At 37.9% G+C, this 57,671-nt stretch carries 59 protein-coding genes, 4 pseudogenes and 1 riboswitch (1 of these 64 cut by a window edge); of the genes and pseudogenes, 18 read left to right on the top strand and 45 right to left on the bottom strand.

The features are described from left to right. From abc-f to acnA, 4 genes are all read right to left on the bottom strand, one after another. A protein-coding gene (gene abc-f / locus F4694_RS03715) for a ribosomal protection-like ABC-F family protein (RefSeq protein ID WP_179595561.1) crosses the window boundary here: on the bottom strand, positions 1–728 show its 5' portion. It extends 973 nt beyond the left edge of the window; only the first 728 of its 1,701 coding nucleotides appear in the window; its start codon is at positions 726–728; the stop codon falls past the left edge of the window. A 255-nt stretch (positions 729–983) separates the two neighbouring features. Next, positions 984–1,949, bottom strand: a complete 966-nt coding sequence (locus F4694_RS03710; protein ID WP_179595560.1) for a phosphotransferase enzyme family protein — start codon at positions 1,947–1,949, stop codon at positions 984–986. 27 nt (positions 1,950–1,976) lie between these two features. Next, a complete protein-coding gene (locus F4694_RS03705; protein ID WP_179595559.1) occupies positions 1,977–2,342 on the bottom strand; it encodes a DnaJ family domain-containing protein in 366 nt (121 codons plus the stop codon). A 107-nt stretch (positions 2,343–2,449) separates the two neighbouring features. Further along, positions 2,450–5,161, bottom strand: a complete 2,712-nt coding sequence (gene acnA, locus F4694_RS03700) for an aconitate hydratase AcnA (protein ID WP_179595558.1) — start codon at positions 5,159–5,161, stop codon at positions 2,450–2,452. 353 nt (positions 5,162–5,514) lie between these two features. Between acnA and sspO the strand changes: the two genes are divergently transcribed. Continuing rightward, on the top strand, positions 5,515–5,664 hold the full coding sequence (gene sspO / locus F4694_RS03695; RefSeq protein ID WP_034673441.1) for a small acid-soluble spore protein O: 150 nt from the start codon (positions 5,515–5,517) through the stop codon (positions 5,662–5,664). Between the two features lie 44 nt (positions 5,665–5,708). On the opposite strand, the gene F4694_RS03690 is transcribed toward sspO, so the two are convergent. After that, positions 5,709–5,987: a hypothetical protein gene (locus F4694_RS03690; RefSeq protein ID WP_179595557.1), complete on the bottom strand. Its 279-nt coding sequence runs from the start codon at positions 5,985–5,987 to the stop codon at positions 5,709–5,711. A 117-nt stretch (positions 5,988–6,104) separates the two neighbouring features. Between F4694_RS03690 and F4694_RS03685 the strand changes: the two genes are divergently transcribed. Further along, positions 6,105–6,245 carry a small acid-soluble spore protein P gene (locus F4694_RS03685; protein WP_179595556.1) on the top strand — a complete coding sequence of 47 codons (141 nt, stop codon included), beginning with the start codon at positions 6,105–6,107 and terminating at the stop codon, positions 6,243–6,245. A gap of 244 nt (positions 6,246–6,489) precedes the next feature. Here the strand turns inward: F4694_RS03685 and selA are convergent, their stop codons facing one another. Beyond that, the gene (gene selA / locus F4694_RS03680) at positions 6,490–7,896 is read right to left on the bottom strand and encodes an L-seryl-tRNA(Sec) selenium transferase (RefSeq protein WP_179595555.1); all 1,407 of its coding nucleotides are present in this window, start codon (positions 7,894–7,896) and stop codon (positions 6,490–6,492) included. 95 nt (positions 7,897–7,991) lie between these two features. Between selA and F4694_RS03675 the strand changes: the two genes are divergently transcribed. Next, on the top strand, positions 7,992–8,384 hold the full coding sequence (locus F4694_RS03675) for an Hsp20/alpha crystallin family protein (protein ID WP_179595554.1): 393 nt from the start codon (positions 7,992–7,994) through the stop codon (positions 8,382–8,384). A 98-nt stretch (positions 8,385–8,482) separates the two neighbouring features. On the opposite strand, the pseudogene F4694_RS03670 reads toward F4694_RS03675, so the two are convergent. Further along, positions 8,483–8,668 (bottom strand): annotated as a pseudogene (locus F4694_RS03670) (Rdx family protein); the annotation flags it as partial. 207 nt (positions 8,669–8,875) lie between these two features. Here F4694_RS03670 and selD point away from each other — a divergent pair. Further along, positions 8,876–9,928 (top strand): selenide, water dikinase SelD, encoded by a 1,053-nt coding sequence (gene selD, locus F4694_RS03665; RefSeq protein ID WP_179595553.1) that lies wholly within the window; start codon positions 8,876–8,878, stop codon positions 9,926–9,928. 181 nt (positions 9,929–10,109) lie between these two features. On the opposite strand, the gene F4694_RS03660 is transcribed toward selD, so the two are convergent. Next, positions 10,110–11,087: an L-threonine 3-dehydrogenase gene (locus F4694_RS03660; RefSeq protein ID WP_179595552.1), complete on the bottom strand. Its 978-nt coding sequence runs from the start codon at positions 11,085–11,087 to the stop codon at positions 10,110–10,112. Positions 11,088–11,137: 50 nt separating this feature from the next. Continuing rightward, complete coding sequence (locus F4694_RS03655) at positions 11,138–12,328, bottom strand: glycine C-acetyltransferase (RefSeq protein ID WP_179595551.1); 1,191 nt, start codon at positions 12,326–12,328, stop codon at positions 11,138–11,140. A 269-nt stretch (positions 12,329–12,597) separates the two neighbouring features. Here F4694_RS03655 and F4694_RS03650 point away from each other — a divergent pair, with 269 nt between their 5' ends. Continuing rightward, positions 12,598–12,888: a hypothetical protein gene (locus tag F4694_RS03650; RefSeq protein ID WP_179595550.1), complete on the top strand. Its 291-nt coding sequence runs from the start codon at positions 12,598–12,600 to the stop codon at positions 12,886–12,888. A gap of 43 nt (positions 12,889–12,931) precedes the next feature. Here the strand turns inward: F4694_RS03650 and F4694_RS03645 are convergent, their stop codons facing one another. Next, positions 12,932–13,930 carry an NAD(P)H-dependent flavin oxidoreductase gene (locus F4694_RS03645; RefSeq protein WP_179595549.1) on the bottom strand — a complete coding sequence of 333 codons (999 nt, stop codon included), beginning with the start codon at positions 13,928–13,930 and terminating at the stop codon, positions 12,932–12,934. Positions 13,931–14,142: 212 nt separating this feature from the next. Continuing rightward, a riboswitch (purine riboswitch) is annotated at positions 14,143–14,244 on the top strand. 111 nt (positions 14,245–14,355) lie between these two features. On the opposite strand from F4694_RS03645, the gene F4694_RS03640 reads away from it, so the two are divergent. Together F4694_RS03640 and F4694_RS03635 are read left to right on the top strand one after the other, a co-directional pair. Continuing rightward, the gene (locus tag F4694_RS03640; protein ID WP_179595548.1) at positions 14,356–14,949 is read left to right on the top strand and encodes a xanthine phosphoribosyltransferase; all 594 of its coding nucleotides are present in this window, start codon (positions 14,356–14,358) and stop codon (positions 14,947–14,949) included. Beyond that, complete coding sequence (locus F4694_RS03635; protein WP_179595547.1) at positions 14,949–16,259, top strand: nucleobase:cation symporter-2 family protein; 1,311 nt, start codon at positions 14,949–14,951, stop codon at positions 16,257–16,259. Before F4694_RS03640 ends, F4694_RS03635 begins: the two co-directional genes overlap by 1 nt. 41 nt (positions 16,260–16,300) lie before the next feature. On the opposite strand, the gene F4694_RS03630 is transcribed toward F4694_RS03635, so the two are convergent. The 6 genes from F4694_RS03630 to F4694_RS03605 all read right to left on the bottom strand — a co-directional run bounded on the left by F4694_RS03630 (position 16,301) and on the right by F4694_RS03605 (position 21,199). Beyond that, positions 16,301–17,422 carry a Ger(x)C family spore germination protein gene (locus F4694_RS03630; protein WP_179595546.1) on the bottom strand — a complete coding sequence of 374 codons (1,122 nt, stop codon included), beginning with the start codon at positions 17,420–17,422 and terminating at the stop codon, positions 16,301–16,303. 2 nt (positions 17,423–17,424) lie between these two features. Continuing rightward, complete coding sequence (locus tag F4694_RS03625) at positions 17,425–18,531, bottom strand: GerAB/ArcD/ProY family transporter (protein WP_179595545.1); 1,107 nt, start codon at positions 18,529–18,531, stop codon at positions 17,425–17,427. 21 nt (positions 18,532–18,552) lie between these two features. Next, positions 18,553–20,067, bottom strand: coding sequence for a spore germination protein (locus tag F4694_RS03620; protein ID WP_374757405.1), 1,515 nt, complete (start codon positions 20,065–20,067; stop codon positions 18,553–18,555). Between the two features lie 97 nt (positions 20,068–20,164). Further along, a complete protein-coding gene (locus F4694_RS03615) occupies positions 20,165–20,356 on the bottom strand; it encodes a spore germination protein (protein ID WP_179595544.1) in 192 nt (63 codons plus the stop codon). A gap of 116 nt (positions 20,357–20,472) precedes the next feature. Next, positions 20,473–20,613 (bottom strand): hypothetical protein, encoded by a 141-nt coding sequence (locus F4694_RS03610; protein ID WP_179595543.1) that lies wholly within the window; start codon positions 20,611–20,613, stop codon positions 20,473–20,475. Between the two features lie 70 nt (positions 20,614–20,683). Further along, the gene (locus F4694_RS03605; RefSeq protein ID WP_374757404.1) at positions 20,684–21,199 is read right to left on the bottom strand and encodes a methylated-DNA--[protein]-cysteine S-methyltransferase; all 516 of its coding nucleotides are present in this window, start codon (positions 21,197–21,199) and stop codon (positions 20,684–20,686) included. 148 nt (positions 21,200–21,347) lie between these two features. Here F4694_RS03605 and F4694_RS03600 point away from each other — a divergent pair, with 148 nt between their 5' ends. Then, positions 21,348–22,265, top strand: coding sequence for a DNA-3-methyladenine glycosylase family protein (locus F4694_RS03600; protein ID WP_179595541.1), 918 nt, complete (start codon positions 21,348–21,350; stop codon positions 22,263–22,265). Positions 22,266–22,330: 65 nt separating this feature from the next. Then, complete coding sequence (locus F4694_RS03595; protein WP_179595540.1) at positions 22,331–23,374, top strand: DUF3231 family protein; 1,044 nt, start codon at positions 22,331–22,333, stop codon at positions 23,372–23,374. Between the two features lie 43 nt (positions 23,375–23,417). On the opposite strand, the gene F4694_RS03590 is transcribed toward F4694_RS03595, so the two are convergent. Further along, complete coding sequence (locus F4694_RS03590; protein ID WP_179595539.1) at positions 23,418–23,771, bottom strand: VOC family protein; 354 nt, start codon at positions 23,769–23,771, stop codon at positions 23,418–23,420. A gap of 330 nt (positions 23,772–24,101) precedes the next feature. Between F4694_RS03590 and F4694_RS03585 the strand changes: the two genes are divergently transcribed. From F4694_RS03585 to F4694_RS03565, 5 genes are all read left to right on the top strand, one after another. Continuing rightward, on the top strand, positions 24,102–25,010 hold the full coding sequence (locus F4694_RS03585) for a putative selenate ABC transporter substrate-binding protein (protein ID WP_179595538.1): 909 nt from the start codon (positions 24,102–24,104) through the stop codon (positions 25,008–25,010). Positions 25,011–25,023: 13 nt separating this feature from the next. Beyond that, complete coding sequence (locus F4694_RS03580) at positions 25,024–25,776, top strand: phosphonate ABC transporter ATP-binding protein (RefSeq protein WP_179595537.1); 753 nt, start codon at positions 25,024–25,026, stop codon at positions 25,774–25,776. Between the two features lies 1 nt (position 25,777). Continuing rightward, positions 25,778–27,415 (top strand): PhnE/PtxC family ABC transporter permease, encoded by a 1,638-nt coding sequence (locus F4694_RS03575; protein WP_257029116.1) that lies wholly within the window; start codon positions 25,778–25,780, stop codon positions 27,413–27,415. 255 nt (positions 27,416–27,670) lie between these two features. Further along, complete coding sequence (locus tag F4694_RS03570; RefSeq protein ID WP_179595536.1) at positions 27,671–28,837, top strand: MFS transporter; 1,167 nt, start codon at positions 27,671–27,673, stop codon at positions 28,835–28,837. Positions 28,838–28,903: 66 nt separating this feature from the next. Beyond that, positions 28,904–29,245, top strand: coding sequence for a hypothetical protein (locus F4694_RS03565; protein WP_179595535.1), 342 nt, complete (start codon positions 28,904–28,906; stop codon positions 29,243–29,245). A 111-nt stretch (positions 29,246–29,356) separates the two neighbouring features. Here the strand turns inward: F4694_RS03565 and F4694_RS03560 are convergent, their stop codons facing one another. Next, positions 29,357–30,766: a phospholipase D-like domain-containing protein gene (locus F4694_RS03560; protein WP_179595534.1), complete on the bottom strand. Its 1,410-nt coding sequence runs from the start codon at positions 30,764–30,766 to the stop codon at positions 29,357–29,359. A 392-nt stretch (positions 30,767–31,158) separates the two neighbouring features. Between F4694_RS03560 and F4694_RS03555 the strand changes: the two genes are divergently transcribed. Next, the gene (locus F4694_RS03555) at positions 31,159–31,563 is read left to right on the top strand and encodes a VOC family protein (RefSeq protein WP_179595533.1); all 405 of its coding nucleotides are present in this window, start codon (positions 31,159–31,161) and stop codon (positions 31,561–31,563) included. A gap of 54 nt (positions 31,564–31,617) precedes the next feature. On the opposite strand, the gene F4694_RS03550 is transcribed toward F4694_RS03555, so the two are convergent. The 6 genes and pseudogenes from F4694_RS03550 to F4694_RS03525 form a co-directional block, all read right to left on the bottom strand. Continuing rightward, complete coding sequence (locus F4694_RS03550; protein WP_179595532.1) at positions 31,618–33,753, bottom strand: heavy metal translocating P-type ATPase; 2,136 nt, start codon at positions 33,751–33,753, stop codon at positions 31,618–31,620. A gap of 178 nt (positions 33,754–33,931) precedes the next feature. Further along, complete coding sequence (locus F4694_RS03545; protein WP_179595531.1) at positions 33,932–34,372, bottom strand: ArsI/CadI family heavy metal resistance metalloenzyme; 441 nt, start codon at positions 34,370–34,372, stop codon at positions 33,932–33,934. 317 nt (positions 34,373–34,689) lie between these two features. Then, a complete protein-coding gene (locus F4694_RS03540) occupies positions 34,690–35,010 on the bottom strand; it encodes an ArsR/SmtB family transcription factor (protein WP_179595530.1) in 321 nt (106 codons plus the stop codon). A 204-nt stretch (positions 35,011–35,214) separates the two neighbouring features. Next, positions 35,215–35,637 carry an arsenate reductase (thioredoxin) gene (gene arsC, locus F4694_RS03535; protein ID WP_179595529.1) on the bottom strand — a complete coding sequence of 141 codons (423 nt, stop codon included), beginning with the start codon at positions 35,635–35,637 and terminating at the stop codon, positions 35,215–35,217. A 25-nt stretch (positions 35,638–35,662) separates the two neighbouring features. Then, a pseudogene (gene arsB / locus F4694_RS03530) lies at positions 35,663–36,649 on the bottom strand (ACR3 family arsenite efflux transporter). An 84-nt stretch (positions 36,650–36,733) separates the two neighbouring features. Beyond that, positions 36,734–37,084: an ArsR/SmtB family transcription factor gene (locus tag F4694_RS03525; protein WP_218895506.1), complete on the bottom strand. Its 351-nt coding sequence runs from the start codon at positions 37,082–37,084 to the stop codon at positions 36,734–36,736. A 145-nt stretch (positions 37,085–37,229) separates the two neighbouring features. On the opposite strand from F4694_RS03525, the gene cccB reads away from it, so the two are divergent. The 3 genes and pseudogenes from cccB (at position 37,230) to F4694_RS03510 (ending at position 39,663) form a co-directional block, all read left to right on the top strand. Beyond that, positions 37,230–37,583 (top strand): cytochrome c551, encoded by a 354-nt coding sequence (cccB, locus tag F4694_RS03520; RefSeq protein WP_179595528.1) that lies wholly within the window; start codon positions 37,230–37,232, stop codon positions 37,581–37,583. A 325-nt stretch (positions 37,584–37,908) separates the two neighbouring features. Continuing rightward, a pseudogene (locus tag F4694_RS03515) lies at positions 37,909–38,235 on the top strand (thioredoxin domain-containing protein); the annotation flags it as partial. A 726-nt stretch (positions 38,236–38,961) separates the two neighbouring features. After that, on the top strand, positions 38,962–39,663 hold the full coding sequence (locus F4694_RS03510) for a hypothetical protein (protein WP_179595527.1): 702 nt from the start codon (positions 38,962–38,964) through the stop codon (positions 39,661–39,663). A 31-nt stretch (positions 39,664–39,694) separates the two neighbouring features. On the opposite strand, the gene F4694_RS03505 is transcribed toward F4694_RS03510, so the two are convergent. From F4694_RS03505 to F4694_RS03405, 21 genes and pseudogenes are all read right to left on the bottom strand, one after another. Continuing rightward, entirely contained in the window at positions 39,695–40,300 is a 606-nt protein-coding gene (locus F4694_RS03505; RefSeq protein ID WP_179595526.1) for an alpha/beta hydrolase, read from the bottom strand. After that, positions 40,281–41,234 (bottom strand): ring-cleaving dioxygenase, encoded by a 954-nt coding sequence (locus F4694_RS03500; RefSeq protein WP_179596002.1) that lies wholly within the window; start codon positions 41,232–41,234, stop codon positions 40,281–40,283. Before F4694_RS03500 ends, F4694_RS03505 begins: the two co-directional genes overlap by 20 nt. A gap of 26 nt (positions 41,235–41,260) precedes the next feature. Further along, a complete protein-coding gene (locus F4694_RS03495; protein ID WP_179595525.1) occupies positions 41,261–41,869 on the bottom strand; it encodes a flavin reductase family protein in 609 nt (202 codons plus the stop codon). A 15-nt stretch (positions 41,870–41,884) separates the two neighbouring features. Continuing rightward, positions 41,885–42,823, bottom strand: a complete 939-nt coding sequence (locus tag F4694_RS03490; RefSeq protein WP_179595524.1) for a ring-cleaving dioxygenase — start codon at positions 42,821–42,823, stop codon at positions 41,885–41,887. A 117-nt stretch (positions 42,824–42,940) separates the two neighbouring features. Further along, positions 42,941–43,339 carry a DoxX family protein gene (locus F4694_RS03485; RefSeq protein WP_179595523.1) on the bottom strand — a complete coding sequence of 133 codons (399 nt, stop codon included), beginning with the start codon at positions 43,337–43,339 and terminating at the stop codon, positions 42,941–42,943. 52 nt (positions 43,340–43,391) lie between these two features. After that, positions 43,392–43,820 carry a MarR family winged helix-turn-helix transcriptional regulator gene (locus F4694_RS03480; protein WP_179595522.1) on the bottom strand — a complete coding sequence of 143 codons (429 nt, stop codon included), beginning with the start codon at positions 43,818–43,820 and terminating at the stop codon, positions 43,392–43,394. A 262-nt stretch (positions 43,821–44,082) separates the two neighbouring features. Continuing rightward, complete coding sequence (locus F4694_RS03475) at positions 44,083–45,237, bottom strand: glucose-1-phosphate adenylyltransferase (RefSeq protein ID WP_179595521.1); 1,155 nt, start codon at positions 45,235–45,237, stop codon at positions 44,083–44,085. Between the two features lie 293 nt (positions 45,238–45,530). Continuing rightward, positions 45,531–47,009 (bottom strand): SulP family inorganic anion transporter, encoded by a 1,479-nt coding sequence (locus F4694_RS03470; protein WP_179595520.1) that lies wholly within the window; start codon positions 47,007–47,009, stop codon positions 45,531–45,533. Between the two features lie 567 nt (positions 47,010–47,576). Further along, positions 47,577–48,149: a 5' nucleotidase, NT5C type gene (locus F4694_RS03465; RefSeq protein WP_257029115.1), complete on the bottom strand. Its 573-nt coding sequence runs from the start codon at positions 48,147–48,149 to the stop codon at positions 47,577–47,579. A 1-nt stretch (position 48,150) separates the two neighbouring features. Further along, positions 48,151–49,254 carry a bifunctional diaminohydroxyphosphoribosylaminopyrimidine deaminase/5-amino-6-(5-phosphoribosylamino)uracil reductase RibD gene (gene ribD / locus F4694_RS03460; RefSeq protein ID WP_179595518.1) on the bottom strand — a complete coding sequence of 368 codons (1,104 nt, stop codon included), beginning with the start codon at positions 49,252–49,254 and terminating at the stop codon, positions 48,151–48,153. Continuing rightward, complete coding sequence (locus F4694_RS03455; RefSeq protein WP_179595517.1) at positions 49,247–50,002, bottom strand: GTP cyclohydrolase II; 756 nt, start codon at positions 50,000–50,002, stop codon at positions 49,247–49,249. The genes ribD and F4694_RS03455 overlap by 8 nt, the downstream gene beginning before the upstream one ends. Before the next feature lie 129 nt (positions 50,003–50,131). Continuing rightward, complete coding sequence (locus F4694_RS03450; RefSeq protein WP_179595516.1) at positions 50,132–50,767, bottom strand: pentapeptide repeat-containing protein; 636 nt, start codon at positions 50,765–50,767, stop codon at positions 50,132–50,134. A 72-nt stretch (positions 50,768–50,839) separates the two neighbouring features. Then, the gene (locus tag F4694_RS03445; RefSeq protein WP_179595515.1) at positions 50,840–51,559 is read right to left on the bottom strand and encodes a YebC/PmpR family DNA-binding transcriptional regulator; all 720 of its coding nucleotides are present in this window, start codon (positions 51,557–51,559) and stop codon (positions 50,840–50,842) included. Between the two features lie 171 nt (positions 51,560–51,730). Then, complete coding sequence (locus tag F4694_RS03440; RefSeq protein WP_179595514.1) at positions 51,731–52,531, bottom strand: hypothetical protein; 801 nt, start codon at positions 52,529–52,531, stop codon at positions 51,731–51,733. A 156-nt stretch (positions 52,532–52,687) separates the two neighbouring features. Further along, positions 52,688–52,875 (bottom strand): annotated as a pseudogene (locus tag F4694_RS32900) (CDGSH iron-sulfur domain-containing protein). 1 nt (position 52,876) lies between these two features. Then, the gene (folE, locus tag F4694_RS03430) at positions 52,877–53,527 is read right to left on the bottom strand and encodes a GTP cyclohydrolase I FolE (protein ID WP_179595513.1); all 651 of its coding nucleotides are present in this window, start codon (positions 53,525–53,527) and stop codon (positions 52,877–52,879) included. A 30-nt stretch (positions 53,528–53,557) separates the two neighbouring features. Then, complete coding sequence (locus tag F4694_RS03425) at positions 53,558–54,238, bottom strand: helix-turn-helix transcriptional regulator (protein ID WP_179595512.1); 681 nt, start codon at positions 54,236–54,238, stop codon at positions 53,558–53,560. A gap of 137 nt (positions 54,239–54,375) precedes the next feature. Continuing rightward, positions 54,376–54,705 (bottom strand): cobalt transporter, encoded by a 330-nt coding sequence (locus F4694_RS03420; RefSeq protein WP_306458364.1) that lies wholly within the window; start codon positions 54,703–54,705, stop codon positions 54,376–54,378. Between the two features lie 72 nt (positions 54,706–54,777). Further along, positions 54,778–55,650 carry a mechanosensitive ion channel family protein gene (locus F4694_RS03415; protein ID WP_179595511.1) on the bottom strand — a complete coding sequence of 291 codons (873 nt, stop codon included), beginning with the start codon at positions 55,648–55,650 and terminating at the stop codon, positions 54,778–54,780. 161 nt (positions 55,651–55,811) lie between these two features. Further along, a complete protein-coding gene (locus F4694_RS03410; RefSeq protein ID WP_179595510.1) occupies positions 55,812–57,167 on the bottom strand; it encodes an arsenic transporter in 1,356 nt (451 codons plus the stop codon). A gap of 301 nt (positions 57,168–57,468) precedes the next feature. Next, positions 57,469–57,671: hypothetical protein (locus tag F4694_RS03405; protein ID WP_179595509.1), on the bottom strand; the 203-nt coding region annotated here is incomplete at its 5' end.

Raw genomic sequence — 57,671 nt, 5'->3', positions numbered from 1 at the left:
GTTCTGTGAGCCTTCTCTGACCATGACGATAATTGCTCCATTTGCATTTCGATTTCTTCTTTTTTACGCTGCTGCACCTCATAATGGTGCATATGGGTTTCGAGTCGGTGCTGCTTTTCCTTCTGATAATCACTATAGTTTCCATTGTAGAAATTCATCTTTGTATTCTCTATTTCAAAAATACGTGTCACCGTTTTATCTAAGAAATGACGGTCGTGAGATATGATCAATACCGGACCCTTAAATTTCTCAAGCTCTTCAATCAACCATTCTATCCCTTTAAAATCTAAGTGGTTCGTTGGCTCATCGAGAATCAAGAATCCTGGCTTGGAAGCCCACACGTTGGATAATGCGAGTTTCAACTTCTCGCCGCCGCTTAAATGGTTTAAACGCTTCTCTTCCCATGCAGAGACCTTTTTCAGACCTAACTTACTTGAGTGCTGCAATAGGTCTCCCTCCAATGAAAATAATTCATTCCCTTCATAATCGATTGATTGTGTAAGGTAACCAATCTTTAATTCAGTGGATTTTTCTACGAATCCCTTATCAGGTGTGATTTTACCAGTAAGGATATTGGCCAATGTTGTTTTCCCGGTGCCGTTATACCCTACGAGACCAATTCTTTCGCCATTTTTAATATCAAATGATATATTATCTAAGATTTTCCTCAGATTAAAGTTCATTTCTATTCCAGTTACTTTTATAACAGATAAATGATTGTTGTTCATAAAAAAACTCCCTTCGATGGAACCTGAAGAGAGTTTTGAGTCATGTCGTTTATGCAATCCATACAAAAGCATACGTTAATAAGCCTAAATAGGCATTGTTAACGATGTTTTCATTGAAATATAAACGTTCAGGACTTAAAAAGGATAGACTAATCCTATTCTTCAGGTTCACCATTTTTTCGCTATTCGAATAAATGTCTGAAAAATAAGATTATAACTTCATTCCTCTTTACCATTCCTTTACGTTTGTTATATTTATTTTATTGTACCTAAACCGAAATTGTCAATGATTTCCGTGAAATTAACATTGGAATAAGGCTTCCCACTCTCAATATTATTTTTTAAATTAGAAAGAGTATACGACTGCCAATCCTGTAAATGACCCCAATCCCACATTTCCAAAAATAATGTATATAAAAAGATCTCTCTGATTTTTAAAAATATAGGAATTTGTAGAATAAGTTCTTTGCTAAGAGTGTGTTCCTGTTGATAACCACGTAAAAAATGCATCCAGAATTCGCTGCTAAATTGGGTGTGTTCCGGTGTAAACGAGGAAGCTTGCCAATAGGCATGATAAAATGAAGTTGCTAAATCATATGCCAACCAATGGTAAGCACAATCATCAAAATCAAAAACTGTCAGCCGTGTTTCATTGACAAACATATTACCTTGATGAAAATCATTATGTATAAGGCCGAATAGGTCAGGAGTTAGCGGGAACATTGCTAACTGCATTAATAGTTGTTTGTACTTTTCTGCTATTGTTTCTGAAGTGATTTTCGGGAATAGCTTTAATAAATCCGGTTCTTGCACAGTCCAAATGGGACGATCTATTTTTATTTTTTTTCCAGCACTATGCATCCTCCCCATTATATTTCCCCATCGATAAAATAGGTCATCGTTCCACACTTCAGTCTTGGTAACATCAATGGATGTTCCTTTTGCTTTCTCAAATGCCACGACAAAATGGTTGCTGCTAATGGGTTCTATTAACTTCTTATTCAGAGATTTCACAGGTAAAGATACTGGCACCCCATTCTCCCATAACCCCTTTATAAATGCCAATTCATTCATAATATCAACTTGCTTTCGTCTGTTGGAAGGCGAAACTCTAAAAATGAGATTACCATGGGAATAAACAGTATTATGAAAGCCGTCATTAATTGGTACGATCTTACCTTCCGTATAGCCATATAAACGTAAAATAAAATCAGTAATCATGTTATTCTCTCTTTTCTAAATGAGCACCTATTTTAATTTTTTAAAAATTTTATCTGCATAGCTCCCAAAACGAGAATTTGTCGCTGTTCCTCTTTTTTCAAGTAATCTTTCCATTTCCAACCTTTTTTTCATAATCTTTGCCTGAAGACGTTCTTTCTGTTCTTCGTCCACTGCTCCTTCTAGCAATTCTTCCATCCTAAAGATTTCTTTTTTAATATCCTCAGGTGAATAGCCTGCATTATTTAACACTCGGTATGCCATTTTCCATTCATCAGACATTCCGGGGAAATTATCCTTTATTTCCAGTGGCTGCCCCATACCAGGAAGATTTTCAAACTCATTTTTCTTTATGGCTTCCTTAATTTTATCTTCAGCGATTTTTGAAAAATCCATCTACATCGCACCCTTCGCTCTACAAGTAAATAGTATATTTTTCTCTAAAATATATGTTATTACTCTGAAAAAACCACCATGCAAAGGCTGCATGGTGGTTTTTAGTATTATGCTTCTTGTAATTTTTCGCGAAGTACCATTGGAAGGATACCGCCATGACGGTAGTAATCAATTTCAACTTCAGAATCGAAGCGAACAAGTACTTCAAATTCCTTCTTGTTTCCAGCTTCATCAGTAGCTGTAACTTTTAGAAGATCACGTGGTCTTACGTTTTCATCCACTTGTACATCGATCGTTTCTTTACCAGTTAAACCAAGTGTTTCAGCGCTTTCGCCATCTTTAAATTGAAGAGGAAGCACGCCCATTAACACAAGGTTAGAACGGTGAATACGCTCAAAGCTTTCAGCAATAACTGTCTTAATGCCTAAAAGGTTTGTACCTTTAGCAGCCCAGTCACGTGAAGAACCCATTCCGTAGTCTTTGCCAGCAAGAACAACAAGTCCTGTGCCGTTTTCTTTGTACTTCATGCAAGCATCGTAGATAGATGTAACTTCACCAGTTGGCCAGTAAGTTGTGACGCCGCCTTCTGTGCCAGGTGCGATTTGGTTACGGATACGAATGTTTGCAAATGTTCCACGCATCATAACTTCGTGGTTACCACGGCGAGAACCATAAGAGTTGAAGTCACGAGGCTGAACACCTTTTTCTAATAAATACTTACCAGCTGGTGTATTCTTACCAATAGCACCTGCAGGAGAGATATGGTCAGTTGTTACTGAATCCCCAAACTTACCTACCACACGAAGTCCAGTTAATGGTTCAACTGTACCTGGCTCAGGTGATAAGCCTTCAAAGAATGGTGGGTTTGCAATATAAGTGGAATCTTCATCCCAAGTATATAATGGCTCATTGCTTGTTTGGATTTCGTTCCAACGCTCGTTGTCTCCGAACACATTCGCATATTCTCTGCGGAATAATTCAGGAGTTACAGTACGTTTAACTACATCATTTACTTCAGCAGTTGATGGCCAAATATCCTTGAAGAATACATCGTTTCCGTCTTTGTCTTTACCAATTGCTTCAGAAGCGAAATCAATGTTCACAGTTCCAGCTAATGCATAAGCGACAACTAGTGGTGGTGAAGCTAGGTAGTTACCTTTTACAAGCGGGTGAATACGTCCTTCAAAGTTACGGTTACCTGAAAGAACAGATGTAACTAAAAGATCGTTTTCAGCGATTGTTTTTTCAATTTCTTCTTTTAATGGACCGGAGTTACCGATACAAGTTGTACATCCGTATCCAACAAGGTTGAAGCCGATTTCTTCTAGGTAAGGAAGTAGTCCGGAATCACGTAGGTATCCAGTAACAACCTTTGAACCTGGTGCTAAAGAAGTTTTAACAAACTTCGGAACTTCCATTCCAAGTTCAACAGCTTTTTTTGCAACAAGACCTGCCCCAACTAGAACGTAAGGGTTAGATGTATTTGTACAGCTAGTGATAGAAGCGATAGCTACTGCACCAGTTTTAATCGTTGTTTCGTCTCCATTTTGGAAGTTTACGACAGCAGACTTTTCAAGCTCATCTGCTTGTAAGCCGAAGCCTTGGTTTCCTTGTGGTGCTGAAACAGCCTTAACAAATTCTTCTTTCATTTTTGAAAGTGGAATTAAATCTTGTGGACGCTTCGGACCAGAAAGATTTGCCTCAATTACAGAAAGGTCAATTTCAATCACATCAGTGTAAACTGGTTCAAATGATGGATCGAAGAAAAGGCTATTTGCTTTGCAGTACTCTTCTACTACTTGGATATGGCTTTCTTCACGGCCAGTTAAGCGCATATACTCTAATGATTCTCCATCGATTGGGAAGAAACCACATGTTGCACCATATTCTGGAGCCATGTTAGCGATTGTTGCACGGTCTGCTAATGGAAGTACAGATACCCCAGGACCGAAGAACTCAACAAACTTACCAACCACACCGTGGCTGCGAAGCACTTGCGTTACTTTTAATGCTAAGTCAGTGGCAGTTGCACCATTTGGAAGCTCGCCAGTTAATTTAACACCGACAACTTCTGGAACTGGGAAATAAGAAGGCTGTCCAAGCATTCCTGCTTCTGCCTCAATACCACCAACACCCCAACCTAAAACACCAATACCATTGATCATAGTAGTGTGGGAGTCAGTACCAACTAATGTATCTGGATATGCTTCTAATTCACCGTCAGCTGTCTCAGCTACGTGTACCACATCTGCTAAGTACTCAAGGTTAACTTGGTGTACGATACCAGTTGCTGGTGGAACAGCACGATAGTTGTTGAATGATTTTTGAGCCCAGCTTAGGAACTGGTAACGCTCAGCATTACGTTCAAATTCATAATCCATGTTAACACGTAAAGAGTCAGCAGAGCCGTAAGCGTCTACCTGTACAGAGTGGTCGATAACAAGGTCAACTGTTTTTTCTGGATTAATCTTATCTGGGTTGCCCCCAAGGTCTGCCATTGCTTTACGAAGAGAAGCAAGGTCAACTACTGCAGGAACACCAGTAAAGTCTTGTAGAATTACGCGAGATGGCTTGAATGGAACGTCCACTTCTTTTAGCTCATCTGTTCCCCATTTAGCTAAGTTTTCAACGTGCTCCTTTGCGATGACACGGCCATCGTATTGACGAAGCACAGATTCAAGTAATACTTTTACGGAATATGGCAATTTAGTAACGTTGCCAAGACCAGCTTCTTCAAGTGCACTTAAGCGGTAATAGTGATAACGTTTACCGTTCACTTCGAAGGCAGTGCGTGCATTAAATACATCATTTTTCACCATAGTGAAACCCCCTCATTCGTCATCATTAATTAAATTAACGAAAAGTCGAAAAGTTTGAAAATTCCTATCCATCCCTACTTTTCTCACAATTCTAATCTTAATACAACCTTTTACATAAGTAAATAACAAGAAAGTTATTGCGATTGATAAGTTTTTCTTATGTTTTTTATGTATATTGTTCAAAATATTTAGAAAAATCTTATAATACCGTATAACTGAATAGTCTTAAAGATTAGAATTGCGTCATATTTATTATCTCAAAAAACTTTTTTGTTGTCATTTATTTTTACTTAAAAGGAAATATTATCTTTATCAGTGAGAATTCTACGGAATTCTCATAGGAGGTGAATGGCATGCAACGAAAGAAGTCAAATCATGTAATTCCGGGCGCTAATGCAGCAAAAGGTCAAGGTATGGGTGCTGGATATAATGAAGAAATGTCTAATGAACCTTTAACAATCAAAGAAAAAATGAACAATAAAAAACGTAAAAAGAATCAATAAATGGCAGACAAAAAGCAGGAGTGATCCCCTGCTTTTTAAATATGCTATTCAGTAAGATTTACTTCTTCTACGATGCTCTGCAAATCTTGTTGAAAGCGCTCGAGCTGTGCTCTTTGGTGCTCTGAAGCCACTTCTAATGCATTTTCAATTTGCTGATAAGCTTCATTAACTTCTTCTTTTAAATGCTTTAATTGGTGACCGTAACTGGCACTGTCACTAATGATCGTTTTAAATAATCCCTGTGCTTCTTCATAGCCCTGCTGAGCAGCCTGAAAAGCCTGCTGCTTATCCTTATTATATGGAAATCGATCAATCTCAGGCATTGACTGTTTCACTCCCCTCACGTTTCTATAACGTTAAATTGCACAGCCCTACAACAAATTATTCAGCATAAAAAGTCTCCGGCATTGCATCCTAACAATATAGGAGGAGGGATGAAAATGGTGAACAAAAACGACGGCAAAGATATGCGTAGAAATCAACCAAAGACTTCTGGTCAGCCTGAGCCCTTAAGCGGATCGAAAAAAGTAAAGAACCGCAACCATACACGCCAAAAAAGTAAATCACATCATGATATGTAGAAAAGCGGAAGGCGCCTGCTTATCGGCGACAGGCATAAGTCGAGCCGGCTGGAAGGTTGTTCATTAACCTTCTGGACGGATTGGCTTATGACCCTGAGCCGATGGCGCCTATAGCTAGACAATAGAAAAGCGGAAGGCGCCCGTAATCGTTGACAGGGGCTGGACAATTCTCATAGATAAAAATATATATTATCGGACCTTTGAAATAGTGCTAACCCCCTCTAGACCAATGAGGGGGTTGCTTTTATAATTGAAGTAAGGCTTCTAGTAAAAGTTGCTCTTCGTCCTCGGTAACTGTTCTTAAATCAATGATGAATTCATCTTTTTGAATTCGTCCAACAATTGCTGGCTTAAATTGTGTTCTTAATTTTCTTCCAACCTGTTCTGCAGTTAAGGTATGGTGTTTAAGAGCAATCACCAGGGTCGGCAGTTGCACATCCGGCATTGTTCCCCCGCCTACTTGACCTGTACCAGGAAAAATTTTGGCCCCAAAATCATTTGTGTCTTGTAACAATTTTGTAACAAACCTCTTCGTTCTTTCGTCTAATATATCAATAGAAACTAATAAATCATGGATGGTGGGAATGTTATGTACACCATGTTCTCCGCGTGCATAATCAATTAGCGTACCTTCTAACGCGGCTAGAGTCATTTTATCTACTCGCACCACGCGTGCTAATTGGTGTTTTTTTAGAATATCTATGATTTTCTTCTTTCCAGCAATAATTCCTGCTTGAGGTCCACCCAGGAGCTTATCCCCACTAAAAGTAACAAGATCGGCACCCATACCAATGACCTCGCTTACAACGGGTTCATCTCCAATTCCATGCTTTCTGAAGTCGAAAAGGGCACCGCTCCCAAGGTCTTCATAAAAAATAACATCGTTACAAGCTTGAGTTAGTCTAATAAGGTCTTCTGTTTCGACTGATTTGGTAAAACCAACCACCTTGAAATTACTTGTATGTACTTTCATGACAATAGCCGTTTCAGAATTAAGGGCTTTTTCATAATCATATAAATGAGTTTTATTTGTAGTTCCAACCTCGACTAATTTCGCGCCACTCTCTTCCATAATGGAGGAGATCCGAAATGAACCGCCAATTTCTACTAACTGTCCTCTTGAAACAATGACTTCTTTATTTTCTGCAAGCGCTCTTAAAACAAGATAAACAGCTGCCGCATTATTATTAACGACCATTGCCGCCTCTGCACCGGTAATTTCTTTAAGAAGTGCTTCTACATGGCTATGCCTGGAACCACGCTCCCCTTCATCTAACTTGTATTCAAGGTTTGAGTAATTTTGGGCTGTTTCAACCACATGCTGAATGGCGTTGTCACTCAGCCTTGCTCTTCCAAGATTCGTATGAAGGATGGTTCCTGTTGCATTAATTACTCTTTCAAGGGTATAAGAATATTGTTTCTTAATATTGCCGCCTAATAGTTGAAAAACATCCTCTATAAACTGATTTGTACCCGGGATTGCGCCATTCCAGTCTCCATTTATTAGTAATGATCTAATTTGATCAAGTGCTTCCTTTAAATGCTTTGTTAATTGGGTAACATCCAAATGATTTTCCCTTAGGAGGGATTCGAACTGCTTGTGGTTTTGTAGTTCATGTACCGCCGGGATTGAGCGTAACCATTCTTTCACAAAAAAACTCCTTTACTATACCTACTTTAGTCCTGCTTTTTCACTACACCCTTTCATTCTGAATGAATAAAATAAACCATGCAAGGGGGATTGCTATGAAACCCAAAAAAAATATACAGCCCATCGATTTTGACCTTGTGGAAAAGTGGTTGGAAAACTACTGCCTCGATCCTCTAACTACACAAGATGACCTGATTCAATTTCGAATTGATTTATATGAGACTGACAAGGAATGGATTGTGGAGGCATTACTTACCGAGTATAACAGCTCAGAAATTAAGGTTTTTATTGAAGACCATAAGCTTGTTATCACTGCTGTTAAATCTTCCACTTCCTCTAATCAACATAAGAAAATACGTACTATCGAGTTCCCCTTTGAGGTTATTAATCAAAAAGTAAGTGCAAATTATATAAATGGTATATTAGAGGTTCTTATTTCAAAAAATGAAAAAGGTCCAGGGAAAAACTGCTACATTACATTGCCTTAAGTTATCTTACGGCATTTTTTTTTGCAGCTTCCGGTTAAGATAATATTGTTACTACATTAATAAACCCTCATACCAAATGGTTGATATGAGGGTAATGTTTATTTTTGTGATATTTTAGTAATGATATCGTCGGTGTCAGGAAACACCCCTGTATCTAATTTAGAATAAATTTTTTCCCCATTGACAGTTACTTCGAATGCTCCGCCTGAAACAGGGATTAATTCCATTTTTGCAATGTTACGGTTAAAGTGTGTAAAAAGTTCTTCCGCGAGACCCGCGGCTTTAGGTGCGTAGTTTCATTGCATGCAGAATTCAACAATAACATGATAGTTGCTCATCTTTTTACTCCTCCATTACATAAATCCAATTTCCTACATCACTATAGTAAAAATATTTTATCGCAACGTTATTTTCCATGCAAATCTTTTGCTTGTTCATAGTGTGTGCAGTTTTTTTTCGAAACAGTTATACTAATAAATGGAGGTGGAACGATGAGTGAGCAAGAGAAAATACGCCTAACCTCTTTATCAACTAAAGCGGGCTGAGGCTGTAAAATTGGTCCTGAGGACCTGGCGCAAGTTTTGCGTCATTTACCTAAGCAAGACCCTGTTCCTGAGTTATTAGTGGGACACGAAACTTCTGATGATGCAGGAGTGTATCAGTTAACGGACTCGATTGCCCTTATTCAAACGGTCGATTACTTTACCCCAATTGTGGACGACCCATATATGTTTGGACAGATTACCGCTGCCAATGCCTTAAGCGATGTTTATGCAATGGGTGGAGAACCGAAAACAGTTCTTAATATTGTAGGTTATCCAATAAAAAAACTCGGTCCTGAGATGCTTTCCGATATACTGCGTGGTGCTGCTGATAAAGTAAAAGAAGCTGGTGCCTTAACGGTCGGAGGTCATTCTATTGATGACCAAGAGCCAAAATTTGGTCTTTCTGTAACGGGAATCGTTCATCCTGATAAGGTTTGGAAGAACGTTGGAGCTAAGCCTGGTGATGTATTAGTAATTACTAAGCCGATTGGTGTTGGTATTATTACCACTGGGATTAAACGTAGTGTCGTTACGGCGGAACAAGAACAAATTGTTACCGAAACAATGGCTGAGTTAAACAAAACCGCTGCTGAGGTGTTGACGAACTACCACCCACATGCTGTAACGGATGTAACAGGATTCGGGTTACTAGGCCATAGCAGTGAGATGGCACGTGGAAGTAATGTGAGCTTTGAAATCAACTACTCTAAAGTTCCAATCCTTGAAGGTGCATTAGAGTTAGCCAGGGATGGAGTTGTACCTGGAGGTTCAAAATCCAATCATAAATGGTTAATTAATGATGTTGTCTATGAAGATCTTTTGCCAGAGGAACAATTGGTTCTTTGTGATGCGATTACTTCTGGGGGACTTCTTGTTTCGATGAGTGAAGAAGAAGCTGTTCAGTACGTGAATAACCTCCATTCTGCCGGTAAACACCATGCTGCCATTGTCGGCAGGGTTACGGAAAAGAAAGAGAAATTAATTTATGCAATGAGGTAACAGCGTGGCATGGGCTACGCTGTTTTTTTCTTGTTAAAAGATGATGCGGGTATTTAACCGTACAGCTTTTATGCAAAAGCGTACAGGTTCTACAAAAAAGTGTACAGCTTCTACAATCGGTCGGTCACTCCAGTTGAAATGAAAAAAGATGACCGAAAATATCCGGTCATCTTTCAACTTTTCATTGTATACCACTTGTTTTGGTTTTGTTAAAGGTCAATTTATTCGTTAACTTATTAATCATGTCTTCAGTCATTCTCGCTAAGTCATATTCAAATTTGAAGCCCCACTCTTCCTCTGCTGCAATGGCATCAATCGAATTTGGCCAGCTGTCGGCAATTCTTTGGCGGACAGGGTCCACATGATAAGTAAGTTCAAATCCTGGGATATGTTTTCTAATCTCGTTTGCAATTTCTTCTGGATCAAAGCTCATTGCAGTTACATTGAATGAGTTACGGTGCTTAAGCCGGCATGGGTCAGCTTCCATCAAATCGATAATCGCATTTAGTGCATCAGGCATATACATCATATCCATATACGTACCTTTATCAATATACGATGTATATCTTCCGTTTTTGATGGCTTCATAGTAGATTTCCACAGCATAATCTGTGGTGCCGCCGCCAGGCAGTGCTACGTGTGAAATTAGGCCTGGGAAACGAAGTCCCCTCGTGTCGACTCCAAATTTGTGATAATAGTAATCGCCTAAAAGCTCTCCGGCTACTTTATTTACGCCATACATCGTCGTGGGACGCATAATCGTATCCTGTGGTGTGCTGTCTTTCGGTGTAGACGGTCCAAATGCACCAATCGAACTTGGAGTGAAAAATTGGGCATTAAGCTCCCTTGCCGTTTCTAATGCATTCATCAGCCCGCCCATATTTAAATTCCAAGCTAAGACTGGTTTTGCCTCTGCTGTGGCCGACAATAGTGCCGCTAAGTGCATGATCGTATCAACCTTGTATTTTTTCGCAATGTCGCCCATCTTGTTTAAATCTGTAACATCTAAAGTTTCAAATGGACCGCTCTGTGCTGCTTCACTGTCATTCTTTCTAATATCTGTAGCAATTACATTATCAGACCCATACGTTTCCCGTAATTTCATGGTGAGCTCGGAACCAATTTGTCCGAGTGCACCAGTAATTAATATCCGTTTCATTCTTCTCCGTCCTCCTCACTTATCACATGCAATTCGTCTAGCGAAGGATATTAAATAATCCCCATTTCCTTACCGACTTTCTCATAGGTCGCAATCGCTTGATCAAGCATTTCTTTTGTATGTGCTGCAGTCGGCATATTGCGAACGCGTCCTGTTCCTTGAGGTACGGTTGGGAAAACAATCGCTTTAGCATATACTCCCTCTTCATTTAATCGTTTGCTAAATTGCTGCGTAAGAGCTTCGTCGCCAATAATACATGGTGTAATGGGTGTTTCACTGTTACCGATATTAAAGCCTAATCCCTTTAAGCCTTTTTTCAGGTAATCTCCATTTTCCCAAAGCTTTTTATTAAGCTCGTTACTTTCCATTAAGATTTCAATGGAACGTTTACTTGCTGCTACATCTGCTGGGGTTAGTGATGTAGAGAATAGGAACGGACGGCTGCGGACCTTTAACCAATCAATTAAATTTTTCTTCCCTGCTACATATCCGCCTACTACACCAATAGCTTTTGATAGCGTACCGATTTGGAAATCGATTTTATCAGACAAGCCGAAATGCTTAACTGTACCGGCACCATCACCAAGGACACCTGATCCATGTGCATCGTCTACATATGTAATAAGGTCGAATTCTTCAGCAATTTTTACGATTTCAGGTAATAATGCAATGTCCCCGTCCATGGAGAATACACCATCGGTAATAACCATGATTTTATTGTATTGACCTGATTCCTTCGCTTCCTTGGCCTTTCTTCGTAAATCTTCCATATCAGAATGATTAACGCGGATAATCTTTGCTTTGGATAAGCGGCAGCCATCAATAATAGAAGCGTGGTTTAATTCGTCAGATAAAATCGCATCATTTTTATCCATTACCGCAGATATCGCGGCCATATTACAATTGAAGCCTGATTGATAAGCAATTGCTGCTTCTGTATGTTTGAATTCAGCTAATTTTTCTTCCAATTCAACGTGAAGTTTTAATGTACCGTTAATGGTACGAACTGCTCCGGCCCCAACACCGTAAGTTTCAATGGCATCCTTAGCTGCTTGCTTCAAGCGTTCATCGGTTGCTAACCCTAAATAGTTATTTGATGAAAGATTAACTAACTGTTTACCATTTATCGTAATCATTGGCCCATTTGGACTTTCTAATGGATCGATGACATTATATAGACCCTTACCTTTTAAATCTTCTAGATTTTCGTTTAAAAATTGCTCCAAAATAGTACTGGACACTTTTTATTCCCCCTTATTGTCGCTATTAGAAAAACAATTGTCCGCCTGAAAAGGACACTATAATACTTGATGAATACCTTTAGATAAAGGCTTTCTTTACTATACTTTATCACACTTTTTTGAAAATGTTCATCCCAAAAAGACATTCTTAATAAAAATTTTTTTGCATTTTTAGGTTATCCATTTTAAAATCATGTTATTTTTCAAATAAGGTAAAAAAGGTATAATGGAGAACAATACATTGTTTAAGAACAGGAAGGATGTAATACGTGGAATCAATTTCATCATTACTTTACACAATTATTGTCGGAGGCATTTTTGTTTTTATTTTTATTTACCTTTACGATTTGCTGTTTGGTGAAAAGCAAGATAAACAAATACGTAAGATTCACAAATACTATCGTAATGAAAATGTCCAAAAGGTCGAAATGCTGGAGCACCAGCCGAAAAAGTTCACTCTCTATCAAGTGAAAACAGCTAAGGAAACAAAACGAGTGAAAATAAAGCCTGGCTATAAAGTAATTAAAATGGTGGCAAAGAAAAAAGAACCTTCCCGTTGATTAGTGGGATAGGTTCTTTTTGATTGTTAGCCAATCACCTGCATTATTTTACAGTTAACCTGCTTACTTTTGCAGCCGTTTCGTTCACTTTTTGGAGTGCTTCTTGATATTCTCCTTCTAATCGTTGAATGATTTCGGCGGCAGATTCAATTTTATCAATCGCACCTACTCCATGCCCTGCGCTCCAAATATCACGCCACGCTTTCGCTTCTGGTTTACCGTGCATATTATCAAAATCAACCTTTTCCTTTTTAACCAACTGAGCCGGATCAAGTCCTGCTTTTTGGATACTTGGAATAAGCATATTTGCCCTGACACCAGAAAAAGCATCGGTTAGGACGATATCCTCTTGACTGGAATTCACAAGCATTTCCCGATAATCATCATTTGCCATACTTTCTGTAGCTACGATAAATCTTGTACCCATATAAGCTAAGTCAGCACCAGCTGCCTGTGCGGCTAATATGCCCTTCCCTGTTGAAATCGCACCAGCAAGAACAATAATGCCGTCCCAAAAAGTACGGACCATATCAACAAACGCAAAGCTATTAATTTGTCCAGCGTGGCCGCCAGCACCACTTGCAACTAGTATTAGTCCGTCAACACCGGTTTCTGCAGCCTTACGGGCAAATTTTAAATCGCTGACATCTGAGAATACTAATCCCCCATATTCATGGACAATATCTACTACGTGTTTAGGACTACCTAATGAAGTGATGACCAATTGGGGCTTATGCTTTTTAATTAACTCCAATTCGTCCTGAAGACGGCTATAGGTGCTATGTACAACCATATTCATCGCCCAAGGAGCAATTTTTCGGTCAGGCTCTGCTGCCCTGGCTTGTTCTAATTCTTCGTTTAACTGACCCATCCATTGATCCAGTACCTCAATCGGTCTTGCGTTTGGAGCAGGAAATGACCCAATAACACCATTTAAGCAGCAATTTTTCACTAGTTCAGGACCCGATACTAAAAACATCGGTGCAGAAATTACAGGCAGCCTCAACTGATTCCACCAATTTTCAGGGATTGTTTTTTGCATGGTCGACTCTCCTTTGATTTAGAATTTTCTGAATAAACTTCCTGTTTCAATAGTAACGGAAAATGAATGGTTATTCAATCAAAGAATAATACCTTTTAGAATAATAAATAAAGCGTTTTCATAACACGAACAATACATCCCTAAAAAAATCTATCGTTCGTCTTTTGCTTAAAAAACCATTGCTTTCCTATTCCACGATGGTTATAATGAAAATAAATTTATAAGGTTTCACTCATATAATCGCAGGGATATGGCCTGCAAGTTTCTACCGGATTGCCGTTAACAATCCGACTATGAGTGGGTAATGAGAATGGCGTTATTTTGCGTCCAACCATTTGGTTATTAAGCCCAAATGTCATTGCCTCACTCAAATTCGATGTGAGCAATGGCGTTTGGGCTTTTTATTTTTTCATAGGGGGATAAACATGAGATTACTAGAAGAAAAGATTAAGAAGGATGGCAGAGTCCTAAATAACAATGTATTAAAGGTGGATTCGTTTTTAAATCACCAAATTGATCCTCAATTAATGAATGAAATTGGGAAGGAATTTGCGAGAAGTTTTGCAGCTGAAGGAATTACGAAAATCGTTACGATTGAGTCTTCTGGGATTGCCCCTGCTGTGATGGCTGGTTTATATATGAATGTTCCCGTTATTTTCGCTCGAAAAAGAAAATCCGTTACGTTAACGGATGACCTTCTGACAGCAAGTGTCCATTCGTTTACTAAAAATGAAACGAATGAGCTTGCCATTGCAGGCAAGTATCTTAATGAAAACGATAAAGTTCTCATTATTGATGATTTCCTTGCTAACGGTGAAGCTGCTCTCGCATTAGTCAAAATGGTTAAACAAGCGAATGCTTCCGTTGCTGGTATCGGTATTGTGATCGAAAAATCCTTCCAGCCTGGCGCTCATAAATTAAAGGAGCAAGGATTACGAGTTGAGTCATTAGCTAGAATTGCCTCGCTTTCAAATGGAGAAGTCACGTTTATAACAGAAAAAATGGAGGAGTTAGTCTAATGAAACAACATCCGTTCAAAATTGCATCTTTAGGTATTCAACATGTATTAGCTATGTATGCAGGAGCTGTCATCGTCCCTCTTATCGTCGGTGGAGCTTTGAATCTTACTGGAGAGCAATTAACCTATTTAGTTTCAATTGATATTTTAATGTGCGGAATCGCGACAATTTTACAAGTTTGGCAGAATCGCTTTTTCGGGATTGGCTTGCCGATCGTTCTAGGATGTACCTTTACCGCCGTGGGACCAATGATTGCTATTGGCGGAGAGTATGGTGTTTCAGCAATTTATGGTTCTATTCTAGTCTCTGGTTTAATTGTTGTTTTGATTGCTCAGTTCTTTAGTAAGTTAATCAAGTTTTTCCCTCCTGTTGTTACTGGCTCGGTCGTTACCATTATAGGTATTACCCTTATTCCGGTTGCTATGAATAATATTGCCGGTGGTCAAGGAAGTGCTGATTTTGGAAGTCTTTCAAATATCAGCTTAGCTTTTGGAACGTTATTATTTATTATCCTTCTCTATCGTTTTACAAAAGGATTTATTCGTTCTGTTGCGATTCTCCTAGGTCTTGCGGGTGGAACAATTGTTGCTGCCCTAATGGGTAAGGTAAACTTTGCAGCCGTTGGGGAAGCTTCATGGTTCCATATGGTCAAGCCATTTTACTTTGGTACCCCTACATTTGAATGGACACCAATTATTACGATGACTCTTGTTGCGATTGTTAGTTTGGTTGAATCAACGGGTGTTTACTTTGCTCTTAGTGATATTACTGGAAGAAAGCTGAAGGAAAGCGATTTGGCAAAAGGTTATCGAGCAGAAGGAATTGCGATTATGTTAGGTGCATTATTTAATGCATTCCCTTATACTACCTACTCACAAAACGTGGGGTTATTGCAGTTAACAGGTGTTAAGACTAAAAATGTAATCTATACCATGGGTACAATGTTAGTGATCTTGGGATTTGTTCCTAAAATCGGTGCCTTAACAACGGTTATTCCAACCTCTGTTCTAGGTGGAGCAATGGTAGCCATGTTTGGAATGGTTATTGCATACGGAATTAAAATGTTAAGTAAAGTGGAATTTGCTTCACAGGAAAACCTCTTAATTATTGCTTGCTCTGTAGGTATGGGTCTAGGTGTTACCGCTGTTCCGGACCTTTTTGCACAGCTTCCTGAAAGTGTGAAAATCCTAACAAACAACGGGATTGTAGCTGGAAGTTTAACTGCTATTTTCTTAAATATTGTGTTTAATGTCGCTGGACCGAAAAAGCAGGGTCAAACAACAAATCCAAGCAGTCAAAGTGTTGCTTAATAGTAATCTAGAAAAGCTGCCAGTTTTTATTGGCAGCTTTTTTACTCATTAAGCCCTGTTCTTTTCACACTAAAGTCTACATTTACATTGACTTTAGCCTCTTTAAACATTTTATACCATCTTTTATCGGTAAGATTTGAGTGCCTTACTGAGCTTCTATATATTTCTCCAAAGCCCATTGCATCTGACTCCTTTGATTGACAATAAGCGATAAGCTTTTCAATCTCTCTTTTGATGCTTTTCGTAATTTCCTTCTCGACCAACTTAATATTTTCCTGATTACCCAAATCAATCATGCTTGTTACCTCGAGCAGCCTGCCATCAACCTTAACATCTAAATCAAATTCCACTTTTTCTCTGTTAATAAGCTTAATCTTACTACTGCCGTTGACTGCATCTAAAGAGGCAACTGTTTTGTTCAGCTGTTGGTTTCTGGGTTTTAATTTCGAACTTTTTATCTCAACATCCTTGTTTCCGCCTTTATATTTGTCAATAATCAAGTTTAGATAAAAGCTTTGATCACTATTTATTTTTCCAACTAATTTACTTTCCTTAAACAATGCTACTCCTGTGAAACCAACCTCCCCTTTACCGTCTTTTTTTAAAATTGGCAAAATAGGTTCTTTACCAATTGAGAAAAGGTTATGTAACACTTCTTGCAGGGTAGCTGATGGCATGACTCTTCCCTTGGTGTTTTGGTCGATGAGCTTATAAAGATGATTTCCGATATCAGGAATATGTTCTGTTTTTAACTTTAACAAATCCCGTGCTGTCCCGTCAGCCATTGCCAAATAGGTCATATCACTAATGGATGGGTCACTTGTTAACGTTTCTGCTATTCCTGTTCTTCCTTGTTTCAGTATTTCTTCACCGTATATTATTACTCTAAGCTGGCCAGAAGCAAGTCTTTTAGAGGTCTTATTATTTGCATTGTTCCGAATTCCCCTTACGGAAAGTGCTTCTGACTCTAAAATAACTACATCCTTAGGTGAAGCAGGATCGATTGTTAACTCAACCATCGTTCCTAAGATACTGCCATTTTTTGAAATATCATAACCATAAGTAGTAACAAGACCGACTTCTTCAAGAACCTTAGGTTGTGCACAGCCGCACAGTAACAGAAAAGAAAATGAACAAGACCAAATCCATCCTTTTGTCCTCATTTCTAGTTCTCCTTTAGGGATGTCATTTTCTTCTTTATCAAAGCCAAAATATAAAGGATAAATGGATAACAAAAAGCAATATAAAAAGCAATGTTGTCAAAAAAGTCGTTAAACTGATTTATTTTTGAACGTGTATTAATAAAAATACTGACAAAAAACAGAAAGATTGTAAAAAACCAAATGACCCCTTTTGTTTTCCTTTCAAATGAACGCTTTATACCGCGTACTGCCGCCCACATATATAGCAATAGATTTGGGAGGATGATGAGCAGCCAATAAGAAACGGCTACATATTCAGTCCTCTCAATAAAAGGAAGTTTAACAATTTTAAATAAGGAAAGAGTCGGCCAATTGGTATTCTCCAATTGACCAGGGCTAAAATAACTGAGAGTTAGCAGCATAAGGATTAAGTACAAGATGTTAGTTGCGGCGACTCCTAGGTGGGCATACTTTATTACCTTCTTTCTATCTTCCATGAATGGATAGACTATATAGAGGATCTCAAAACCTATTAAGGTGATCGTCATTTTATAAGACCCTTTTAAAATCGATGTAATATTCGATTCCATTACAGGAAGAAGATGATGAAAGTCAACAAATCGTAAAGGATAGCCAATGAAACTCAATATCCAGACTGAAAGAATAATGCTAAAAAAACCAGCGCCTGCTATTACTCGTATGCCGCCAGTCACCCCATAAACCACTAATAACAGGATGGAGATTGAAAACAACCATGTGGGTACGGTTGGAAAAACCCATGTTTGTATGACCTCAATATAGTTATTTAAAATGACCACAAACATACCTAAGCAGTAAAAGATGTATATACAATTAACTGCTTTTCCAATCCATTTTCCATACACTTCGATATGAATGCCGTAAATATCAGTGGGTCCATATAGTTGTAAGGTTTTAATGATGAAAAATACCACAATATGAGTGAAAACACCTGCCAGGACCACAGATATCCAAGAATCGTTCTTTGCCTCCGAGAAAATAATTCGCTGGAAACCTTGTATCCCAATCCCAACTTGTATCGAATGGATAATAAAAAATAGTATAAAAGTACTTAAAATATATTGTGGCTTTGCTTGATATTGAACTTTCATCGTGTCACCTGCTGCCTAAGGTCAATTATGTTTTTTTGCCTTTATTGGGTCAAATTTATATTCGTCTTCAGCCCTTGTTAAGTCCGGTCTTTTGTTTGTGATGGATAATGGCAGCCGAATGATACTGTCCTTCCAATCTGCAAAACGCGGCGGATAAAATGGTGATAGATAAGGACTTCCTAGGCTTGTTTGTCTTAAAAGGTGCAGTAGTAAAAAGCAAAAGCCGAACATCATTCCATAAAAACCCCAGAATCCAGCCAATATGATCAGCGGAAATCGAACGATACGGATGACATTTCCCATTGTATAACTTGGAGTTACGAACGAACCTAGAGCTCCTAAGGAAATAATGATAATGAGGATGTTACTCGTAAAACCTGCTTCTACAGCAGCTGTTCCTATTACGATACCGCCAACGATACCCATCGTTTGACCTACTTTTGTCGGCAGACGAGCACCCGCTTCTCGTAATAATTCCATAATAAATTCTAATAATAGTGCTTCTATTATCGGAGGAAATGGTACCTTCGCCCGTGACTCACTAAGTGTAAACAACAAAGTTTGCGGGATGACCTCATAGTGAAAGGTTAAGGACGCAACATATAAAGCAGTAAAGAAAACGGAAAGGAATAATGCGGTGAATCTTAATAATCGCCAGAATGTCGCAATCTGCCAATTTACATTACTATCCTCCATACTTTGAAAAAATTCCATAAACGATTGAGGACAAACAATAGCCAATGAGCTTCCATCCACAAAGATTGCGACTTTCCCCTTTAGCAGCCAATCCGATACACGATCGGGTCGTTCTGTTAATGCCATTTGTGGGAAAATGGTCAATGAGTTCTCTGCAAGCAGCTGTTCTAACACCGAACTGTCAAGGATTCCATCCATTTTTATCTCTTGAATTCTTTTTCTTAGGCTGCCGACCATTTGCTCCGAAACAATGCCGTTAATATAGACAATGGAAACCAATTTATTTGTTCGAGACCCTACCTGTAAATTTTCAATACATAAAGATGTATCCTTAATATAACTTCTAATAAGGGTCATATTTGTCAGTAGGCTTTCAGTAAACGCCATCTGAGGTCCAATAACCTGAGATTCATTTTGAGCATAAGATACTGAACGTCCAACTCTGGAAGGTATTTTTGCTAATAGAACGGATGAATTCCCGTCTAAAAAAATGATTACATTTCCGTCTAGAGCAGCTTGGACTGCCTTTTCCATCTGGTTTGACTTTTCAATCTCGCCAATTGACAAATGCTCCATAATTTTTTGGGTTGAATCGAAGGATAATCCTTTTAGTGGATCTATAATGTCTCTATGTAGCATAGTTTTGTCTATTAATGTTCCTATGGAGAATAAGGTAATCCCAGAAGCGCCTATTTCATTCTCCGAAATGTCAGCGCTATTCTGCAGTCTTTGTTTAAACTCAGTGGACATTTTTTCTCTTGTCTCTGGTATAAGATTCTGGTCCTTAGGTATTAAATTACCTTTTGTTGAAAACAGCTTCTTAAAGAACAATTTCAGCACCTTCTGTCCACTAAAGATAGTTGCTTAAAGTATTATTTACCAACTAAACCTCTTTATACCATCCTAACGATTGGGGCAAAAAAAATAGCGGTGCTTTTTAGCAACGCTTAGAGAAACTCATGTTTTGCTCAGTTTCTGAGTCCATTCCAGAATCGGCGCTTGTGTTATTTTCCCCAGAGCCACTTACGGTTTTGGTAATAGAAATGGGTGAAATGTAAACAGCACCGCCAAAGTTAACTATGCCTCCAGAAACTGTTCCAATTGAAACATTATTATGGTTCGTAACCAAAGTAACCCCTCCTTGGTGTTACTACTATGTTATGTATGGATTGGTATAGGGTTCACGATATAAATAAGGACAGAGCCCCAATAATAAGGCTCTGCCTATAATGATTTTATTATTTCTTAAAAAAACGATTTAAACATTTCTTGTTGATCGTTGCATTCCTTACAGATATACTCGATTTCCAACGGATCTTCTCTCACCATATGTACCGTTTCTCTGCCGCAGTTTTCACAAAATCTAACTTCTTGGATTTCTTCCATGAAATATGCACCTCGTTTTCTCAATTCATAAGAAATAGTATGTCCAAGAAATTGGTGCTTTTATCAGCGATTAATATGGTTTTCCTTGCTCGAGCTTTAAAAGCTGTTCCTTCATTTCCAATCCGCCGCGAAACCCGGTAAGTTTCCCGTTCTTCCCAATTACACGATGACAAGGTACTGTTAAGAGAACGGGATTTGCTCCGATTGCAGCACCAACGGCGCGGACTGCTGATGGTCTTTCAATCACAGTCGCAATATCTGAATATGTCCATGTTTCTCCGTAAGGAATTTTACAAAGTGCATTCCACACATCTGTCTGAAATTTGGTTCCCTTTAATTCTTGGGGGATGGTAAACGAATTCCTTTTACCTTGAAAAAATTCTTTAAATTCATCTACGTATGGCTGCATTACGGTAAGATCCTGCACCAATTGGCTGCCGGGGTAATGTTTTTTTACCCAAATCTCCATCTCCTCAAAGGGCTTATCCTGAGAGCCAACGTAACAAAGACCATTAGAAGTTGCTGCCATAAAGAGTTTCCAATTATCATAAACCAACTGTGTCCAATATAGTATTTGTTTCATCATCAAAACCTCCACCATAATCATCTGCTCTTCATCAGTATACCTGGTAACAGAATCAGAATTAAGTCTTTCAGAAAGAAAAAACAAGAAATTCGTTTTCCTTCGTGTTATAACTTTAATTAGTACTTTAATAACGGAGGTTTTCATCATTATGCAATCTTGGGAAGAAAATGGGCATGTACTGAAACTATCCTTACCCGAAGAGTACAACTTTAAAGAAAATATAAATTACCTTTCCAGGAGTAGTAACGAATGCCTTTTTCACATCCATCATGATCGTATTTACAAGGCTATTCCGATAGGAGGAGAAACACCACTTATTGAGGTTAGTTCTGTAGATGAAAACCATTTACTCATACGTTTTTTAGGTGAAAGAAAGTCAACTAGCCAAATAATCCGAGATGATGTCGCCCGCTATGTCAGAGAGTGGTTCGATTTAGACAGGGATTTGAAATCGTTTTATTCTATAGCAAAGGTAGATCCTCTTCTGGGACCAGCTGTTGAATCTTTTTATGGTTTGCGGATTATTGGTATTCCTGATTTGTTTGAAGCACTTTGCTGGGGAATTTTAGGGCAGCAAATCAACCTCTCTTTTGCCTACACCTTAAAAAGACGTTTTGTCGAACAATTTGGTCGAAGTGTGTTGTATGACGGTCTCACCTATTGGATCTTCCCTTCCCCTGAAGATATTGCAGGATTAGCTGTCGAGGAATTGGAAAGCTTGCGCATGACGAAAAAGAAATCTGAATATCTCATTGGAGTTGCACAACTAATGGTTGATGGGAAATTATCAAAAGATATGCTGCTTGAAATAGGAGATTATAAACGTGCTGAGAAAATGCTAGTCAAAATACGTGGTATCGGTCCTTGGACGGCTAATTATGTATTAATGCGCTGTTTACGATATCCCTCTGCTTTCCCTATTGATGATGTGGGCCTGCAGAATGCGATTAAACACCGACTAGGTAGAGAAAAGAAACCGCCCAAAGACGAAATTATGAAATTAGCAGTAAATTGGACGAATTGGGAATCCTACGCAACCTTCTATTTGTGGAGATTTCTGTACTGAAACGTATAGTTTTACATTATATGAAAAAACTAGGAGAAACGATTGACGTAAGGAGCATTTAGCCTATGAAGACCATAAAGCCTATAAAGATTACCTCCAAACTTATGGATCATCCAGTCGAAAAATTAACATCAGCTGAAATGGGTAAACTTTGGGCTGTATATATGGGCAATACTATGTCCAAATGTGTACTTAGTTATTATCTCCAGCATGTGAATGACAAAGAAATAAAAGAAATCCTGAAAAATGCTTTAAATCTTAGTAAAGAATTTCTACGAGACATTAAAAAGATATTTGATAGCGAAAATTTCCCCATTCCGATTGGTTTTACGGAGGATGACGTCAATTTAGGAGCTCCTAGATTATTTGCAGATGAATTTTATCTTCATTATTTGAAATATGCTGCGAAAGCTGGCTTAAGTCTCTACTCTACTGCAATCCCATTAATGCTTAGACAAGATGTAAGGGATTTTATTTTAAAGTGTAATCAATTAACCACTGATTTGTTAGTAAACCTTAATGATACGTTGAAAGAAAAGGGATTTTTAACGAGACCACCTGTGATTCCTGTCCCAGAAAAGGTTGAATTTATACAAAAGGAAAGTTATTTTAATGGTTTTTTAGGTCATGTACGTCCTTTGCATGGTCTCGAGATTGCTCATTTATATGATAATATGGAAAACAACTCCACCAGCAAAGTGTTATTAATGGCTTTTGGCCAGGTGGCTAAAAATGAAAAAGTTAAAAATTTTATGCATCGTGGTAAAGAAATTACCATGAAACATATTGAGGCATGTAGACATCAGTTAAATAATGAAGATTTACCGGCACATCCATTGTTGGATGACCTAGCAGAAAACTCTACATTTGCCCCATTTTCAGATAAATTAATGCTGTTTCATAAAATTGATATGTTCAGCATGAAAATCAGGTCCTATGCGAATGCTTCATCCCTTAACGGGCGGCATGATATAGGTGCAATGTACAGTAAGTTTTTATTAGATATAGGGCTATATGTGCAGGATGGTGCCAAAATCTTTATAGATGAAGGATGGATGGAAAAACCGCCGCAGGCAGTGGACCGAGATTCCATTTCTTCGACTAAATAATATTTAAAAAAGAATGAGCTGCCGGCTCATTCTTTTTTAAAAGTTATTTTGCCCAAAGTTCTATCCATCTTCCTTCGGGATCTGCAATCCAAGTAAATGTCCCAAACTCACTCTTCTCAGCTTGCTTAAGTAAAGGAACTCCAAGTTTTTTGAGATGATTTAAACATTCATTCATATCTTCAACCTGAAAATTTAACATCACTTGCTGCTCTTTTGGAAAATAATCACTGTCCTCTTTAAAAAGAGAAAAGATGGTTTCATTACCTTCTTGAGAAGGAAAAATGGTACCACTCCACTCGTTATCCAATGCTAATCCTAATACCTCACTATACCATTTTTTTAGTTCCTTGATGTTTCTAGACCTCCAAAAGACACCGCCAACACCAATTACATTCATACACTCACCTCCACTATCTTCTTACCTGATAAATTCTATTTTTATTCCTGTTGTCCTTTTTTTTATAGTGATTTTGTTTTGAAGTCGAAGAATGGTCACAAAAAATCAACGCATAAAGAAACGTTAAGCTCCCAAATTATGTGCGGGAGATTTCCTTATTATCAAGGGATTGTTACTATTTACCTATTACTTTCCTATCGGTAATTTAGATTAATCCCCATTGGTTTAATAGATAAAATGAATTTAATAGAATGATACGATTCTTTATAATCAAGGGGCAAGGTACTAACTACTTTGTATAGTTACATAATTAATGAGGTGAATACACTTATGAAGAAATGGTTAACAGGTATTATTTTATTCATGCTTGTTTTTTCATTAGCAGCTTGTGGGCAAACTGAAGATAAAGCAAATGGTGAAAAAGAAGGAAATAAACAATCTAAATCAGAGGAAGTTTTCAAAATTGGTGCAATTCCCGATCAAAATGCCGCTTTCCTACAATCCGGTATGGAAGCAGTGGCTAAGCAATTAAGTGAAGAAACTGGAATGAAGGTTGAATTTGTCCCTTCTGTTGATTATTCAGCTTTAGTAACAGGGTTTCAACGTGGAGAAATTCATTTAGCATGGTTTGGAGGATTAACAAGTGTACAGGCGAGAAACCTTGTACCAGACTCCGAATCCATTGTACAACGACCACGTGACGCAGAATTTAAATCCGTATTTATTACTCAAGAGGGCTCAGGTATTAATACATTAGCTGATTTAAAAGGAAAATCATTCACATTTGGCAGTGAAAGCTCTACATCAGGACATTTAATGCCGCGTTATTTCTTAAATGAAGAAGGCATTGACCCTAACACTGACTTTAATGGAAAACCTAACTTCTCGGGATCCCATGATACAACTTATAAGCTAATCGAATCGGGTTCCTTCCAAGCAGGTGCGTTAAATATTTCTGTTTGGGAAGCAGCTGTAAAAGAAGGTAAAGTAGATACAAGCAAAGTGAAAGTTTTCTACACTACACCAGATTATTATGACTATAACTGGACCATTAATAGTAATGTAGAAGAGGTATTTGGCGGTGATGCTAAGCAAAAGGTAAAAGACTCCCTTCTTTCCATGCCAGGCAATTCAAAAGAAATTGCTGACTTATTCCAAACCGACAAGTTTATTGAAACTAAAAATGATAACTATGAAAAGATTGAAAAAGTTGCGAAAGAATTAGAGATTATAAAGTAGTAGGTGTTGTAACATGTCTTCAAAAACGATAATTGAAGCAAAAAAAATATCAAAACATTTTGAGCGGAAGATAGCCTTATCTTCCCTTTCTTTTTCTATTAAACAAGGTGAATTGGTGGCCTTGATTGGTCCGAGCGGCGCTGGAAAAACGACTTTATTGAATTCCATTGCGGGTCTTGTTCCTCTTCAAAGTGGTGAGCTTCTAATAGATAGTCTGCCTCTCGCGGATTACAAACGAGGAAAGATGTTTGCGAAGAAAATTGGTGTCATACGCCAGCAATTCGATTTAATTGGTCCTTTGGCAGTTATTCATAATGTTCTTGCCGGCAAATTATCAGAGTGGGGATTATTCAAGTCATTATTTTCACTCCTGATCCCTCAAGAAAAAGAATCAGCGATTACGGCACTTGGAAGAGTCGGACTTGGAGATAAACCCTACAAAATAACGGCGACATTGTCAGGCGGTGAACAACAGCGTGTGGCAATGGCGAGATTAATGGTACAAAATCCAGAGATCATTTTAGCGGATGAACCCGTTGCCTCTCTTGATCCTGCTCGAGCGGACGATGTACTTTCCATGCTGACAAAAATTGTTTCAGAGAAAAATCAAACGTTAGTGGCTAGTCTGCATTCAGTGGAATACGCACGAAAGTATTTTACAAGAATCATTTCTCTCAAAAATGGCGAAATATTTTTTGATTTGCCAACAGAAAAAGTAAGTGATGAGCTGTTGACTGAGCTTTATCAGCTTAAGGAGAATGATTAGTATGATGAAGCTAATCTCTTCCCTTAAATTGCATAAGCGATTCATTCTTACTTTACTGTTGCTGGCAGTGTTCCTATGGAGTCTTACCTCTATTCATTGGAACAGAGAGCTGTTCCATGCAGGCGGTATTCCAACCATGCTGCAGATTTTTGAAGGACTTATCCAGCCTAATTTGGCACCAAGCATACTTTTAGCCGGGTTGGAATCAGCATGGATTACGTTAGCTTATGCAGTAGCGGGGATGTCGCTGGCAATTGTTTATGCTTTTATTGTTGGTGTCCTTGCATCTGGAACGTTAACAACTAGTAAATTCTCGCGCTTTATTTCAAAGGTGTTTTTTAGAGGAATACTTGGTTTTACTCGTTCCATTCATGAATTAATATGGGCATGGCTTTTTGTGGCAGCAGTTGGATTATCTCCATATGCTGCAATCCTTGCACTTGCGATTCCTTATGGTGGTATTTTAGGTCGCATTTTTGCAGATATGCTAAATGATGTACCTGTAGAGCCGATCATCGCCTTAAAGGCAGCAGGGTCCTCTCGGCTTCAAACATTAGTTTATGGTTTCCTCCCGTTGGTTTGGGCAGATTTTATCAGTTATACCATGTACCGGTTTGAATGTGCAATTCGTTCATCCGCCATTATGAGTTTTGTTGGCTTAGGAGGACTAGGTTTTCAAATTCAATTGGCACTTTCGGATTTAAAATACGATGCCGTTTGGACTTTTGTCTTCTTCTTAATTGCTCTTGTGATATTAGTTGATGGCTGGAGTCATCTTGTTCGTAAGGGATTAACCGATCATAAAAGAAAAAGTGTCTTTGCTTCTGGCTGGATGTCAGTGCTTTTTGCTACATTGTTAATAATGGGTTCTTGGATGTATATTACGTATGGTGAAAATGCTAGATTGTATGAGCTGTTTTCTGAGAAAAATATGGAATATGCTAAAAAGTTCTTCGGCGGTCTGCTGGGAATCAATCAGGAGAATCCAGCCTTCCTAGATGGAGAAAGCTGGGCAAATGCACTCAAGCTTACGTTGGAAACACTTGAAATGAGCATAATGGCCATTGGTTTTTCTACGATTGTGGCTTTCATTACAGTAATTCCTGCCGCACGGAATATTGCGAATGGAAATCTTACATTAAAAAAGAGATGGTATAATTGGCCGTTATTCGCTTTTATCCGTCTTCTTTATATTTTTTCAAGGTCTGTTCCAGAGTTAGTCTGGGCGATGATGATTATCTTTATTTTTAAACCTGGAATCTTACCTGGCGCTTTAGCCCTAGCCCTTCACAACTTTGGAATTCTTGGAAAGCTTTGGGCAGAGGTTGTTGAAGATATGGACCCTCGTCCAATTAGAAACCTAGCAGCTTCAGGTGCTTCGAAAATTGAGATCCTTTTTTACGGAATTCTACCCATTGTCCTGCCAAGATTTCTTACCTATATTCTATATAGATGGGAAGTTATTATGAGAACGACTATTGTAGTTGGATTTGTAGGTGCAGGTGGTCTGGGGATGGACTTTAAGCTTGCGATGAGTTATTTTAACTATACACAAATTACGTTACTATTATTGTGTTACATGATTCTTGTCCTTATAGCAGACTTTGCATCAGAAACAACTCGTAAAGCTGTTAAATAAAGAGCACATGTCCCTTTTGACTTGTGCTCTTTTTTATCTATACCAACCTGGTATAGCCCTGCTAGCAGATGATAGAACCCGTGCTATCCTATTGCTAGGGATTAATCGGGTGACCTCCTTAGATCTTAGAAATTTATTTTAAATAATAATTTGAAATGCTTGTATTAGATTCATGTTTTCTATTATCCTAAGCATAGCGCCAAAATTTGTAGTACTTTTTACATAATGTTCAGATCATTTAGGAGTTGGAGTTATTTGGAAACAAAAAAGGCTTTACCTATTTTATTTTTAGTTATGTTCCTTGTTATGATAGGCTTTGGGATCATTATTCCTGTTCTGCCATTTTATGCAGAAGAAATGGGTGCATCCCCTACGCAATTAGGCTTATTAATGGCTGTTTATTCGCTGATGCAGCTTATCTTTGCACCAGTTTGGGGGAAATTATCAGACCGTATCGGTCGTAAGCCGATTATGATGATTGGAATTGCTGGATTATCATTATCCTTCTTTATCCAAGCAATGGCTACTGAACTCTGGATGTTGTTCGCGGCACGAATTATCGGGGGAGTCCTTTCTTCAGCCAATATGCCGACTGCGATGGCCTATGTCGCTGATGTTACCACACCTGAAAACCGTGGAAAAGGAATGGGGATTGTAGGAGCAGCAGTAGGACTAGGATTTGTATTTGGTCCTGCTATTGGCGGTATATTTTCAAAATCAAGTATGAGTATGCCATTTTACCTAGCAGGTGCCTCTTCCTTGATAACCTTAGTTATTATTTTCTTTTTCTTGAAGGAATCCTTACAAAAAGATAATGCTGCAGAGGACCAAAGCAGGACTCAATCCAGATGGAAGGCTTTTTCTGGACCAGCGTCGGTATTGTTCTTATTACAGTTGTTAATTTCTCTTTCTTTATCAGGCTTAGAGGCTACATTTGCCTACTTTGCAGCGCAAAAAGCAGGCTTAGGTGCTACTCAGCTAGGCTATATATTCATGATTATGGGATTTGCTGGAGCATTGGTACAGGGCGGTATGGTTGGCAGATTAACAAAGAAATATGGTGAAGGAAAAGTTATTCAAGGTGGAATTGTTGTATCTGCAATTGGTTTCGGATTAATCCTGTTTGTTGATAGTTTTACAACAGCCGCTATCTTTTTATCAATCTTTGGGATTGGAAATGGCGTCATTCGTCCTAGTGTCTCTTCCCTGCTGACGAAAACTACTGACGCAGGACATGGAAGTGCAACCGGATTACTTTCTTCCTTTGACTCGTTAGGCAGAATTATTGGTCCTCCTCTTGGAGGATGGCTGTTCTCCCTTTCAATCGGATTACCTTATATATCTGGAGCCATCATTTCAGTTATGGCCTTGGTACTATATCAATTTTACCGGACAAAAGCTCTAGTGGTTAAAACAAACTAGCATATGTGAAAAGGACATGCATAAGATAGGTTACGAGGATGTACTTGTAAAAAGGAGTCGAGATGAATGAAACTAGCCTCTCATTTCACGACGTTTTTATTCCTGTGTCTCATTGTTGCACTTGTAGCCTATCTTGATTCGCCGTATTCATTTATCCATAGCAAATATTCCTACTCGACAATCAGTGAACCTGCTGCGGCACAACCGGTAGACGTAGAACCGCCGACAGATGTGCCAGTGTTGGAATATAGGCTCGATGATATAAAAAAAATGAACGGTTATTTCGTGGAAATCTATCAGGAATATGAAGTCTATTACGACGAAGCAGGCAAAGTGGTAAAAAGAGAACCCACATCTAAGACGGAGAGTGTCCGATATTGGGAAGAAGATCGCAAAATTGAACCTTAAAAGCTGTCGAGTAATCATCGACAGCTTTTCTTTTGTGTTTCTGGCAATTAATTGATGAATTAATTGGCAGTATATTTATTAATCCTTACTCAAAGTTTATTGAGTGGAGCCTTATAATAAATGCTGGAATAAAGCCGTTATATAGGATAGTCCTTTTATACTGAATGATTTAACCCAACTTGCTTTACCTGGTTTTAAGTTTGGGTCCTCTATATACGATTCATCCTTTGCTACCTTTAAGCTCTTTTTAAAATAATGATTCATTTCCTTTTCGAGATTTTCGGTAAATTCCACGCTATCAATGACGACCATGGACTCTGTATTTAAAAACGTCGATCTGGAATCCATATTAAATGCTCCAATGGCACTCAATCGATCATCAAAGATAAATGTTTTGGCATGTATGGAGTCCGGCCCCTGATATTCCCATATATTCACACCCTTTTTTACCATCCCGTTAATATGTTTAATATGTCCTGAATAGGCCACTACATTGGCCGACGCTGCTAACGAGTTCGTTAAAATTGTTATCTTTTCTGGAGGTACTTGTAACGTATCCATATAAGGAAGCATCGGTTTCGTTGGAATAACATACGGGCTTTGGATGACTAAGGACTTTTTCGAATTCTTCATGAGATTTGTTAAATCATACCAAGCCCAAGGTTCTTTATTAAATCTCTGTATAGGATTATGAATAAAGGTGATTTTTTTTGTAGGAAGGGACATTTTCACCCAATCATAATAATTATTAAATATTTTTTTATCCGTTTTTCTCAAATTCTCTAGTTTATGTTTTAATTGTTGATTGGCTTTTTTTGCTTTCTTTTGTTGGCGTGAGGATAGCTTTTCAAAAGGAACCTTTGTAAATGGATGGTCCCAGACTTGATTAAAGTAGCCTTCCATTTGATTCAAAACACTGCCTTCCTTTGTCTTAGGATCCGTATTAATGATCAGAACATCTCGGTCATTCGTAGAGGATTTTTCACCTTCTTGAATAAAATAACGATTCCCGATATTTCTGCCGCCGATAACTGCATACTTATTATCGATAATAAGTAATTTATCATGGAATCGATTATTCCATGTCCAAGGCAGTAAAGGATTTAATGGTTCATAATATTTAATTTCGATATTTGGATGATTGATTAAGGCGTATTGAACATCTTTTAAACTAAATCTAAGACCATGGAAAATTCCATCCAAAAGGATCCTTACCTTTACGCCACGATCGGCCGCATCCAATATCATTCCAAATAATAAATCGGTAATATAACCTTTTTTAATGGCATAATAGGCGACATCAATAGACTCCTGTGCATTTTGCATTAAGTTAACACGGGCAAGACCTGAAAACATTTTTTCTTCCAGTAGAATCACGCGATCCTGTGACGCCTCATTTCCATAGAATCTCTCCACTTTATGCTGTTCCTTAAAGGTGCTGCTAACCTGCGGATGTTTATCTTTAAAAATAACAATGCCGAATATGGTAATATAGATTAAATAAAAAATGAGAATAATCATAACCGCTCTCCCCTGTGAAGCCATGATAAATGTTAATAGTTTGTTCAACATTTTTTATATTATGAAATAACAAGGGAATAAATAATTATGGAGAAATCACCTAATTCTCCAAATTCATATTATTCCTATTTGGTCATTTTTCGTTCCTATGGCAAATATTACCTTAGTGAGGGGGATCTTCTCTTGAAACATAAAACATACTGCCATAAACGGCATTTTTTGATTGCAGAATACATTTCTTTTGTACTCCCTATTAATGAAATATAATAAAACTTGAACACAGAACTAATGTTCGATTATAATAGTTTTATCACCTTTGTTTATTCTCCATACTTGTATATCAAGAATAACTGTGAAAATAACAAACCTATTTGTTAAAGGAGACTGGAATAATGATTAAACCTTATTTAATGTTTAACAGAGAATGCGACGAGGCTTTTAAACTGTATCAAAAAGCTTTTAATGGAGAAATGGTTGCTATTCAAAAATATGGGAATATGCCTCCGAGTCCAGACTTCCCTGTCGCTGAGGATGATAAAAACCTTGTTTTACATGCAGAATTAAAAATAACAGAAACAGGCTATATCTTGGGTTCTGATTATAGACGGGACTTACAAAGCGATGGAAAAGTGTGTATCAGTGTGGAGCTTAATTCTGAGGAAAGTGCAATAAAAGCTTGGAATGTACTAAAAGATAACGGTACTGTTCATATGGATCTTCAACCAACATTCTTTGCTAAGCTTCATGGTTCCGTGAAGGACAAATTTGGAGTTACTTGGATGTTTACAGTAAGGTAAGAAACAAAATTTATCTAAAATTAAGAGGCTTCCCGCTTATTGGGAAGCCCTTTATTATTTGTCTTTGATTTTGAGAAGTCTTAAACCATTTAGGGTAACAATCAGCGTAGCGCCCATATCTGCAAATATGGCAATCCAAAGGGTCAGCCAGCCTGGGATTACTAACAACAATGCGACAAGTTTAATTCCTAAGGAGAAAGTTATGTTCTGCTTAATGATATTTAAGGCTTTTCTACTGAGTTTTAATGTGAATGGCAGTTTTCCTAAGTCATCTGCCATTAATGCTATATCTGCAGTCTCCAGTGCCGTATCCGTACCAGCTCCTCCCATTGCTATACCAACAGTGGAGGCGGCCAATGCCGGTGCGTCATTCACACCGTCCCCGATCATAGCCACACGGTCATATTTGCTTCTTAAGTCTTTAATGAAGGCTAGTTTATCCTGCGGGAGTAACTCAGCTTTAATATTGGAAACCCCTACTTGTTTTCCAATGGCAATTGCAGTCCCCTTATTATCCCCTGTTAGCATAATCGTTTCTTGAATGCCTAACGAGTGGAGTTTTTGGATGACTGATTTACTATTGCCTCTTACCTCATCCGCAACCGCAAGGATTCCTGCAATTTCTGTTTCCGTCCCAGCGATCATCACCGTTTTACCTTCGTTTTGAAGTTCCGTAATCGTTGTCTTTATATTCATAGGAATTCTTTTATTTAGGATTTCTTCGAACAAATTTGGACTTCCGATATAATAAATTTTATCGTTTACTGTTCCTTTTATCCCTTTACCTGTAATCGATGAAAAACCTTGTATTACAATCTCTTTATAAGGTAAATGTTCCTGCTCAGCTTTTTTCAGGATGGCTGATGCCAATGGGTGCTGAGAACCATTCTCTAAGGCAGCGATAATCGTAAATAGTTCATTTGCGTCTGTATTTGCTTGCGGTAAATAATCTGTCACTGCTGGAATACCTTCAGTTAGGGTTCCTGTTTTATCAAAAGCAATGGCTTTGATGGCGCCCATTTCTTCTAAATGAATTCCGCCTTTAATTAACACTCCATTTCGAGCGGCATTCCCGATTGCGGTTACGATTGCAACAGGAGTGGAAATGACGAGCGCACAAGGACATCCTACCACTAGAGCGGCTAAGCCTTGGTAGATCCATTTCTCCCAATCTCCACCAAAGAACAATGGTGGTACAACAGCCACACCTAACGCGATGAGCATAATGATGGGGGTGTAATACTTTGCAAATCGGTCAACAAATGCTTGAGATGGTGCTCTTTCCGCTTGAGCTTCTTCTACCAGATGAATGATTTTCGCGATTGTAGTGTCGTCGACATGTTTGGTGACTCGTACTTGTATTAAACCTTCTTCATTTAAGGTCCCAGCAAATACCTCATCTTTCACCGTTTTCTCGACGGGTACGGATTCACCGGTAATTGCTGCCTGATTCACTGTTGAAAATCCCTTAACAACAATGCCGTCCATAGCTATTTTTTGCCCTGGTTTTACAATTAGTGTGTCACCAATTTGAATATCATCTACTTCAACTGTTAACTCCTTATTTCCTCTTCGGATTAAGGCTTCCTTTGGAGCGATATCCATGAGAGATCGGATTGAATGCCGCGCCTTGTCCATGGAATAAGATTCAAGGGCTTCACTGATTGCAAACAGAATGACAACTGTAGCCCCTTCTCCCCATTCTCCAATAATCGCGGCACCAATCACCGCAATGGTCATCAAGGTTTTCATATCAAATTCCAACTGGAGTAGATTCTTTATTCCGGTTTTAAATAATCGGTACCCACCTATTAAAATAGACGCACCATAGGCTAGAATGGAAGGGATACTCTCTTCCCCATACGTTTGCGCTGAAAACCATCCTATAAGTAAGAAAAGAACTGATACGATAACGGTTGAATGTTTTTGTACAAAAGGTACTTTCTTTTCTTCAAGTTTTTGTTTTTCAGGTACTACTTTTATATTTTCAAAGGCACCTGCTTTTTCTATTTCTTCTATCGTTGTCTGACCATAAACGGTTAGTTTTGCAGCACCAAAATTTACACTTGCATCAGAAACACCATCCAGGTGTTTTACGTTCTTTTCGAACTTTGTAGCACAGCCTGCTCAGGTGAATCCTTGAACACGATAAACCGTTTTTTCATTTGCTTTACCTAACGCATTACTCATGAGCTTCCCCTCCATTCGATGAGCAGAGGCGAGTCGAATCATGGTTCATCCGATTTCCCTTCTCATTCAAACGTTCATTTGACTATTAGTATATACAATTGTGTTTCCAATGGTCAAACAATTGTTTGAATGTTTAATAAAAAAACGCTGAATTCGTTCAGCGTTTTCTAAAGTAGTGTTAACAACAGGAGTTATTTTTAATTTGAAGCTCAGTTGGTTGTGGATTACAGCAGGAAACAGTAGTGATCAAAGCTTCTACATCCCCTTTTGTATAGAAGAATTCCCATTCGTTTCCGTCAGGATCTGTAACCCAAAATTTATCTTGCGCTGCATAACAACAGGTAACGTCCATCTCCTCTCTAGCAAAAAATCCTAATTTTTCTAAACGATTTTTATGATGAAGAACAATTTCATGAGTTTCAACTTGAAATCCAAAATGACCCACCTGATTACCTGAGACTTCATCTTTTAAATTTAAGGTGAAATTAAGAGCAGGATCATCGAGTAAGAATTTGGCGTAGTCTGACTTTACTTTTACTGGTTCTGTATTAAATACTTTTGTGTAAAATTCTATTGACTTATTTAAATTCGTTACATTAATACCAACATGCATTTTCATGCTAACCCCTCCATTTTACTAATTTTAGGCACAAGAAGAAATCTGATCATTTTTACTACTAGACATATTACTATCAACAGGTGCACTCGCAGCAAGGCTTTATGGGAAGATTTGAATGCACAATGATTTCCTTTTGGTCGTTTATTTCGGTCCCATTATTGTAATATTTCCAGGTATTTTGCACATTTCTTTCTGTTTCTTCCTTACGTAATTTCAACAAGCTATATACGGTATACTCATTAAACATACTGGATTCCTCCTAAATCAAATAATATTGATATATTAATCAAAAAAAATTGATATATAGTTGAAAAAAATTAACAAAAGGGTTTAAACACACAACATAGTTCGTGTGATAACAAATGGTTGAGTTCTTCTTGATTTAGTTCATAATAACTCCATGTTCCGCGTGTTTCTTTTGTAATAATGTTAGCCTCTAATAAGATCTTTAAATGGTAAGATAGCTTTGACTGGGCCATATCAACCAGCGGAGCGAGATCGCAAACACACATTGCACCTTTTTGAGTTAAAATATTCATGATCTGTAATCTCTTTTTATCAGCAATCGCTTTAAATTTTAACTCATATTTTTCAAAGAATGAATCAATTGAAATGTCTTGTAATTGTATTTCTTCCATCACTTTTTTCACCCTCTTTTTAAATCAATTAATCTTGATGTATATATCATATATCCAATATTTTCATATGTCAATTACTTAAATCAAAATTTTTTGATTAATTAAGTGCAATTAGAAAACTAACAAAACAGTAGTTGTAGTTGAATGAAAAAAGGTAATCAGTGCTTATCACTAATTACCCCATTCCCATATTTCATAAACGTTCTATTCCCCAGTTTCGGCAAATCGTTTAATGCGATCTCCGATTTCATCACGGACGCGTTGGAAAAATGCCCATTTTTCTTCCTCTGTCCCTTCTGCTTTTGCTGGGTCGTCAAATCCCCAGTGAACTCGTTTCACATGTGGTGGTGTGACGGGACAATGATCGGCCGCATGTCCACATAAAGTCACCACTAAATCTGCATGATTAAGTATCTCTGGATCAATTACATCTGATGTTTGCTTGGAAATATCAATGCCTGCTTCACTCATAGCTTTTACTGCATTAGGGTTTAACCCATGAGCTTCAAGACCAGCACTTTTTACTTCCCATTCATCGCTTAAATGTTTTTTAGCCCAGCCTTCTGCCATTTGGCTTCGGCAAGAGTTCCCAGTGCATAAGAAATATATCGTTTTTTTGTTTTTCACGTTGTTTTCCACCTTTATTATTTTTCTAGGCTGCTTGATATTCAAAATACTTTCGTTTAAACCATAATGCGACGTTAACTAACGCTATCATGACTGGCACTTCTACTAGTGGACCAATGACGGCCGCGAAGGCTGCACCAGAATGAATCCCAAATACACCAACCGCTACTGCAATCGCTAATTCAAAATTATTACTTCCTGCTGTAAACGCAAGGGTTGTAGTTACAGGATAATTCGCTCCAATTTTCTTTCCCATATAAAATGATATAAAGAACATAAGTATAAAATAAATTAATAATGGAATTGCAATCCGTACTACATCTAAAGGCAAGGCTACAATAGTATCTCCTTTTAAAGAGAACATAATGATAATCGTAAATAGTAATGCAATTAATGTAATGGGACTGATTTTTGGGATAAAAACTTTCTCGTACCATTGTCTGCCCTTTGCTCTTACTAGCGTAAAGCGTGTGATCATTCCTGCAATAAAAGGAATACCCAAATAAATAAAGACTGATTTTGCAACTTCTAGCATGGTTATGTTTACAACCGCTCCTTCAAGCCCCACCCATTGTGGAATAACGGTAACAAACACATAGGCATACACGGAGAAGAATAGCATTTGGAAGATAGAGTTAAATGCAACTAAACCAGCAGCATACTCCCTATCTCCCTTAGCAAGGTCATTCCAAACGATAACCATGGCAATACAGCGTGCTAAACCAATCATGATGAGACCAACCATATATTCTGGTTTATCAGGAAGAAAGATGATTGCTAATAAAAACATAAGAATTGGACCAATGATCCAGTTTTGAACAAGAGATAATACTAGGACCTTTACATCCTTAAAAACTCTTCCAATTTCCTCATAACGTACTTTGGCTAATGGAGGGTACATCATTAAAATGAGACCAATCGCAAGTGGAATCGATGTTGTACCTACCTACAACCTGTTCATACCCTCAACAAAATTAGGAAAAACAAAACCTAAACCTATCCCTAATGCCATCGCAAGAAATATCCATAACGTTAGGTACCTATCTAAAAACGATAGACGTTTTTTCTCTGTATTACTCACTTTTTTCACTCCTCGTTAGCACCCACAGCGAACCGTTGGATTGCTTTGTTCAATGATTTTGATTTTATCTATCTGTTCTGGAACATGACTCATAATCGTTTCAACCAGCCCGTAAAATTCACATTGTTGGTTGAGAGAATAATATATCCACTGACCTCTCCTCTCTTCCTTTACCAGCCCTGCATCTTTTAATTTACGAAGATGCTGACTGATCGATGGCTGACTTGTATCAAACACTTCCAAAAATTCACATACACAACATTCCCGTTTTTGTAAAATAGCAACGATTGTTAAGCGTGTTTTATCTCCTAATAGTTTTAGAACGTTAGCCGCCTTTTCTAATTCAACTTTTGCTTGGAACACCATGAACACCACCTATTAACATATAACTATTTACTTATATAGTAGAACAAGTGTCAATTGAATTCAAGTCCTATTCAATTTCTAGTGATATGGCAGAATATTCAACCGCACTGTAAGAAATCCTATTATTATATGGAGGTGAAACTAAATGAAAAAACTGCTCTATGGTATAGTTTGTATTGCCTTCCTTGGCTTTCTCACAGCTTGCGGCGGCGGTGACGATGATGCTGACCAAAATACAACACCTACTAAGGAACAGGCTGGGGATGAGCAAACAGCGGATGCAGGTGACGGAGATGCCCTTTTTCAGCAAAACTGTTCTTCATGTCATGGCGGGGACTTAAAAAGTGGAGGAGCTCCAGACCTAGACAAGATTGGCTCTAAATACTCAAAAGATGAAATTGAAGAAATTATTGTAAATGGTAAAGGCGGTATGCCTGGAGGAATCCTTTCAGGCGAAGATGCAGATGCTGTAGCTTCTTGGCTTGCAGAGAAAAAATAAGCAGGAAAAACCAGATGGAAAATCCAATCTGGTTTTTTATTTATATAAAGTTTCCTAAAATCTAATTATTTGATAGATGAAATAGTTTACACTACAATTAAGGTGTTTTATAACACATTTAAAAGTATAAAAGGAGCACAACATGAAACCAAAAGTACTAGTTCTTTTCTTCATAGCTATTCTAGTATTATCAGCATGTGGACAAAAGACACTCAGCGAGCCGATCACCTTACATAATCAAGACCAGAAAGAAGTAACTTTTCCATTAGAAAAACCCACAGTATTCTTTTTTATTACTACCTACACCTGAGGACTCTGCCAACAGCAGCTAGTTCAGCTGCATGAAAATCTCGGTAAATTAGAAGGCATGGATGTAGAAATGTTTGTTATTAGCAAAGACTTACCTGAAGAACAGCTTCAACTATACAAAGAATTAGAAGGCATATATGGTAAAAGTCTCTCCTTCATTTCTGATCCTGATTTAGAATTAATAGACCACATGGGCATGAAAAATGGTGATGTAGCTTATCGAGGCTACGGAATGCTCGATCAAAACGGGAAAGTCGTTTTTAAAACAGTTAATGATCACTGGGGCGAGCAAATTGATAAAACAATTGAAGAAATCAAGGATGAATATAATAATCTTAAATAGATTATCTCTTGTTAATCCCACCTGCAACAAGCCGCAATCAACCTCGATTGCGGCTTGTTGTTTTTCCAAGGCCTGTTATTGTATAGATTGATGTTTAATGGAGGGTCTTGAGGTTTAATCACCCAAGTCGTCAGAAGGACTATTCCTTAATCCCAGGTCTTAAGGACAAATCTCTCAAGCTGCCAGAAAGATTTGTACTTAATCCGGGGTCTTGAGGACTAATCGTACCGCTTGGCTGAAGGATTAGTCCTTAATCCAAGGTCTTGAGGACAAATCTCTCAAGCTGCCAAAAAGATTTGTACTTAATCCGGGGTCTTGAGGACTAATCGCACGGCTTGGCAGAAGGATTAGTCCTTAATCCATGGTCTTGAGGACAAATCTCTCAAGCTGGCAGAAAGATTTGTACTTAATCCGGGGTCTTGAGGACTAATCGCACGGCTTGGCTGAAGGATTAGTCCTTAATCCAAGGTCTTGAAGACAAATCTCTCAAGGCTGCCAGAAAGATTTGTACTTAATCCGGGGTCTTGAGGACTAATCGCACGGCTTGGCTGAAGGATTAGTCCTTAATCCCAGGTCTTGAAGACAAATCTCTCAAGCGATTAGTGGGATTTGTCCTGAATCTAGGGTCTTGTACAAAAAGCAACAATCTTTATGAAAACAGCCTTTTCCAAATACCGTGGAACTATAACTAGAAGGAAACGTCTAACTAAATAGAGGGGTGATGGAGTGAAAAAATCGAGTCTGCTTATTTTGCTATTAATTGTATTAACCGGTTGTCGTTCAACACCATTTGGCGGTCACGCTGTGATTGACTGGGTTGATTTCATTAAGTGGGAAGACATTGAATACAACGGTATTTACTCTGGTGTTTTAGCCGATGAAAAATTCATTGGGGAAAAACTCGGTACTGTTAAATATAAAGTCGCTGACAACGTAACCAATCCAAATTACAAAATTAGAAATGGTGATGCTGCCTTTCATGAAAAAGGAACCGAGATTTTCACCATTCATGGGCAGCCCAATCTAATAGCCGTAAAGGATGCCAGCCAAATAAACGGTTATAGAGTTTATTATTCTCGAGACGAAACAGAACAACAATGGCATTTTAAGAATGTGCCACTTGATAAAGTGAATAAAATAGAGATTTATCAACCTTATACCTCTGCAGGTAATAAATTACTAAGTACTTATACCAATCATGAAGAGCTAAAACACATTCTTGAACTATTAAAAAATAGTGAAGAGTCACCAAATTTCTCCCCAAATACCGAAAAAGGTGACCCTGACTACTTTCAAATTGTTTTGTATACTGACCAACCTATAGCTTATAAATTTGATTTACAATTTGATGGTGCCACCTACTATTGGTACCCAGGGGATCCTGCAATTTTATCAAATGAAATCGAAACATATCTTAAGAAAAAATAACAAGCTAATCGAATTGATTAGCTTGTTATTTTTATAATTTTCGATACCATTTAGCTGCTGCTTCTACTTCTTGTCTAGTCAATTGATGACCATAATTCTCCCAATGCAGGACAACCTCTGCATTGGCATTCTCTAATAAAGATTGAAGTTCAGATGATTCCGATGGCGGGCAAATGGGATCGTTTGTTCCTGCTGCGATAAATACCTTCTTACCTGTTAAATCAGGAAGGTCTATTCCTCTTCTAGGCACCATTGGATGATGGAGAATACCACCTTTTAATGAGTTTTGATAGTGGAATAGTAAGCTTGCTGCGATGTTTGCTCCGTTAGAGTACCCGATCGCAATGATATTATCACGGTCGAATTCATATTTCACGGCCGCTTCATCTAAGAACTCGTTTAATTCCTTTGTTCGGTTTAGGAGGTCTTCTTCATCAAACACGCCTTCTGCTAATCTTCGGAAAAATCGCGGCATTCCATTTTCTAACACATTTCCGCGGACACTTAATACAGACGCTTCATCATCAATCATTCCAGCTAATGGCAGAAGGTCTAATTCATTTCCACCTGTACCATGTAGCAGTAGAAAAATTGGTTTTGTTGCATCTTTTCCCTTATTAAATATGTGTTTCATCATTATCCCCCTTTAAAACGCGAACCACCACAGGCGGTAAGGTTTCCTTTAATTCATCTCGTTTTGATTCTAACCATGATGGTAACATGAGATTTTTTCCAAGTTCAGCGGCTGATTCATCCACCGTAAAGCCTGGTGGATCGGTTGCTATTTCAAATAGGATGCCGCCTTCTTCATGAAAATAAAGTGCTTTGAAATAGTTCCGATCGAGAATTTCAGTAGGATAATATCCCTTGTCCTGGATGCGTGTTCTCCACCTGACATGATCCTCTTCATTTCTTGCTCTCCATGCAATATGGTGAACCGTTCCTGCCCCCATCAGACCACGGACAGAAGGATTTAGCTTAATATCAATGGTATTACCTGCTTCGGATTTAAATCTAAGAAATTCATTCTCTTGTCCTATACATTTAAGTCCCAATATATTCTCAAGAACATCAGCCGTTTTATGTGGCTGAGCAGAAAAAAGAACAGCACCACCCAACCCTTTTATTGCATACTCTTTTGTGACTCCTCCGAATTCCCATGTATTACGTGATCCTTCATTTCTCTCAACCAATTCGATTTTTAGTCCATCTGGATCTGCGAAGCTCAAGTATTCTTCACCAAAACGCAAGGATGAAGAGTACTCAATATTAAAATTTTGTAATCGATGCTCCCAAAATGGATAGGAACCAGGTGGTATCATATAGCTTGTCACTCCAACCTGCCCAGTACCTATGCGGCCTTTTAACTGATTAGCCCATGGAAAAAAGGTAATAACTGTTCCGGGCTCTCCTGTATCATTTCCAAAATATAGATGATAGACTTCTGGTCGGTCAAAATTTATCGTTTTTTTTACAAGCCTTAACCCCAGAACACCAGCATAAAAGTCAATATTTCTTTGAGCATCGTTTACCATTGCTGTGATATGATGAATACCTGCTGTTTGTTGCACCACTATCCTCTCCATTTCAAAAGGAATCATTTAGGCCGTTCTATTGAAAATATTTCACCTATCTTTGCATAATTCGTACCAGCCAATCTGCTTACAGCTCCTAAACCAATGGGATCAATTCTCCCTTTTTCATAGATTTTTTCCTCTATATGAAATTGAATGACTTTCCCTATGATCAAATCAACTCCTGAAGAATCTTGCCCGCCAAGTTCGAGCGACTGTTCTAATATACACTCCATTCGGATTTTCGCTTCTTTTACACTTGGCACAGAAATCTTTACGCTTTCTACTAGGGTGAGATTGGCTAATTCAATTTCACTTTCATTAGGCGGTAAACTTGCTGCGGTTTTATTAATTTCTTCAACATTATCTTCATCGACTACATGAACCACAAATTCTTTTAACCCGATAATGTTTCGTGCTGTATCCTTTTGTCTTCCCGCAGATCGCTGAATCGCCAAAGAAATCATAGGGGGATTAGATGAAACAATATTAAAATAACTAAAAGGCGCACCGTTTACTATACCTTCATCAGATAGAGTAGTAACAAATGCAATAGGTCTAGGAACAATACTACCGATCAAAAATTTATAATTTTCTCGTTCGGTATTTTTTGAAGGATCAATTGAAAGCAAAAGAAATCACTCCTCTTATTCTAATTCTCTTACTTTAAATGGTAGCAAACCTTTTTCAATCTGTCCTCTATGCGGCTCATACTGTTCTGGCAGCATTAATTTTTCACCCATTGTACCCTGTGTTTCATCATGGGCAAACCCTGGGGGATCTGTGGCGATTTCAAAAAGGATTTCGCCATGCTCTCTAAAATAAATGGCATTAAAGTAGTTCCTATCCTGAACCGGAGTGACACCATATCCATTTGCTGCAACATACTTTTGCCAATCTAATTGATCCTTGTCGTCAATGGCACGCCAAGCAATATGGTGGACCGTTCCTACCCCCATTGTTCCCCGCCCGATTGGAGTTAATTTTAGGTCAATGACATTACCGATATCTGCTGATGAGCGAAAACGAGTGAAATCTCCTTCGCTGCCGATAAGCTCTAATCCCATAACCTTTTCTAACAATTCTGCAGTTTTTTCGGGCTGAGTTGATAAGAGTGTTGCCCCGCCGAACCCTTTGATCGCAACTTCGGGGGTGACGTCACCAAATTTCCACGGATTGGTTTCCCCTCCTTCTCGTTCAACAAGTTCCAAATGAAGTCCATGAGGGTCATCGAATTCCAAATACTGCTCTCCGAATCGTTCCATTTCTGTGTACGAAACATTAAACTTTTCTAGCCGCTTCTTCCAAAATTCAAACGAACCTTTTGGAATGGCATAAGAGGTTACCCCTACTTGACCATCACCGATTCTTCCCTGTCGTGCACCTGCCCATGGGAAAAAGGTAATAATGGTTCCAGGTTTCCCGCCTTCATTCCCGAAATAAAGATGATACGTACCTGGATCATCAAAGTTAACCGTTTGTTTTACTAAGCGCAATCCTAAAACACCTGCATAGAAGTCTACATTCTCCTGTGGATGTCCCACGATTGCAGTGATATGGTGAATACCCATTGTTTGTTTAATCATTTATTTTCTCCTTTTTAATGAAATTGATCTAAATTTATTTGATAATTTATTTTACCCTATTGATTCGTTTTATCGCATTTAATTACTTTGATTAAAGAATCTTTAAGTCGAGATATTTTAGAATAAAAAATAATCTATAGTAAATTGTCCCGGTCCAATTAAAGCAACACCGATAGCCACCACAAGTAGTGTTAAGTTAAATTCATACCCATTTTGTGTTGCCCATAATCCATTTGCTGCGTGCACTTTAATAATTGCCATAACCATCGTACCGGCTATCAAAATTCCTGCTAGCGGAGTAAGAAGTCCTAAAGCGAATAAGATACCACCAATCAATTCAGTTAAGCCAGCCATAACCGCCATTGTGACACCTGGTTTAATTCCAATCGATTCAAACCAACCACCAGTTCCTTTTATACCATAACCACCGAACCAGCCAAACAATTTTTGTGCACCATGACCTATAAATAAAACACCAATTACCAATCTAATTAATAACAATCCTACATTTATCATTTTCATTTCCTCCTAATATTTTATCTTGAATTCGAGACATTTATCAAAAAAATTAAACCTTTACTCTACTCTGCACTTTTTTCAGAAGCGAAACCATTGTTTCTGCTTCTTTATCCCCCAACGAGTGAAATATATGATCGACCAATTCCTGATGTTTAGGCATGATTTCCTTCATCAACTGGAATCCATCATCAGTTAAAGTAACATGTATGATTCGGCGATCTTCAGGACAATCATTTCGACTCAACAAGCCTCTTTTTTCTAATTTATCAATAACATATGTCATTGAACCACTTGATATTAGTATGCGATTTCCTATCTGCTGAATGTTTTGTTTTCCTTGTAAAAATAGTACTTCTAAAACGGAAAATTCGGTAACACTCAATTTGTAATTCAACATTTCATCTCTAATGCGTTCCTGAATAGCCTTTGAAGTTTGCATCATTAACAAAAATGGCTGGTTAGTGCATTTGTACTCCATTTAATCACCTCCTAAAAAAATTTGAATTAAGATATCTTGAATATGAGATAATTGTAATACATGTTTTCATGTCAGTCAATAACCTTTTGAATATAAATTGTAGATATCCTTAGATTAAGTGTAGATTCCCAGTCAAAGTGTGTAGATATATGCCAAACATGTGTAGATATATTGAATTTTGTGTAGATATATTAATGAACTGTGTAGATATCCTAAAATCTACAATAAAAAAGCGAAATCCCCGTGGATTTCGCATTCGGTATTATTTATAAACTAGCGGCTGAATGGTTTCGTTATCACCTATGAGAGTGATTTCACTATATGGTGTTGAATCTCCCACCTTAGAAAATGCACCAATGAAACTTCCATTTCCTACAACAGAGCGATATATCTCTGCATTTTCCCCTATTATAGTGTTAGGTAATATTACCGAATCCTTTATGATTGCCCCTTTACCAACTGTTACTCCATAAAATAAAACAGAATTTTCAACCTCTCCATAAACCTTGCAGCCTTCACTTATAATCGATTGGTGTAAGGAGGCTTTTCCATCCAAATACATGGGTGGCTGGCTTATCCCGTTCGTATAAATAATCCATTCTTCATTTTTTAAAATTGGGTTCGTGTTTACCGATAGAAGATCCATATGTGCTTCCCAAAAGCTTTGGACGGTTCCAACATCCTTCCAATAACCCTTAAAGTGATAGGCATGTAAATGGCAGTTTTCTTGAAGCATAGATGGGATAACATCTTTGCCAAAATCCTTCGAGGAAAAAGGATTGTTTTCTTCTTTTTCGAGAAATTTCTTCAGAATTGGCCAGTTAAATAAATAGATTCCCATTGAAGCAAGATTTGACTTTGGATAAACAGGCTTTTCCTCAAACTCGATAATCTGATTCGTTTCTGAATCAATATTTATAATTCCGAATCTGCTGGCTTCACTCCATGGGACTTGATTAACAGAAATGGTTGCATCCGCTCCAGACCGTTTGTGCTCTTTTACCATATGACTGTAATCCATTTTATAAATGTGATCGCCCGAGAGGATCAGTACATATTCTGGATTTTGACTTTCAATATATCGGAGGTTCTCGTAAACAGCATGTGCAGTACCTTCATAGGTACTTTCTGTATTGTCACTTTGATTAGGCTGAAGGATAGCTACTCCCCCAATTTTTCGATTGAGTCCCCACTTTTCTCCATTTTCTATATAATTTTGAAGTGTCTCTTGTTTATATTGAGTTAAGATCCCAACCGTATCAATGCTAGAGTTCTTACAATTACTTAACGCGAAATCTATGATCCGGTATTTACCTCCAAAAGGGACAGCTGGCTTTGCTACGTTGCGAGTTAATTCCTTTAGTCTTGTTCCTTTTCCGCCTGCTAACAACATGGCAATGCATTGTTTTTTGGTCATTTCTACCACCTCTTTCATTGACAAATTTGCATATGTAATACTATTTGCCCTCATTGTAGCACCTGTACTTCAGGGAACACATCAATAAATTGCGACGGTTAAAATCTATATTCGACTAAAATCCTTTTTACCTTCAAAAATAAACAAAATATAGTAATTAGCTGGTAGGGTATACAAAGTGTTTATGTCGAATCCTATCGATGTAATAATTGAAAAATATGAAGATATTGTGAATGAACATTTAAATAAAAAAACACGCTGAATCTATTATCATCAGCGTGTGAACCAATCTATTAATGACCGACAGCTTTTTCAAGACCGCCTGGTTTATTATGAACTGCTAATTTTTCTACTAATTTATTACTCTCTTTATTCAGACCGATTAACTTTACTTTCGTTCCATTTTGGTGGTATTTAATGACCACTTTATCAATAGCGCCAACAGCCGAATCATCCCATAAATGTGCTTGTGTTAAATCAATAGTTACTTCATTTACATCCTCATTGAAGTTAAAGTTTTCAACAAAGTCTGTAACAGATGCAAAAAACAATTGACCTGAGACAGTATATTCTTTTTTATGTGATCCCTTCGAAGATAAGGTAGTTACCTTAACTTTTGAAATCTTGGAAGCAAAGAAAATCGCACTTAATAAGATTCCTACTAACACACCCTTTGATAAATCATGTGTCATTAGAACTGTTCCAACCGTTGCAATCATGACGATTGTATCGGAAATCGGGGTCTTGTGGATGTTTCTAAGTGATGACCAATCAAATGTCCCAATAGAAACCATGAACATAACCCCAACTAATGCTGCCATTGGAATTTGCACCAAGAAATCATTTAACAGGATAATTAGCACCATTAGAAAGACACCAGCCACAAACGCTGATAATCTTCCACGGCCGCCGGATTTCACATTAATGACAGACTGTCCAATCATCGCACAGCCTGCCAAACCGCCGAAGAATCCTGAAACAATATTGGCAATGCCCTGTCCTCTTGCTTCCTTATTCTTGTCACTCGTTGTATCCGTCATATCGTCGACAATCGAAGCAGTTAATAAGGATTCAACCAAGCCCACGATGGCAATCGATAGTGAATAAGGGAAAATGATTTGTAATGTTTCAAACGTAAACGGAATATCAGGAATTAAGAAAAAGGGCAAAGTTTGAGACAATTCCCCCATGTCTCCAATCGTCCGAACGCCGCTGCCCGTCATAACCGCAATAATCGTAATCGTTATGATTGCAACTAATGGCGATGGAACAACCTTTGTTAAGCGAGGAAAGATATAGATAATAGCTAAAGCTCCTGCTACCATTGCATACATTGCCCATGATTCTCCAACAAAGTGTGTTAATTGGGCTGAAAAAATTAAAATGGCTAGTGCGTTTACGAAACCAATCATAACGGATCGCGGTACAAATTTCATTAATCGTCCTAATTTGAGAACGCCCATTATGATTTGAATGACTCCTGTAAGGATCGTTGCAGCTAATAAGTACTGTAACCCATAGTCTGCCACCAACGTGACCATTACTAGGGCTGTGGCACCTGTTGCTGCCGAAATCATTCCAGGTCTTCCCCCGACAAATGCGATGACAACGGCAATACAGAATGACGCATACAAACCGATCATCGGGTCAACGCCTGCAATAAGCGAAAAGGCAATGGCCTCAGGAATTAAAGCCATTGCTACCACGATCCCGGACAATATATCTCCTTTAATATTACCGAACCATTCATTTTTAATTGTGTTAAGGTTCATGAAGCACCTCTTTCTATTTTTTACTTTGACTTTTAACTCGTATGAAAGTCGGGTCCGTTGTGAACAAAACACAGTATATATGATTGTGACAAATTTGTGAAATTTAATGTATACGTACTTATTTATCCTTTTTGCTGTTTTTCTTAATCATTCTCTCGGTTTCACCTTAATTGATGAAATATAAAAACATAGGTGGGTCTTATGTTCTCTTGGATTTTACTTAAATAAGATGTCTTGTCCTTAATCGGGTAATCAGTCAGTTAAATAAGCGGAGATTTTCCGGTTAAATTCAGAATAAAGCTCGTTTTGGGGAAAATAAGCGGAGGATTTCCGCTTATGCAAAGCAAAATCTCTCATCTTCGAATTTCTTGAGTCAATAGGCGGAATTTCTCCGTCTATTTAAGCCTTTTTTAATAATAATTTCTAATTAAGCGGAATTTCTCCGTTTATTTATCTGACCGGGTGCTTAATCTAACCTGATCTCCCAACGATAAGTGCTGACCTCTGATTTAACCTCGTTAAATAAAGAAAAAGACGTATGCCGATTCATACGTCAATTGTTTTTTGCTATTGCAGATTCTTTTTCAAAATTTCATGTAAGTCCGACCAATTTAGAATTCGGGGATAGTGTAAATGTCGGTTATAGGATTGGTCCCTTACAAACACTTTTAACGAATCGTGAGTCAATGTATCTAAAACTTCAGCCTTGTCATCAAAGTAATAGTCTAGTTTTAATTCTTTGATAATCTGCACCTTTTCATGATCCTGCATTCCATAGAAAAACCGGTCATCCCTAACAGGAAAGCCCTGCTCTTTCATCCATTTTTTCGTCCGCTCTCCATGTTCTTTTGGCCGAGCGGTTATGTAATAGATTTCATGCCCTTTTCTTTCAAGTTCTTGTAATGTCTCAACCGCATTTGGAAAAGGAGGACAGTCTGTATAGTAAATCTCTTCTAATGAGGATTTCCACATTTGACTTCCCTCTTCATTACTTAAACCAAAAGGCTCATGAATTTCCACTCTTTTTAATGCATGGAATACTTCAGATGGTACATTTTTGTTTAGCTTTTTATTGTAAATAGTAAATGCATGTTCTCTTAAGTTGATTAATGTATCATCAATATCAAAACCAAATTTCATCTTATAATCCCTCATTTGAGTAAATCGGATATCCAGTAAATTTATAATCAGGGCCAATTGGCTGGACAGATAGGCCTGCTAATTGAACTGCATCTTTCATTTTATCCATCCCTGCCCCTGCTAAAAACGAGGGAGCACTGCTGCCGCCAATAATTTTTGGCGCTACATATAAAACTACTTTATCAATTAATTTATTTTCAAGGAATGCCCAGTTAACCGTGCCTCCTCCTTCAATTAATACAGAGGAAACAAGCTTCTCTCCCAAAATTTGAAGGACCTCGGTTGGATTAACATGCTTTGATCCGCTCGTTGGAAAAATAGGAATTCCTGAACTTTCTAATACCCTGGCTTTTTCTTTATCATAATTTTCGCTTGTAAATATCCATGTTTCGGCTAGGTTATCCGTCAGCACCTTAGATTCTAATGGAATTCTTAAAGTAGAATCCAAAACGATTCGAATAGGATTCCGCCCATTTGGTATCCTGGTCGTAAGCTCTGGATCATCCTTTATAACCGTGTTAACGCCAACAAGAATCCCCATATTCTCATTTCGAACGTGATGGACATCTTTTCGCGCTTCTTCAGAAGTAATCCATTTACTATCAAACGAATGGGTGGCAATTTTCCCATCTAGGGTAATGCCTGCTTTCAACGTCACAAAAGGTGTTTTCTCTACAATGAACTTATTAAATACTTCATTCATTCTTTGTGATTCATCCTGACGTACACCAATAATCACTTCGATACCGGCATCCTCGAGAATTTTTACACCATTCCCTGAGACAACTGGATTTGGGTCAAGGGTAGCAATGACAACCTTTTTAATCCCTGCTTCGACAATCGCTACAGCACAAGGTCCAGTCCTTCCATGGTGGGAACATGGTTCAAGAGTAACGTAAATGGTTCCGCCTCTTGCTTTTTCACCAGCCATTCGAATGGCGTGGATCTCAGCATGCGGTTCACCAGCCTTCAAGTGAGTACCTATTCCTACTATTCGGTTATCATTAACAATGACAGAACCAACCAACGGATTGGGGTCAGTCTGACCCTTCATCGCCTGCGCATTATTTATAGCTAAATCCATGTAAAATTCATGATTAGTCATTTGGACAAGTCCCTTCGTCCTCTTCTAGATGTCCAGACTTATTAATCTTTGTCTGCAAATACTTCTCATTATACTCGGAAATATCTCCCCAAAGCGGCTGTCTGCCCGAAACTTGTAATCCAGCTTCTTTTAAAGCATTCAATTTTTTAGGATTGTTTGTCATTAAAGTAACCGGTTTTTGACGGATAGCCTTTAATACTTGAATTGCGTCGCTATAGTTTCTGGAGTCATCTACAAATCCAAGACCTTCATTTGCCTCAACTGTGTCATAGCCGTTTTCTTGAAGTACATAAGCCATTGCCTTACTAAACAAGCCAATACCTCTTCCTTCGTGGTTAGCTAAATAGAACAAGGCACCTGTTCCATGTTCTTGAATCATTTTCATTGATTTTTTTAGCTGGTAGCCGCAATCACATCGTTTACTTCCAAAAATATCTCCGGTATGACAAATCGAATGCATACGAATAATCGCATCCTCTGCATACTCAAAGTCCCCATAAACTAAGACACTTGACTGTTGTAATTCAGCTAAGTTAGAAGAGGATAATTTATCAATAATTCTTTCGAAATCCTCTGTAACCTCATTACAATTTAACCAGCAGTACCATTTGAACTCCACTGTTTCACCGTAAAGATTAACGGGAAGTTTAATAGGACCCACTAAATAAATGGCACCTTGCTCCGTACGAATTAATTGGATTTTATCTTCTAATACTGAAAGTACTTTAGAATCCAGACTTTGTTTCATGTATATATCCCCTTTTTTTAATTAGTTTGCCGTATCCATTTTTATTTCATGCTTATGGATTGATGAACATGAGGTATTTTTCCCATTACTTAAGAAGGAGCAATCCGTAATGACTGCTCCCGATAAGCTTTATTTTATTATCAATCCTAATAATCGTGCAAATCCTAAGCCTTGCTCCGCTGTAACTTCACAGCCCGCGAGGTCTTTTATCGAAACATTGATGGTATCAAAGGTGCAGCTGCTCAAATCTATCCCTTTCAAAGGGGTTTGTTCAAAGTTGGCTTCATTTAGATCACAGTCATTAAAAGCTACCTTATTAAATTTGGATTCATAATAGTCAGCATTGCGAAGTGAACAAGAATTGAAGTTGACCTGCTTAAGTTTGGCATAACCAAACGAAATCATATTTGCATTACAATTTTCAAATAAAACGTTCCCAAGCGAAGCGTCTGAAAGATTAAGCCCTAAAATTTTAGACTCTATAAATTCTACCCGATGAATGCTGCCATCACTAAAATCCGTGTTCGATAAATCACAGTGATCAAAGATAACATCTGTTAATTCTATACTTTTAAAAGAAACATCCAAAAAAGTAACATTTTTAAAAATGACTTGTTCAAAACGTATTCTATGTATTTCTTCGCTCAAAATAGAACAATCACTTATGATACACATTTCATAATAAGGATCTTCCATTGGTTGAAACGTTCTAGCTGTTAAACCATCTGGTATTTTTGGCTGTTGAATTTTTATTGTTTTCGACATTTTCTTCCTACCTGCCCATTCATCTCATCTAAAAGAAAAGACCTTTGTCAAAACAAAGGTCTTCTTCAAGTCCTATTCACCTAAATCCACATTGTGGTACACTTGTTGAACATCTTCAAGGTCTTCCAACGCATCAATCATTTTTTCGAACTTTGCTTGAGCGTCTTCTGGCAGTGTCACTTCGTTTTGAGCAAGCATTGTTAATTCTGCAACTGTAAATTCAGTGATACCCGCATTTTTAAATGCTTCTTGAACAGCATGGAACTGATCAGGCTCAGCATAAACGATAACAGATTCATCTTCTTCGATAATGTCACGAACATCTACATCCGCTTCCATTAAGATTTCTAGAACTTCTTCCTCTGTTTTACCTTCAAGACCAATAACCGCTGTTGGGTCAAACATATAGGCCACAGATCCGCTGACACCCATGTTTCCGCCATTCTTACCAAATGCCGCACGTACGTCAGAAGCTGTTCGGTTCACGTTATTGGTTAACGCATCCACGATGACCATTGATCCGTTAGGTCCAAAACCTTCATAACGGAGTTCAGAGTAGCTTTCTTCTGATCCGCCTTTTGCTTTGTCTATCGCACGGTCAATGATGTGTCTAGGTACATTGTAGGTTTTCGCACGTTCTAAAACGAACTTTAATGCCTGGTTTGATTCAGGATTCGGTTCGCCTCTTCTCGCTGCAACATAAATTTCAACTCCAAATTTTGCATAAATACGACTTGTATTTGCATCCTTTGAGGCTTTCTTTTCTTTAATATTGTTCCATTTACGGCCCATTCTGTCCACTCACTTTCAACTTTGGCTCTACATAAAAATAGTAATAGAAATAGATTACATCTTCAACCATTTTCTAAAATATTATACCGTAAAAGGGAAATTTGTTAAGTATTTATGATTAATAGGTATAACTGTTATCAAAAAAATCAGGAAGGTAGGTTCCTGACTTTTTTAGGATAATTTTAGTTTTGTGATAAATTTAATTTCATTTTGAAATTTTTCTAGTATTTCTGCAAATGATGAATTGATTAATAGCGGGAAAAGATTTTCGAGTGCTTCCTCATAATTTTGCCCTAACGCTTCACGCAAAAGAACATATTCATGAAATAACAACGCTTTCTCAAAATCAATCCCAAGATCATATAAGCCTCGAAACAAAGTCTCCTTTGGGATTTGTTTAATTTTTTTATAAATTTTTTCATTTTTTTCAATAAACTTTTCTTCTAGATATCGTGTTACATAATCTCGATATACCATTTGCCCAATATCATTTGTTTCTTTTTTTGTATGATTAAAGCCAATCACACGGCCTTCCTTTTGCTCACGAATAATAAAGGTTTTATTTCCTTTTAAATGTTGGATGAAATTTTTTACACTTTTATCAAACATTTTGTTAAATTGAATGATTTGATGGAGTTTTACTGCAAAGTCTGTATTTTCTTCGCCAACAACAAATAATCGATCGACAATAGGCAAAAGCTTTAATACTCCTTCAGAAAGCTGGCTTGAAGCATCATAAATAATAATATCGTACTCTTTTTTCATGTTTTTTACGATTCGTTTTTGTTCGGGAAGAGATAATTTAGAAAATTCATGGATGACCTCTTCAGAGAGACCTTCTTTTTCTAATGTACCATATGAAATAAATGCAGCTGATAAATCTGTATTCATTTTTAACCAATGATAAATAGATAATGATAATTCCGTAACACCTGATTTCGCCTTTGGCGAATAAAAGCCGACCAAGTACATTTTACTCACCTGCCTTTTATTACTATAGTATTGAAAGTAAGAAGTAAAGGTTAAAGACAAACCCTTGCTTCGTGCCTTTTTTTTAAAAAAGGCTCTCTATTAACAAAAAAGAATGACATCACGTAAATGTCATCCTTGATACCTAATATAAAAACATTATCCTGAAACTCTGGGGCTGCTTTCAAATCCGCCTCGCTTATGGGATCCATCACAAAAAGGTTTCTTATTCGATAGTCCGCATCTGCAAAGATATACTTTTCCTTTTTTCGGATATTCGTTACCTTCTGAAAATCACCGCTTACTTCTAACGGACCATTATCGGAGATTTTTATTTGATTATTCATGTCACTTACTCCCTTGTGTTTTTATTAGCGAATAAAATTCAGCACGAAGATCTGGTCGATTTTCATAGATTCCAAGAAGACTGGATGTTGTGGTAACGGTCTTCGCCTTCTTTATTCCTCTGCTGCACATACACATATGCTTCGCTTCTACCACCACAATGGTTCCTTCTGGATCCAATTCCTCTTCAATTGCTTCTGCTATCTGTGTCGTTAATCTTTCTTGAACTTGAAATCTTTTTGCGTAACCTTCCACTAATCGCCCCATCTTAGAAAGACCTGTAATTTTTTCTTTAGGAATATATCCAATATGTGCGACTCCAAAGAAAGGAGAAAAGTGATGTTCACATAATGAGTAAAACTCAATATCTTTTATTAGAATGAGACCTTTATGATGAATATCAAACGTTTTTTCTAAATGAATTTTCGGATCTACGTTGTACCCCTCTGTGTACTCAAGAAAAGCTTTAAGGACTCTAAACGGAGTATCCAGTAAACCATCACGCTCGGGGTCGTCGCCGCAAAGTTTAATTAATTGTTTTACTGCCTCTGAAAACTGAGTAACACTGGTAATGTTGCCATTTTCGCTATCAGTTAGCTGGTTAAATAAATGTGGATATTTTTTAGATAAAATCTGTAACTGCTCACTCTTCATGATCACATCATCCCTTTTTGGTTTTTAGGACTACTCATCCTCAATGATGATTCGAGGAGTGTTTTCACTAACAGGTTCATCCAAAAGAACCTGAAAAACACAACAACCATCACCATTCTGAAGTCGTTTCTCTCGCTTTACAGTACATCCTAATAAATGTGTTAAGACAGAAACACTTACACTACAAAGTATAGGTCGCTGCAATGCAACATTATGGAAGGGGCAGTTACGTTCAATCAGGGAATAAGTATGATTTTTATTTTCTATTTCCATAAATGAATCATCTTTTTTATAGAAATCCTTTAAAACATTTAGACGCTCGTCTGTGGGTAATCCTTTTAATTTTGGTTCCCACTGGACAATTCTTGATTCAATCATAGCGGAAAGTAAATGTTTTACTGCTTCTTCTCCTAGGGAATTTGCTAATGTATCTAAAACTTCAATCGTTAAGTGATCATAATTTTTTTCGAATAGATGTTCGCCTGCAGTTGTTAAGCGATACTGTAGTACAGGACGACCAACACCATTGTTTTCTGAATGTCGAGTCACCCATCCTTCTTTTTCTAATTGAAGAAGGTGCTGCCGTACTCCTTCACCACTTATATCTAAGACGGAAGCCAGCTCGCTCATTGATGAGGATCCGTTTTTTTTGATAAACTGTATGATTCTACGGCGCGGTTCTGACATTTGGTCAGCGCGGAAACTCATCATCTTCCCTCCCTTTGCTCTCTTCCCTAAAATATATTCAGGATGAGGTAGAATAGTTCAAGTTTTTCAATGGAAAACTTGGTTAATTAAAAAAAACACAAAAATACCCTTTCGTTAAGAAAGGGCTGTAGTTTACTAATTTAATAATATGGGTAACTGCTATATGGATAATAGCCTGGGTATGGTGCCGGATAAGGTGTTGCTACCGGATAAGGATAAGGATAAGGATATGCGCCATAGCCGGGTGAACCTATTGCTCCTGCAGCCAAACCTCCTAGTAAACCTCCTACAAATGGTGCTCCACCAAATCCTCCATATCCATAACCATGTCGAAAGTGCCCATGATGGTGCCCGCCGTGATGCCCGCCGTGATGTCCGCCGTGATGTCCGCCATGTGCCCTCCATGATGCCCTCCGTGATGCCCTCCATGGTGTCCACCAAACATTCTTAGATTTGTCATATTTCCGCATCCCCTTACTAAAAATCTTTTCTTTCAGTGTATGCGGGATAGATGTCTAGGGAATGGGCGAATCATTTTATTACTACTCTTCCTGAGGTTCTTTTTGAGGAAGTAACGCAAAGTTTGAAGCTGGCATCTGTACTTGATACTCATAGAAAACAGACATTAGCTCGAACCTAACCTGCCGAGAAGTTTCGAAGTAATCATCCGGATTCACTAAACCAACCACACAAAACTCATATCCGACATATTTAAGATTTGGATTTAAGTCTGTAATCCCAACGTACTGAAAGCATTCTTCAGGAGAGCCATCTTCTAGTCTTAATAAACTTTGATCAAGTTTTTCATTACAGGCAGCACAAACTGCTTCCAATAATTGCTTAATTCTCCGCGGATCTTCTTGATAGCTAACGGTTATTCTCTCGATTACACGCATTCGCCCTTTGTTATAATTTTGTATCGTCCTTATTTCCCCATGCGGAATTGTAAGAAGTTTACCAGACCATTCACGAATTTGCATAAAGCGTATCCCTATTTCTTCTATGGTCCCTGATATCTGTCCGTTGAATGTCACAAAATGACCAACTCGAAATTCTTTATCTGTTAATCGAATAAAGCCAAGAAGTATATCTTTTAACAATTGTTGTGCCGCAAAACCAACAATTACCCCTACAATCCCTGCACCCGCGAGAATGCCCTTAAGGTCTACAAATTGGCTGATTAGAAATATCAGCAGAATAATCCCAACTGCATATCTTAAGGTCGAGCGGATAACACCTTGGATGGTTTGTTCTACTTCTTCATCCAATAAATTAGACTTTCTAAAGAACCAATCCACTGATCGATTGATTAAATAAGTGCCAATCACCAAAAACAAAACCATAATCAATAATTTTAAGACTAAATACTCTTTTATGTATTCCGAAATATTTTGTGAGATTGACAAAAAATCCATAGTTCACGTCCTCGAATAGTATCCTTACTAATATTCCCTTAAAACAAAAAATGAATTGAACTTAATTTCTATTATAAAAGGAAACTTGGACTTACTAAAATAAGCCAACAGGTCTATAACGTTAGACCTGTTGGCACTAATGCAATTTACAATTATACACTTTATACAAATACTAGCAGCAGCCATAGGTATAGTCCTATAAGAGTAAAAACGAGCGTTGGCGGAATGACAATGATGGTGACTTTTATATAATCCATCCAGGTTATGGTAATCTTGTTTTTCTTCAAGATATCCATCCAAATTAATGTGGCAAGGGTACCAATCGGCAGGATTAAGGAACCGATATCACTCCCAATAATATTTGCTAAGTAAACGGTTTGTGTTAATAATGGTTTTAATCCCATCTCTGTTAATGCAAGTGTCGAAACCATTAATGCCGGGTGGTTATTAAATAGATTCGATAGGAATGCAGTTATGATTCCCATGGTAACGCTTGCGTGAAGTAAACTGCCATTTACAATAGAACTTAAATGTTCTACCAGAAGGGCTGTTAACCCAATATTGTGTAATCCATATATGATTACATACATACAGAAAGCGAAAATCAAGATATGCCAAGGTATTTTAAATAAAACGTCTTTTGGATTTTTCTTTAGGTGAATCCATCTCCAGATGAGTAAAATGATTGAACCTAATACGGCTATCAAAGAAACAGAGATATTCAAAAACGAAGCTACAAAAAGGCTGATTCTAACGATAAAGACAAAGATGAGCATTTGAATCATTAACTTCTTTTGTTTTTCAAACATATCCTCGTTTTTTCTTTGTAATGGGTGAAAACGATTGTTATTCAACAACGGCAGCGTATAAGAATGGAGTCGGATTTCTTTAGGGATGTCCTTCTTGAAAACGAGGAGTAGTAAATAAGCCAAAAATAGTAGTCCAAGAGTGGCTGGAACAAACATCATGGCTGTTTGAAGGTAAAGGTCCATACCAATAATTTTTAGCGCAATTAAATTAACAATATTACTTACTCCAATTGGAGCACTCGAAGCAGTCGCGATTAAGGCACCACTTAATAGGTATGGTATCTTTTGGCGGTTCTTTAAACCGATATTTTTAAATATAAGAATGAGAATAGGTGTGGTAATTAATATACTTCCGTCATTATTGAAAAACATTGTCATCAAAAAGCAAAGTAATAATGTATACCAGAATAAACGAATTCCGGACCCTTTTGATACTTTTAACATCAGTGCCGCCGTCCATCTAAAAAAGCCAAAACTTTCTAGTACAATCGCCATAACAATTGTTGCAATGATGGTTACAGCCGCCCCTGTGACTTTCGAGCCTATATCCATTAAGTCAGCTAGAGAAACGCTGCCGCTTAACATGACAATGACTGCACCAATGGTTGCAGGAATAGCCTCATTCATATTTTTCGGACGGATAAAAATCATCACCATGGTTAGAAAAAATGCCAATACGGTTATGATTACCGTCGATGGTTGATACATATATGTTAATTCTCTCCTTTCAATCTATATTAAAATTTCATTCTAAGAAATCTCCTTATCTTCTCTTCTCTTGTCCTTTGCTATATCATACGTAGGTTCTTAGAGGCTTGAACTAAACGAATATCTTGAATTTATGTAAATCAGCAAGTATCTAGTAATTTTCTTGAAATAATGGTTGGATTAACGTCTAATTTTTGTCAACTAAACCAATGCCTAGAGGGTTCTTTTATAGGCGACTATCATAAGAAATTACCTGGTACAACAAAAAACCGGTACTCCAGAGGTACCGGTTTGAGAATTATTATTTTTTTCCTTTTGAGTTTTTGCCTTTTCCTCCACCTGAACTGTGTCCGCCCTTGGATTCTTTACTGCCCTTGCTGCCGCCAGAGTGTTTACCGCCTTTAGATCCCTTGCTGCCGCCAGAGTGTTTACCGCCTTTAGATCCCTTGCTGCCGCCAGAGTGTTTACCGCCTTTAGATCCCTTGCTGCCGCCAGAGTGTTTAC

This window comes from Neobacillus driksii (assembly GCF_013409995.1).
GTDB lineage: Bacteria > Bacillota > Bacilli > Bacillales > Cytobacillaceae > Neobacillus > Neobacillus driksii.
This window is presented reverse-complemented; position numbering and strand designations above follow the sequence as displayed.

Excerpts from the sequence above, each read along its gene's own strand:
- F4694_RS03675 (WP_179595554.1), top strand. The coding sequence starts at position 7,992 with ATGAAACCCAAAAAAAATATACAGCCCATCGATTTTGACCTTGTGGAA.
- F4694_RS03425 (WP_179595512.1), bottom strand. The coding sequence starts at position 54,238 with ATGATGAGTTTCCGCGCTGACCAAATGTCAGAACCGCGCCGTAGAATC.
- F4694_RS03490 (WP_179595524.1), bottom strand. The coding sequence starts at position 42,823 with ATGATTAAACAAACAATGGGTATTCACCATATCACTGCAATCGTGGGA.
- F4694_RS03540 (WP_179595530.1), bottom strand. The coding sequence starts at position 35,010 with ATGGAAGAAATACAATTACAAGACATTTCAATTGATTCATTCTTTGAA.
- F4694_RS03410 (WP_179595510.1), bottom strand. The coding sequence starts at position 57,167 with ATGTATCAACCATCGACGGTAATCATAACCGTATTGGCATTTTTTCTA.
- F4694_RS03660 (WP_179595552.1), bottom strand. The coding sequence starts at position 11,087 with ATGAAACGGATATTAATTACTGGTGCACTCGGACAAATTGGTTCCGAG.
- F4694_RS03645 (WP_179595549.1), bottom strand. The coding sequence starts at position 13,930 with ATGCAAAAAACAATCCCTGAAAATTGGTGGAATCAGTTGAGGCTGCCT.
- F4694_RS03565 (WP_179595535.1), top strand. The coding sequence starts at position 28,904 with ATGAAACTAGCCTCTCATTTCACGACGTTTTTATTCCTGTGTCTCATT.
- F4694_RS03545 (WP_179595531.1), bottom strand. The coding sequence starts at position 34,372 with ATGAAAATGCATGTTGGTATTAATGTAACGAATTTAAATAAGTCAATA.
- F4694_RS03600 (WP_179595541.1), top strand. The coding sequence starts at position 21,348 with ATGCAATCTTGGGAAGAAAATGGGCATGTACTGAAACTATCCTTACCC.
- ribD (WP_179595518.1), bottom strand. The coding sequence starts at position 49,254 with ATGACTAATCATGAATTTTACATGGATTTAGCTATAAATAATGCGCAG.
- F4694_RS03450 (WP_179595516.1), bottom strand. The coding sequence starts at position 50,767 with ATGTCGAAAACAATAAAAATTCAACAGCCAAAAATACCAGATGGTTTA.
- F4694_RS03625 (WP_179595545.1), bottom strand. The coding sequence starts at position 18,531 with ATGAAAGTTCAATATCAAGCAAAGCCACAATATATTTTAAGTACTTTT.
- F4694_RS03475 (WP_179595521.1), bottom strand. The coding sequence starts at position 45,237 with ATGACCAAAAAACAATGCATTGCCATGTTGTTAGCAGGCGGAAAAGGA.
- F4694_RS03635 (WP_179595547.1), top strand. The coding sequence starts at position 14,949 with ATGAAACAACATCCGTTCAAAATTGCATCTTTAGGTATTCAACATGTA.
- F4694_RS03470 (WP_179595520.1), bottom strand. The coding sequence starts at position 47,009 with ATGAACCTTAACACAATTAAAAATGAATGGTTCGGTAATATTAAAGGA.
- F4694_RS03505 (WP_179595526.1), bottom strand. The coding sequence starts at position 40,300 with ATGATGAAACACATATTTAATAAGGGAAAAGATGCAACAAAACCAATT.
- F4694_RS03580 (WP_179595537.1), top strand. The coding sequence starts at position 25,024 with ATGTCTTCAAAAACGATAATTGAAGCAAAAAAAATATCAAAACATTTT.
- F4694_RS03690 (WP_179595557.1), bottom strand. The coding sequence starts at position 5,987 with ATGCCTGAGATTGATCGATTTCCATATAATAAGGATAAGCAGCAGGCT.
- F4694_RS03575 (WP_257029116.1), top strand. The coding sequence starts at position 25,778 with ATGATGAAGCTAATCTCTTCCCTTAAATTGCATAAGCGATTCATTCTT.
- F4694_RS03610 (WP_179595543.1), bottom strand. The coding sequence starts at position 20,613 with ATGGAAGAAATCCAAGAAGTTAGATTTTGTGAAAACTGCGGCAGAGAA.
- F4694_RS03560 (WP_179595534.1), bottom strand. The coding sequence starts at position 30,766 with ATGATTATTCTCATTTTTTATTTAATCTATATTACCATATTCGGCATT.
- F4694_RS03590 (WP_179595539.1), bottom strand. The coding sequence starts at position 23,771 with ATGAATGTAATTGGTGTTGGCGGTGTCTTTTGGAGGTCTAGAAACATC.
- F4694_RS03485 (WP_179595523.1), bottom strand. The coding sequence starts at position 43,339 with ATGATAAATGTAGGATTGTTATTAATTAGATTGGTAATTGGTGTTTTA.
- F4694_RS03585 (WP_179595538.1), top strand. The coding sequence starts at position 24,102 with ATGAAGAAATGGTTAACAGGTATTATTTTATTCATGCTTGTTTTTTCA.
- F4694_RS03640 (WP_179595548.1), top strand. The coding sequence starts at position 14,356 with ATGAGATTACTAGAAGAAAAGATTAAGAAGGATGGCAGAGTCCTAAAT.
- F4694_RS03480 (WP_179595522.1), bottom strand. The coding sequence starts at position 43,820 with ATGGAGTACAAATGCACTAACCAGCCATTTTTGTTAATGATGCAAACT.
- F4694_RS03555 (WP_179595533.1), top strand. The coding sequence starts at position 31,159 with ATGATTAAACCTTATTTAATGTTTAACAGAGAATGCGACGAGGCTTTT.
- F4694_RS03440 (WP_179595514.1), bottom strand. The coding sequence starts at position 52,531 with ATGTACTTGGTCGGCTTTTATTCGCCAAAGGCGAAATCAGGTGTTACG.
- F4694_RS03525 (WP_218895506.1), bottom strand. The coding sequence starts at position 37,084 with ATGGTGTTCCAAGCAAAAGTTGAATTAGAAAAGGCGGCTAACGTTCTA.
- F4694_RS03455 (WP_179595517.1), bottom strand. The coding sequence starts at position 50,002 with ATGAAACAAAGTCTGGATTCTAAAGTACTTTCAGTATTAGAAGATAAA.
- F4694_RS03630 (WP_179595546.1), bottom strand. The coding sequence starts at position 17,422 with ATGAGGACAAAAGGATGGATTTGGTCTTGTTCATTTTCTTTTCTGTTA.
- F4694_RS03710 (WP_179595560.1), bottom strand. The coding sequence starts at position 1,949 with ATGATTACTGATTTTATTTTACGTTTATATGGCTATACGGAAGGTAAG.
- sspO (WP_034673441.1), top strand. The coding sequence starts at position 5,515 with ATGCAACGAAAGAAGTCAAATCATGTAATTCCGGGCGCTAATGCAGCA.
- folE (WP_179595513.1), bottom strand. The coding sequence starts at position 53,527 with ATGAAGAGTGAGCAGTTACAGATTTTATCTAAAAAATATCCACATTTA.
- F4694_RS03595 (WP_179595540.1), top strand. The coding sequence starts at position 22,331 with ATGAAGACCATAAAGCCTATAAAGATTACCTCCAAACTTATGGATCAT.
- F4694_RS03705 (WP_179595559.1), bottom strand. The coding sequence starts at position 2,342 with ATGGATTTTTCAAAAATCGCTGAAGATAAAATTAAGGAAGCCATAAAG.
- F4694_RS03685 (WP_179595556.1), top strand. The coding sequence starts at position 6,105 with ATGGTGAACAAAAACGACGGCAAAGATATGCGTAGAAATCAACCAAAG.
- F4694_RS03465 (WP_257029115.1), bottom strand. The coding sequence starts at position 48,149 with ATGAAATTTGGTTTTGATATTGATGATACATTAATCAACTTAAGAGAA.
- cccB (WP_179595528.1), top strand. The coding sequence starts at position 37,230 with ATGAAAAAACTGCTCTATGGTATAGTTTGTATTGCCTTCCTTGGCTTT.
- F4694_RS03415 (WP_179595511.1), bottom strand. The coding sequence starts at position 55,650 with ATGGATTTTTTGTCAATCTCACAAAATATTTCGGAATACATAAAAGAG.
- acnA (WP_179595558.1), bottom strand. The coding sequence starts at position 5,161 with ATGGTGAAAAATGATGTATTTAATGCACGCACTGCCTTCGAAGTGAAC.
- F4694_RS03445 (WP_179595515.1), bottom strand. The coding sequence starts at position 51,559 with ATGGGCCGTAAATGGAACAATATTAAAGAAAAGAAAGCCTCAAAGGAT.
- F4694_RS03605 (WP_374757404.1), bottom strand. The coding sequence starts at position 21,199 with ATGATGAAACAAATACTATATTGGACACAGTTGGTTTATGATAATTGG.
- F4694_RS03420 (WP_306458364.1), bottom strand. The coding sequence starts at position 54,705 with ATGCGGAAATATGACAAATCTAAGAATGTTTGGTGGACACCATGGAGG.